General features: G+C 69.6%; 56 protein-coding genes, 1 pseudogene and 1 riboswitch (2 of these 58 cut by a window edge). Of the genes and pseudogenes, 22 read left to right on the top strand and 35 right to left on the bottom strand.

From position 1 onward, the window contains the following. From sfsA to lpxD, 10 genes are all read right to left on the bottom strand, one after another. Positions 1-407: the 5' portion of a DNA/RNA nuclease SfsA gene (sfsA, locus tag ABIE65_RS08060; RefSeq protein WP_354076953.1), read on the bottom strand. Its footprint begins 361 nt before the window's first position; only the first 407 of its 768 coding nucleotides appear in the window; the start codon lies at positions 405-407; its stop codon lies beyond the left edge, outside the window. 4 nt (positions 408-411) lie between these two features. After that, a complete protein-coding gene (locus ABIE65_RS08055) occupies positions 412-1,281 on the bottom strand; it encodes an alpha/beta fold hydrolase (RefSeq protein ID WP_354076951.1) in 870 nt (289 codons plus the stop codon). 102 nt (positions 1,282-1,383) lie between these two features. Further along, positions 1,384-2,802: a dipeptidase gene (locus tag ABIE65_RS08050; RefSeq protein ID WP_354076950.1), complete on the bottom strand. Its 1,419-nt coding sequence runs from the start codon at positions 2,800-2,802 to the stop codon at positions 1,384-1,386. Between the two features lie 84 nt (positions 2,803-2,886). Further along, positions 2,887-5,121 (bottom strand): TRAP transporter permease, encoded by a 2,235-nt coding sequence (locus ABIE65_RS08045; RefSeq protein WP_354076948.1) that lies wholly within the window; start codon positions 5,119-5,121, stop codon positions 2,887-2,889. A 125-nt stretch (positions 5,122-5,246) separates the two neighbouring features. Further along, a complete protein-coding gene (locus ABIE65_RS08040; protein ID WP_354076946.1) occupies positions 5,247-6,254 on the bottom strand; it encodes a TAXI family TRAP transporter solute-binding subunit in 1,008 nt (335 codons plus the stop codon). 82 nt (positions 6,255-6,336) lie between these two features. Beyond that, positions 6,337-7,272, bottom strand: a complete 936-nt coding sequence (locus tag ABIE65_RS08035; protein WP_354076945.1) for a LysR substrate-binding domain-containing protein — start codon at positions 7,270-7,272, stop codon at positions 6,337-6,339. A gap of 46 nt (positions 7,273-7,318) precedes the next feature. After that, on the bottom strand, positions 7,319-8,431 hold the full coding sequence (locus tag ABIE65_RS08030; protein ID WP_354076943.1) for an LLM class flavin-dependent oxidoreductase: 1,113 nt from the start codon (positions 8,429-8,431) through the stop codon (positions 7,319-7,321). Positions 8,432-8,586: 155 nt separating this feature from the next. Further along, positions 8,587-9,672, bottom strand: coding sequence for an SDR family oxidoreductase (locus ABIE65_RS08025; RefSeq protein ID WP_354076941.1), 1,086 nt, complete (start codon positions 9,670-9,672; stop codon positions 8,587-8,589). A gap of 99 nt (positions 9,673-9,771) precedes the next feature. After that, positions 9,772-10,527: a phosphocholine cytidylyltransferase family protein gene (locus tag ABIE65_RS08020; RefSeq protein WP_354076939.1), complete on the bottom strand. Its 756-nt coding sequence runs from the start codon at positions 10,525-10,527 to the stop codon at positions 9,772-9,774. A 149-nt stretch (positions 10,528-10,676) separates the two neighbouring features. Then, entirely contained in the window at positions 10,677-11,765 is a 1,089-nt protein-coding gene (gene lpxD / locus ABIE65_RS08015) for a UDP-3-O-(3-hydroxymyristoyl)glucosamine N-acyltransferase (RefSeq protein ID WP_354076938.1), read from the bottom strand. Between the two features lie 119 nt (positions 11,766-11,884). On the opposite strand from lpxD, the gene ABIE65_RS08010 reads away from it, so the two are divergent. Both ABIE65_RS08010 and ABIE65_RS08005 read left to right on the top strand, forming a co-directional pair. Continuing rightward, positions 11,885-12,205, top strand: a complete 321-nt coding sequence (locus ABIE65_RS08010; protein ID WP_354076936.1) for an RNA-binding S4 domain-containing protein — start codon at positions 11,885-11,887, stop codon at positions 12,203-12,205. Between the two features lie 31 nt (positions 12,206-12,236). Then, the gene (locus tag ABIE65_RS08005; protein WP_354076935.1) at positions 12,237-12,818 is read left to right on the top strand and encodes a histidine phosphatase family protein; all 582 of its coding nucleotides are present in this window, start codon (positions 12,237-12,239) and stop codon (positions 12,816-12,818) included. Between the two features lie 3 nt (positions 12,819-12,821). On the opposite strand, the gene ABIE65_RS08000 is transcribed toward ABIE65_RS08005, so the two are convergent. From ABIE65_RS08000 to ABIE65_RS07990, 3 genes are read right to left on the bottom strand one after another with little or no spacing between them, the layout of a single operon-like run. Beyond that, entirely contained in the window at positions 12,822-13,886 is a 1,065-nt protein-coding gene (locus tag ABIE65_RS08000) for a phosphotransferase (RefSeq protein WP_354076933.1), read from the bottom strand. A 43-nt stretch (positions 13,887-13,929) separates the two neighbouring features. After that, positions 13,930-14,841 carry an SDR family oxidoreductase gene (locus ABIE65_RS07995; protein ID WP_354076931.1) on the bottom strand — a complete coding sequence of 304 codons (912 nt, stop codon included), beginning with the start codon at positions 14,839-14,841 and terminating at the stop codon, positions 13,930-13,932. Then, positions 14,841-15,632 (bottom strand): enoyl-CoA hydratase/isomerase family protein, encoded by a 792-nt coding sequence (locus ABIE65_RS07990; RefSeq protein ID WP_354076929.1) that lies wholly within the window; start codon positions 15,630-15,632, stop codon positions 14,841-14,843. Before ABIE65_RS07990 ends, ABIE65_RS07995 begins: the two co-directional genes overlap by 1 nt. A gap of 203 nt (positions 15,633-15,835) precedes the next feature. Here ABIE65_RS07990 and ABIE65_RS07985 point away from each other — a divergent pair, with 203 nt between their 5' ends. The 3 genes from ABIE65_RS07985 to ABIE65_RS07975 are packed head-to-tail and all read left to right on the top strand — an operon-like array spanning position 15,836 to position 19,411. After that, positions 15,836-16,945 (top strand): peptidase C39 family protein, encoded by a 1,110-nt coding sequence (locus ABIE65_RS07985; protein ID WP_354076927.1) that lies wholly within the window; start codon positions 15,836-15,838, stop codon positions 16,943-16,945. Next, on the top strand, positions 16,942-18,402 hold the full coding sequence (locus ABIE65_RS07980; protein WP_354076925.1) for a RimK family ATP-grasp domain-containing protein: 1,461 nt from the start codon (positions 16,942-16,944) through the stop codon (positions 18,400-18,402). The genes ABIE65_RS07985 and ABIE65_RS07980 overlap by 4 nt, the downstream gene beginning before the upstream one ends. Before the next feature lie 7 nt (positions 18,403-18,409). Next, the gene (locus ABIE65_RS07975; protein ID WP_354076923.1) at positions 18,410-19,411 is read left to right on the top strand and encodes a DMT family transporter; all 1,002 of its coding nucleotides are present in this window, start codon (positions 18,410-18,412) and stop codon (positions 19,409-19,411) included. Here the strand turns inward: ABIE65_RS07975 and mtnA are convergent. Together mtnA and ABIE65_RS07965 are read right to left on the bottom strand one after the other, a co-directional pair. Continuing rightward, positions 19,371-20,477 (bottom strand): S-methyl-5-thioribose-1-phosphate isomerase, encoded by a 1,107-nt coding sequence (mtnA, locus tag ABIE65_RS07970; RefSeq protein ID WP_354076921.1) that lies wholly within the window; start codon positions 20,475-20,477, stop codon positions 19,371-19,373. The genes ABIE65_RS07975 and mtnA overlap by 41 nt on opposite strands. Before the next feature lie 67 nt (positions 20,478-20,544). Then, positions 20,545-21,777, bottom strand: coding sequence for a Zn-dependent hydrolase (locus ABIE65_RS07965; protein ID WP_354076919.1), 1,233 nt, complete (start codon positions 21,775-21,777; stop codon positions 20,545-20,547). A gap of 150 nt (positions 21,778-21,927) precedes the next feature. Here ABIE65_RS07965 and ABIE65_RS07960 point away from each other — a divergent pair, with 150 nt between their 5' ends. Next, complete coding sequence (locus tag ABIE65_RS07960; RefSeq protein WP_354076918.1) at positions 21,928-22,674, top strand: DUF1194 domain-containing protein; 747 nt, start codon at positions 21,928-21,930, stop codon at positions 22,672-22,674. Between the two features lie 4 nt (positions 22,675-22,678). Here ABIE65_RS07960 and ABIE65_RS07955 read toward each other — a convergent pair whose 3' ends face one another. Then, positions 22,679-23,050 carry a citrate/2-methylcitrate synthase gene (locus ABIE65_RS07955; RefSeq protein ID WP_354077416.1) on the bottom strand — a complete coding sequence of 124 codons (372 nt, stop codon included), beginning with the start codon at positions 23,048-23,050 and terminating at the stop codon, positions 22,679-22,681. Then, positions 23,008-23,145: pseudogene (locus tag ABIE65_RS07950) on the bottom strand (citrate/2-methylcitrate synthase); the annotation flags it as partial. The gene ABIE65_RS07955 and the pseudogene ABIE65_RS07950, both read right to left, overlap by 43 nt. A 41-nt stretch (positions 23,146-23,186) precedes the next feature. Here ABIE65_RS07950 and ABIE65_RS07945 point away from each other — a divergent pair. Both ABIE65_RS07945 and ABIE65_RS07940 read left to right on the top strand, forming a co-directional pair. Further along, positions 23,187-23,753, top strand: coding sequence for a cache domain-containing protein (locus ABIE65_RS07945; protein WP_354076916.1), 567 nt, complete (start codon positions 23,187-23,189; stop codon positions 23,751-23,753). Positions 23,754-23,841: 88 nt separating this feature from the next. After that, complete coding sequence (locus ABIE65_RS07940; protein ID WP_354076915.1) at positions 23,842-23,973, top strand: DUF3096 domain-containing protein; 132 nt, start codon at positions 23,842-23,844, stop codon at positions 23,971-23,973. A 7-nt stretch (positions 23,974-23,980) separates the two neighbouring features. On the opposite strand, the gene ABIE65_RS07935 is transcribed toward ABIE65_RS07940, so the two are convergent. After that, positions 23,981-24,880 carry a carbon-nitrogen hydrolase family protein gene (locus ABIE65_RS07935; protein ID WP_354076913.1) on the bottom strand — a complete coding sequence of 300 codons (900 nt, stop codon included), beginning with the start codon at positions 24,878-24,880 and terminating at the stop codon, positions 23,981-23,983. Next, entirely contained in the window at positions 24,877-25,497 is a 621-nt protein-coding gene (locus ABIE65_RS07930) for a GNAT family N-acetyltransferase (RefSeq protein WP_354076912.1), read from the bottom strand. Before ABIE65_RS07930 ends, ABIE65_RS07935 begins: the two co-directional genes overlap by 4 nt. Positions 25,498-25,619: 122 nt before the next feature. On the opposite strand from ABIE65_RS07930, the gene tcuA reads away from it, so the two are divergent. The 9 genes from tcuA to ABIE65_RS07885 all read left to right on the top strand — a co-directional run bounded on the left by tcuA (position 25,620) and on the right by ABIE65_RS07885 (position 34,044). Then, entirely contained in the window at positions 25,620-27,113 is a 1,494-nt protein-coding gene (tcuA, locus tag ABIE65_RS07925) for an FAD-dependent tricarballylate dehydrogenase TcuA (protein ID WP_354076910.1), read from the top strand. A gap of 165 nt (positions 27,114-27,278) precedes the next feature. After that, a complete protein-coding gene (locus ABIE65_RS07920) occupies positions 27,279-27,554 on the top strand; it encodes a hypothetical protein (protein ID WP_354076909.1) in 276 nt (91 codons plus the stop codon). 178 nt (positions 27,555-27,732) lie between these two features. After that, positions 27,733-28,683 (top strand): cyclase family protein, encoded by a 951-nt coding sequence (locus ABIE65_RS07915; protein ID WP_354076908.1) that lies wholly within the window; start codon positions 27,733-27,735, stop codon positions 28,681-28,683. Positions 28,684-28,765: 82 nt separating this feature from the next. Next, positions 28,766-30,169 (top strand): FAD-binding oxidoreductase, encoded by a 1,404-nt coding sequence (locus tag ABIE65_RS07910; RefSeq protein ID WP_354076906.1) that lies wholly within the window; start codon positions 28,766-28,768, stop codon positions 30,167-30,169. Further along, positions 30,166-31,035, top strand: a complete 870-nt coding sequence (locus ABIE65_RS07905; RefSeq protein ID WP_354076905.1) for a DUF2272 domain-containing protein — start codon at positions 30,166-30,168, stop codon at positions 31,033-31,035. Before ABIE65_RS07910 ends, ABIE65_RS07905 begins: the two co-directional genes overlap by 4 nt. Before the next feature lie 82 nt (positions 31,036-31,117). Further along, a riboswitch (TPP riboswitch) is annotated at positions 31,118-31,223 on the top strand. Further along, positions 31,213-32,418 carry a glycine oxidase ThiO gene (thiO, locus tag ABIE65_RS07900; RefSeq protein WP_354076903.1) on the top strand — a complete coding sequence of 402 codons (1,206 nt, stop codon included), beginning with the start codon at positions 31,213-31,215 and terminating at the stop codon, positions 32,416-32,418. It overlaps the preceding riboswitch by 11 nt. 22 nt (positions 32,419-32,440) lie before the next feature. After that, complete coding sequence (thiS, locus tag ABIE65_RS07895) at positions 32,441-32,650, top strand: sulfur carrier protein ThiS (protein ID WP_354076901.1); 210 nt, start codon at positions 32,441-32,443, stop codon at positions 32,648-32,650. Positions 32,651-32,653: 3 nt separating this feature from the next. Next, positions 32,654-33,430, top strand: coding sequence for a thiazole synthase (locus ABIE65_RS07890; RefSeq protein WP_354076899.1), 777 nt, complete (start codon positions 32,654-32,656; stop codon positions 33,428-33,430). Then, entirely contained in the window at positions 33,427-34,044 is a 618-nt protein-coding gene (locus ABIE65_RS07885) for a thiamine phosphate synthase (protein ID WP_354076897.1), read from the top strand. The genes ABIE65_RS07890 and ABIE65_RS07885 overlap by 4 nt, the downstream gene beginning before the upstream one ends. Positions 34,045-34,069: 25 nt before the next feature. Here ABIE65_RS07885 and ABIE65_RS07880 read toward each other — a convergent pair whose 3' ends face one another. The 7 genes from ABIE65_RS07880 to ABIE65_RS07850 all read right to left on the bottom strand — a co-directional run bounded on the left by ABIE65_RS07880 (position 34,070) and on the right by ABIE65_RS07850 (position 39,543). After that, on the bottom strand, positions 34,070-34,243 hold the full coding sequence (locus tag ABIE65_RS07880; protein WP_354076895.1) for a DUF4169 family protein: 174 nt from the start codon (positions 34,241-34,243) through the stop codon (positions 34,070-34,072). Between the two features lie 69 nt (positions 34,244-34,312). After that, a complete protein-coding gene (locus ABIE65_RS07875) occupies positions 34,313-34,567 on the bottom strand; it encodes a ribbon-helix-helix domain-containing protein (RefSeq protein WP_354076893.1) in 255 nt (84 codons plus the stop codon). Further along, entirely contained in the window at positions 34,564-35,967 is a 1,404-nt protein-coding gene (gene fumC / locus ABIE65_RS07870; protein WP_354076891.1) for a class II fumarate hydratase, read from the bottom strand. The genes ABIE65_RS07875 and fumC overlap by 4 nt, the downstream gene beginning before the upstream one ends. 151 nt (positions 35,968-36,118) lie before the next feature. Next, the gene (locus tag ABIE65_RS07865) at positions 36,119-37,126 is read right to left on the bottom strand and encodes a methyltransferase (RefSeq protein ID WP_354076889.1); all 1,008 of its coding nucleotides are present in this window, start codon (positions 37,124-37,126) and stop codon (positions 36,119-36,121) included. Between the two features lie 60 nt (positions 37,127-37,186). After that, positions 37,187-37,990 carry a DUF169 domain-containing protein gene (locus tag ABIE65_RS07860; RefSeq protein WP_354076887.1) on the bottom strand — a complete coding sequence of 268 codons (804 nt, stop codon included), beginning with the start codon at positions 37,988-37,990 and terminating at the stop codon, positions 37,187-37,189. A gap of 90 nt (positions 37,991-38,080) precedes the next feature. Further along, a complete protein-coding gene (locus ABIE65_RS07855; protein ID WP_354076885.1) occupies positions 38,081-38,842 on the bottom strand; it encodes an SDR family NAD(P)-dependent oxidoreductase in 762 nt (253 codons plus the stop codon). Continuing rightward, positions 38,839-39,543, bottom strand: a complete 705-nt coding sequence (locus ABIE65_RS07850) for a DUF6134 family protein (RefSeq protein WP_354076883.1) — start codon at positions 39,541-39,543, stop codon at positions 38,839-38,841. Before ABIE65_RS07850 ends, ABIE65_RS07855 begins: the two co-directional genes overlap by 4 nt. Positions 39,544-39,642: 99 nt before the next feature. Here ABIE65_RS07850 and ABIE65_RS07845 point away from each other — a divergent pair, with 99 nt between their 5' ends. Beyond that, entirely contained in the window at positions 39,643-40,608 is a 966-nt protein-coding gene (locus ABIE65_RS07845) for a hypothetical protein (RefSeq protein WP_354076882.1), read from the top strand. A gap of 6 nt (positions 40,609-40,614) precedes the next feature. On the opposite strand, the gene ABIE65_RS07840 is transcribed toward ABIE65_RS07845, so the two are convergent. Then, positions 40,615-41,565: a nicotinate-nucleotide--dimethylbenzimidazole phosphoribosyltransferase gene (locus ABIE65_RS07840; protein WP_354076880.1), complete on the bottom strand. Its 951-nt coding sequence runs from the start codon at positions 41,563-41,565 to the stop codon at positions 40,615-40,617. 207 nt (positions 41,566-41,772) lie between these two features. Here ABIE65_RS07840 and ABIE65_RS07835 point away from each other — a divergent pair, with 207 nt between their 5' ends. Then, on the top strand, positions 41,773-42,618 hold the full coding sequence (locus ABIE65_RS07835; protein ID WP_354076879.1) for a lipid-binding SYLF domain-containing protein: 846 nt from the start codon (positions 41,773-41,775) through the stop codon (positions 42,616-42,618). Between the two features lie 17 nt (positions 42,619-42,635). On the opposite strand, the gene ABIE65_RS07830 is transcribed toward ABIE65_RS07835, so the two are convergent. After that, positions 42,636-43,583, bottom strand: coding sequence for a hypothetical protein (locus ABIE65_RS07830; RefSeq protein WP_354076877.1), 948 nt, complete (start codon positions 43,581-43,583; stop codon positions 42,636-42,638). 10 nt (positions 43,584-43,593) lie between these two features. Further along, positions 43,594-44,157: an ankyrin repeat domain-containing protein gene (locus ABIE65_RS07825; RefSeq protein ID WP_354076876.1), complete on the bottom strand. Its 564-nt coding sequence runs from the start codon at positions 44,155-44,157 to the stop codon at positions 43,594-43,596. A gap of 78 nt (positions 44,158-44,235) precedes the next feature. Between ABIE65_RS07825 and ABIE65_RS07820 the strand changes: the two genes are divergently transcribed. After that, complete coding sequence (locus ABIE65_RS07820; protein ID WP_354076875.1) at positions 44,236-44,694, top strand: DUF4149 domain-containing protein; 459 nt, start codon at positions 44,236-44,238, stop codon at positions 44,692-44,694. A 107-nt stretch (positions 44,695-44,801) separates the two neighbouring features. Continuing rightward, the gene (locus tag ABIE65_RS07815; RefSeq protein ID WP_354076873.1) at positions 44,802-45,410 is read left to right on the top strand and encodes an SCO family protein; all 609 of its coding nucleotides are present in this window, start codon (positions 44,802-44,804) and stop codon (positions 45,408-45,410) included. A 42-nt stretch (positions 45,411-45,452) separates the two neighbouring features. Here the strand turns inward: ABIE65_RS07815 and ABIE65_RS07810 are convergent, their stop codons facing one another. Then, on the bottom strand, positions 45,453-46,856 hold the full coding sequence (locus ABIE65_RS07810; protein WP_354076872.1) for a M20 family metallopeptidase: 1,404 nt from the start codon (positions 46,854-46,856) through the stop codon (positions 45,453-45,455). Positions 46,857-46,996: 140 nt separating this feature from the next. On the opposite strand from ABIE65_RS07810, the gene ABIE65_RS07805 reads away from it, so the two are divergent. Next, complete coding sequence (locus tag ABIE65_RS07805; RefSeq protein ID WP_354076871.1) at positions 46,997-48,238, top strand: MFS transporter; 1,242 nt, start codon at positions 46,997-46,999, stop codon at positions 48,236-48,238. A gap of 14 nt (positions 48,239-48,252) precedes the next feature. Here ABIE65_RS07805 and ABIE65_RS07800 read toward each other — a convergent pair whose 3' ends face one another. The 5 genes in view from ABIE65_RS07800 to ABIE65_RS07780 are tightly spaced (at most 45 nt apart) and all read right to left on the bottom strand, a layout consistent with a single transcriptional unit that may run on beyond the window. After that, complete coding sequence (locus tag ABIE65_RS07800) at positions 48,253-49,932, bottom strand: hydantoinase B/oxoprolinase family protein (protein ID WP_354076869.1); 1,680 nt, start codon at positions 49,930-49,932, stop codon at positions 48,253-48,255. Continuing rightward, complete coding sequence (locus tag ABIE65_RS07795; protein WP_354076868.1) at positions 49,929-51,983, bottom strand: hydantoinase/oxoprolinase family protein; 2,055 nt, start codon at positions 51,981-51,983, stop codon at positions 49,929-49,931. Before ABIE65_RS07795 ends, ABIE65_RS07800 begins: the two co-directional genes overlap by 4 nt. Before the next feature lie 45 nt (positions 51,984-52,028). Continuing rightward, positions 52,029-52,934 carry a hypothetical protein gene (locus tag ABIE65_RS07790; RefSeq protein WP_354076866.1) on the bottom strand — a complete coding sequence of 302 codons (906 nt, stop codon included), beginning with the start codon at positions 52,932-52,934 and terminating at the stop codon, positions 52,029-52,031. Between the two features lie 20 nt (positions 52,935-52,954). Next, on the bottom strand, positions 52,955-54,265 hold the full coding sequence (locus ABIE65_RS07785; RefSeq protein ID WP_354076865.1) for a TRAP transporter large permease: 1,311 nt from the start codon (positions 54,263-54,265) through the stop codon (positions 52,955-52,957). Continuing rightward, positions 54,262-54,490, bottom strand: the final stretch of a protein-coding gene (locus ABIE65_RS07780; protein ID WP_354076864.1) for a TRAP transporter small permease subunit. The gene runs 281 nt beyond the window's last position; only the last 229 of its 510 coding nucleotides appear in the window; its start codon lies off the right edge, out of view; it ends in the stop codon at positions 54,262-54,264. The genes ABIE65_RS07785 and ABIE65_RS07780 overlap by 4 nt, the downstream gene beginning before the upstream one ends.

Raw genomic sequence — 54,490 nt, 5'->3', positions numbered from 1 at the left:
TTCTTGATCTCGACATAGCAGGGCGGCCGGTCCGGTGCGGTCAGGACCAGGTCGACCCGCGAGCGCAGGCCGTAGCGCACCTCGCGGCGCACCTCCGCATATCCGGACAGAACCGGGAGGCGGTCGGCGGCGAGCGCCTCCTCCACCAGGCGGTTCGGCCGGTTGGCGTTGATCCCGACCAGCGTGCCGTCGGCCTCGACCAGCTCCCAGCCCAGGCGCAGCTTCGCCTTCGGATTGACCGCCGGCAGCAGCCAGACCGGGGCCGCCGACGCCAGCAGCCCCATCATCGCCCCGGGATTCGGGCAGTGCACCGTCTCCACCCCGCCCTCGGCCAGCTCGACGTCGGCGAGGAAGCGCTTGTAGCGCCGGACCAGCCGGCCGCGGATCAGCGGGACGGCGTAGAGCACGCGGTCAGCCGTGCCCGCGCAGGATCCCGAGCAGGGTCGCGTCGAACGCCGCGGGCGTCTCGTACTGCACCCAGTGGCCGGAGTCCGGGACCACCTCGAACGGCGCGTCGGGCTGTATCGAGCGCAGCAGGTCGCAGCGCTCCTGGGTGTAGGGATGGGTCGTGCCGTCCAACTCGCCCCAGATGCCGGCGAGCTTCGCCTTCACGCTCGGCAGCACCTGCGCCAGGGACGCGGTGCGCGAGATGTAACGGCTCTTCACGACGGCGCGCATCGTGTTGGTCATCTGCATGTAGAGCGCAACGTCGTCCACCGTCCCGGGGTGGGCGACCATCAGGATCTCCAGGTTGCGCCGGTGCAGTTCGGCGAGCTTCTCGCCGCTCATGTCGGGACGCCACGTCACGAGGTCCTGCATGTGGCCACGCTTGAGCCCCAGGCCGCCGGCGCCGACCAGGGTGAGGCTGCGCACGCGCTCGCCGAGCAGCGCCGCGGCGTGGCCCGCCATGACGGCGCCGTAGGAGAAACCGACCAGATCGAACGGTCCCGGCGGCAGGACCGTCTCCAATCCCTCGGCGACGACCTTCCCCATGGCGTGCGGATCCCGCGGCTCCGGCGGCGGGGCCGATTCGCCCAGTCCCGGCAGGTCGGCGGCGAACACCGTGTAGTGCTGTGACAGCGGCAGCACGTTGCGGAACCAGTGGAGCCACGAGCCGTAGCCGCCGTGGAACAGCACCAGCGGCGGCTTGCTGCCGTCACCCCAACGGTGCCACAGCATCTCCCCGTTGCCGCATGGCGACCCCAGCCGCACCGACTGCGCCTCGACGCGCGCGATCTGCTCCAAGGCGCGCGCACGCAGCGCCTCCAGTTCCTGGCTCATCCGCTCGGTCCAACCCTATTGCCCTGATGGTTTCTCCCGCTTGGCCCGGACCGGGTCAAGCGCAGCGCACGCGACCGCGTCGCTTAGCCTTATGGTGCCGGGTCAGGCCCCCGGCCGCCGCGCGACGTCCGCCAGCTGCTGCAGGATCGCGGCGTGGGAGAGCATGCCGTTGCGGAAGCAGGCGAGGTCGAACTTCTCGTTCGGCGAATGGACGCGGTCGTCCTCGAGGCCGAAGCCGACGAGCAGGGAGTCGAAGCCGAGCGTGTCCTGGATCATGCCGACCACGGGAATCGAGCCGCCGCAGCCGATCAGCACGGGCTTCTTCGTGTAGACTGCGGCGAGGCCGCGCATCGCCGCCTGCAGCCAGGGCGAATCCGCGGGCACGCGGATGGCGCGCGACATGCTGAAGGTCTTGAACTCCCAGCGGCCGTCGGCCGGCGTGCGGGCGTCGAGGAAGGCCTTCAGGCCGGCGAACACCTTGTGCGGATCCTGGCCGGGCACGAGGCGGCAGCTGAGCTTGGCGGTCGCATGGGCGGCGATCACGGTCTTGGCGCCGGCGCCCGTGTAGCCGCCGTGGATGCCGTTGATGTCGCAGGTGGGGCGCGACCAGAGCCGCTCCAGGGCGGTACGGCCCTTCTCGCCCGTCGGCGTCTTCAGGCCGATCTCGCCGAGGAAGGCGGCCTCGTCGAAGCCGAGCCCCTTCCAGGCCTCCAGCTCCGCCGCCGACGGCTCTTCCACGTCGTCGTAGAAGCCGGGGATCTGGATGCGGCCGTCAGCATCGTGCAGCTGGCCCAGGATGCGCGTGAGCGCGTTGATCGGATTGAGCACCGCGCCGCCATACATGCCGGAATGCAGATCGCGGCTCGGCCCGTGCAGCGTCAGTTCGGCATACATCATGCCGCGAAGCATGTAGGTGGCGCCCGGCGTCTCCAGGTCCCAGCTGCCGGTGTCGGACACCATGCAGATGTCGGCCTGCAGCTCCTCGCGGTTGTCGCGCAGGAACCCCGGCAGGCTGGGGCTGCCGCACTCCTCCTCGCCCTCGAGCAGCACGGTGACGCGGACCGGGAGCGTGCCGTGCACCTTGATCCAGGCGCGGAAGGCCTCCATCCAGGTCATCACCTGGCCCTTGTCGTCGACCGCGCCGCGCGCGATCACCCGCGGGCCGCGTGCCGCCTCGACGATGGTCGGCTCGAAGGGGCCCGTCTCCCAGAGCTCCAGCGGGTCGGGCGGCTGCACGTCGTAATGGCCGTAATACATGATGTGCGGGACATTTCCGTCCGTGGCGTCGCCCGGCCCGGCATGGTGGGCGACGACGATCGGGTGGCCCGGCGTCTGCCGCAGGCCGGCGTCGAAGCCCATGCTCTTCAGGTCGTCGACCATCCACTGCGCGGCGCGCAGCACGTCGGCCTTGTAGGCCGGGTCCGTGCTGACGCTCGGGATGCGGAGAAGGTCGCAGAGGCGCCCGACCGCGCCGCCGAAGTCGCGGCGGAGATGGTCGAGGACGGGCTCGAGATCGCTCATCGGGATGGCTGCCATGGTTCCGGAGGTCGCCCCATGCTCGCCGCAACGCCCGGTCGTGGCAACAATCCCGTTGCGGCGCCGCGCCTACGCTGCGAGGGGGGACGCTGCGGCCCGGCGCCAGCCGAGCCACTGCTGCACCAGGACGGGGGCCGCCAGCGCCAGGCCCCAGAGGTTGGTCTCCATGCTGGGCGCCACGATCAGCACCGCGCCGACCGCCAGCAGGATGCGCAGCGGCTTGCCCATCGGGGCGATGAGATAGCCGGTGAGCGCCGCGCCGAGCAGAACGATGCCGATCAGGCAGGTGATCGTCACCGACGCATATTCCGGCCAGCTGAAATATTCCGGAATGACGATCAGCATCGCCGGCGAGTAGACGAACACGAAGGGTACCAGGACCTTCGCGTTGCCGAGGCGGAAGGCGGTCACGCCCGTCTTGAAGGGATTGGCCCCGGCGATGCCGCCGGCGGCATAGGCCGAGACGCAGACAGGCGGCGTCAGGTCGGCGAGCACGCCGTAGTAGAGCACGAACAGGTGCGCGGCGAGCGGCGGCACGCCGAGCTGCGCCAGGGCCGGCGTCGCGATGGCCGAGAGCATGATGTAGAGCGCCGTCGTCGGCAGGCCGGCGCCCATCAGGACGCAGGAGATCGCGATGAACAGCAGCGACACGAACAGCATCGCCGGCTGCACGCCGAAGAACGCGAGCTTCTCCGTGCCGTCACCGACGATGTCGAAGGGGAGCAGGGCGGTCAGGAGCTGAATGCTGTCGACGACGCTCAGGGCGCCCTGGGTCACCATGTAGCCGAGCCGGAAGGTGACGCCGGTCAGCGTGATGACGCCGACCACGATGCCGACGGCGGCACCGGCGGCGCCGACGGCGAGGGCGTATTTCGAGCCGATGGCGAAGGCGTCGGCGAGCGAGGCGAACTGCTCGCGCGTGCGCCAGCGCATGAAGCCGATGGCGAGCGAGATCAGGAACAGGCTGACGGTCGTGGGGTCGAGGATGAGCGACACGAGGTCGAAGCTGCGCCCCACCAGGGCCAGTACGGCGAGCGCCGTGCCGGCCAGCGGCCAGCCGATGGCGATGCAGCTGGAGATGCCCCAGAAGGCGGCGAGATACGGCGTGTAGCCGGAGAACAGGACGTAGATCAGGATCACCAGCGGCACCGTCGTGTGCCAGCCCTGCCGCAGCACGTCGCCGATCCGCGGAATCTCCGACGGCTCCATGCCCTTGAGGCCAAGCTTCTTGGCCTCGAAATGGACCATCGCCAGGACAGCCACGTAGTGCATGATCGCCGGCGTCATCGCCGCCAGGATGATGGTGGTGTAGGGAATCTCCAGGAACTCGACCATCAGGAAGGCCGCCGCACCCATGATCGGCGGCGTGATCTGGCCGCCCGTGGAACTGGCGGCCTCGACGGCGCCAGCGAAGTGCGCGGGATAGCCGACCCGCTTCATCGCCGGGATGGTGAGTGAGCCGGTCGTCACGGTGTTGGCGATGGACGACCCGGAGATGGTGCCGAACAGCGACGACGACACGACGCTGACCTTTGCCGGGCCGCCGGAGAAACGCCCGGCGAAGACCTGGGCGATGTCGATGAAGAACTTGCCGAGGCCCATGCGCTGGGCGATGACGCCGAACAGCACGAAGTGGAAGACGATCGTCGAGATCACCTTCACGGGCACGCCGTAGATGCCTTCCGTCGTCAGGTAGATGTGGTTGAGAAACTGCGGCCAGGTGGCGCCGGGATGCTGCAGCACCGCGACCGGAATGGATGGTCCGAACAGCGCGAAGAGCATGAAGACCAGCACCACCAGCGGCAGCACCAGCCCCATCGCGCGCCGCGTCGCCTCCAGGATGACGACCACCAGGATCGTGCCGAAGAACAGGTCCGTCGGCGCCGGTGCGCCGATGCGGAAGTTCATCTCTTCCAGGACCAGGGGAATCCCGATGCCCGTGAGGTCGAGCCCGGTGAACGTGGCTGGAATATAGAGCGCCGAGACGAGGGCGAGGATGCCCAGGACCCAGTCGAGGAGCGGCACGCCGCCGAAGCGCGACCGGCGGACGGCCTCGTCCGTGGCGCGGCCGCGGAAGGCCGCGAAGGTGAGGAAGATCAGCAGCAGGACGGCGCCGAGATGGATGCCCTTGTGCCACTGCTCGCGCGGGATGCCGAAGCCGGCCGTGTAGAAGTGGTAGACCCCGAGGACGATCAGCAGGAACGTGATCAACCGCTTTACGCCCGGTTGCACCGGGCGGAAGTTCATCTCGGGATCGTACTGCGCTTCGAGCGCGTCCGCGCGCTTCAGGTCGGCGTCGGCCATCGCCTGCTGTTCCTACGCCCGCGACCGGTCGGTGCGGGACTTGCTGTCGGGCCCGGGCACGCCCGGAAATGAGGACGGCCCGGCACCCTGGTGGGCACCGGGCCGACGGTTCGTTCGGCGGAGCGTTACTGCTTCAGCATGCCGGCTTCGCGGTAGAAGCGCTCGGCGCCCGGATGCAGCGGGATGCCGGCCGCGTCGAGAGCGCTCTTCGTCTGCACTTCCTTGCCCTTGGCGTGGCCGCCGTCGAGCAGCTTGCGGGTGTTGTCGTTCCAGAGGGCCTTGGTGATGTTGTAGACCAGCTCCTCGGGCTGGTCGGCCGAGACGAGCCACTGGGCGGCGACCGCGAGCGCCGGCACGTCGGCGGTCATGCCTTCGTAGGCGCTCTTCGGGATCGGCGAGCGGAAGTAGAACGGCGCCTCCTCGATGACCTTCGCCGCGATGCTGTCCTTGAGCGGCAGCAGCTGCATGCCGGCGGTGCTGGCGAGCTGCGCGATGCCCGAAGACGGTGCGCCGGTCACGGTGAGGAAGGCGTCGAGCTGGCCGTCCTGGAGGCGCTCCGCCGACTGCGAGGTGTTCAGCTCCTCGGCGGTGAAGTCCTTGTTCTTCTGCAGCCCGGCCGCGTTCAGGATCAGGAGCGCGCCCACCTGTGCGCCGGATGCCGGGAGGCCGACGCCGACCCGCTTGCCCTTCAGCTCTTCCAGGGTCTTCACGCCGGAATTCTTCGGCAGGATGATGTGGATATGCTCGGGATAGAGCGTGGCGATGAAGCGCAGCTTGTCGAGTTTCGGCTTGCCCTCGAACACGCCGGTGCCGTTGTAGCCCCAATAGGCGACGTCGGACTGGACGAGCCCGGACTCCGTCGTGCCGGACTGGATCGCGTTGACATTCGCGACCGAGCCGTTGGCGGCCTGCGCCACGGCGATCAGGCCGTCGACGCCGCAGCTGCCGCCCTTGTCGCAGGGGCGCGAGCCGGGCGGATTGCTGATCGCGTTGGCCAGCAGGCCGGCCATCGGGAAGTAGTTGCCGCCGGCGCTGCCGCTGGCGATGCGGAAGAATGTCGGGGCCTGTGCCTGCGCGACGCCCGCGATGGAAAGGACGGCGGCGGCCGCGGCGGCGGCGAGGAACTTCTTCATGACGTGAATCCCAGCGGTCTGTTGCCTTATTTCCGCCGTATGATCGGCCAACGGAGCGTTCGAGGCAACCTCGCAGACCGCTTCACCCCGGCCGGGCGAGCTCGACCAGCCAGTCGCGGAAGAGCACCACCCGTGGGTCGGCGGCGTCCTCGGGGCGGCAGAGGAACCAGTACTGCTCCGGGATCGGCACCCAGAGCGGGAATGGCGCCACGAGTTGGCGGCTGGCGAAATAGGTTTCCATGATGCAGTCGATGCCCAGGCTGATGCCCAGGCCGCTCGCTGCGGCGCGGTTGCGGATCTCGGGGTCCTCGAAGACGAGATCGGCGGCACCCCGCATGCCGGCGCAGCCACTGGCGGCGGTCCAATGGTCCCAGGCCCCGGGGCTGGCCGTCAGATGCAGCCATGTCTGGCGCGCCAGGTCGGAGGGCGTGGCAAGGTGCTCCGCGACCGCGGGGCTGCAGACGGGCGCCCGCCGGCAAGGCAGGAGCGGCGCGGCGCAGAAGCCGGGCCAGTCGCCGAGGCCGAACCGGATCGCGACGTCGACGCGGCCGGGGTCGAACTCGATCTCGTCGACGGAGGCCTTGATGCGGATGTCGAGCGTGAAGTCGGGGTGCCGTGCATGCAGGTCCGGCAGCCGCGGGACGAGCCAGTTCGCGGCGAACGTCTGCACCACGTTCAGCATCAGGCCGCGGCGCCGCCGGCGGGCGCGCACGGCGCCGGAGCCGGCCTGCAGCGCCTCGAAGGCCCGCGCCACCGTCGCATAATATTCGGCGCCGGTCTCGGTGAGGCGCGGCCCCTGGGGCGTGCGCTCGAACAGCACCGCGTCGAGATCCCGCTCCAGGGTGCGGATCGCATGGCTGATCGCCGACGGCGTCAGATGCAGCGCCTCCGCGGCGGCGCGGAAACTGGACAGGCGCGCGGCCATCCAGAAGGCCTGCATGCCGCGCAGCGAGGGAAGGCGATCGGGAGCCAGGGCCGGGACCGTGCGCGCGTTCGAATCGCGCGCAGCATAGGCCATCTCCTTGCCCCCGCGGTATCGGCTCCGATTCTCCCGGTCCGGCGTGTCAGGCGCTCGCGCGCTGCGGCTCGCTCGGCTCGAAGCGGGTCGTACGGCCGGCAAAGCGCGGCATCACCTCTTCGGCGAAGCGCTTGTACTGGCTGCGCCGGAAGGATTGCGGCACGCCGGGGAACGCCGCCGACACCATGAAGTAGTTGAAACCCATCGCGATGATCTGCTCGAGCCGCGCGGCCACCTTGTCGGGCGTGCCGATCAGGTTGGTGGTCATGTAGGGGCCGAGATTGTCGGGATTGGCGAGCTGGCGCATGTTGCCGAGCATCTTCGAGAACCCCTCGTAGCCCGGCACGCCGGCCCAGTGGTCGGCGTCGACCTCGTAGTGGTTGGCCTGCAGGTCGAAGAAGTGCGGCAGGTACTTGCGGCCCAGCTCCTCGGCCTGTTCGTTCGTGTCGGCCAGGATCATCTTGATCGAGATCGGCAGAGTGGCGCCGTCGGGATTGCCGCCGGCCGCGTAGCGGCCGTGCCAGCGGTTCAGGATGCGCGTCAGCAGGTGATCCGGGAACTGCGACAGGCAGAAGGGCGGCAGGCCGAGATCGCCCATGATTTCCGCACTCGCCGGGCTGCCGATGGCGCCGTAGAGGTGGATCTTGTCGGAATAGGGCCTGGGCCGGATCGATATCTCGCGGGGCACGCTGAAATGCTTGCCCTTGAACGAGAACGGCTCGCCGCGCAGGGCGAGGCGGATGATGCGGTAGCTCTCCTCGAAGCGGCTGCGCGCCTCGGTCATGTCGACCCCGTGCGCGTCGTATTCGAGTTTCGCCGTGCCGCGGCCGAGGCCGAGATGCAGTTCGCCGTCGGTGAAGGCGTCCAGCATCAGGATCTCCTCCGCGATGCGCACCGGCTGGTACCAGGGCAGGACCAGCACGGAGGTGCCGAGGCTCAGCTTCGGGCAGGCCCTGGCCACGTGCGCCATGAACAGCAGGGGGCTGGGCGTCGGGAAATAGTCGGTGAAGTGATGCTCCAGGAACCAGGCGCCATGATAGCCGAGCTCGTAGCCGTAGACGCAGTCGTCCACCGCCTCGCGGTAGGAGAGGTGGTCCGGCATGCCCGGGCTGACGGGGGCCGCCTGGAATCCGAACCTAACGCCTACATCCTTCGTCATCCGCCTGGGCTCCCCGATCTGGTCACCGGTATCGGCGGCCGGCACGAGGCGCGGCCGCTTGTCCGGACTTCTCAGTTGAAACTATGGGCAAGGCCGGGCCGGGGCAAACGAGTTTTTGCGCAGCACAGGTGAATTCAATTCACCGGACCGTCCGTTCAGAGCGGCAGAAGCTTCGCGACCTGAAGCCGTTCCAGCCACTCGACGATGCAGTCCTCCGTGTCGATGCAGTCGGCGAAGCCGAACTCGCGGGCCTTGATGCCGCTCAGCATCGTCGGCGCGGGCCGGTCCTCGCCGGTGCGGAAGGAGTAGTCGGCGAACTGCCAGGACGCGCCGACCAACTGCTCCAGCGTCGTCGGGACGAGGCCGTGCTTGCGCACGATCTCCGCCCAGACCGCTTCCTGCCCCGGCATAGTGTCGGCGAGCTTCTCGACCCGTGTCTCGCCCGGCTGCATGCCGAAAAGTTCGGCGACCGCGGGCCAGATGTCGGGCCAGGAGAGCACGTCGCCGTTATTGATGTTGAAGGTCTCGCGCGCGCACTGCGGCTCCGTGCCGACCCAGTCGATCGCGGAGGCGAGGAGTGCGGCGTCGGTCGCCATGGTCAGGAAGCCGTTGCGCCCGCCCGGCCAGTGCAGGGGCTCGCCGCGCTCGCGCAGGATGGCGGCGTAGGCGCCGACGGCGATGATCACGTTCATCGGGCTGCCGACCGCGTGACCCAGCACCGCCTGCGGCCGCAGGATCGACCAACTCCACGGTTTGCCCTGGGCGCGGGCCGACAGCCAGTCCTCCTGGGCCCAATAGAAGTTCTCGTGATTATGCCGCGGCCACCGCTCCTTCGCCGGGATGCGCATCGGCTCGACATGGCTGCCATAGGCCTTGGTGCCCTGCAGCAGCGTCACGTGGCGCAGGTCGGGCGACGCCGCCTCGACCGGCTCGACGATGTTGCGCAGCATGGCGAGGTTGATCGCGATCTGCTCCGGATCGCGCCAGCCGGCGACGAGGCTCGCCTTCTCGTACAGCGCGGCATAGACGATGTGGGTGACCCCGGCGAAGTCGGCGGCATGGCTGCGACAGGCCTCGGCGTCGCGCAGGTCGACGCTGATGAAACGCGCCGTGGTCTCGAAGTCGGGCCGGCGTCGGGCGATGCCGATCACCTCGCAGTCGGCCTGCGCCGTGAAATGCTCCACCGCCGCCCGGCCGACGAGGCCGAGTGCGCCGACGATCAGTATCTTCCTGGAATCCACGCGTTTCCCCTGTCCAAGCGGGTTCTCCCCCGGCTGGACGGGATCATAGCGGCTGGCGGCGGCGGGCTGTAGACCCGGCCGCCGTGCCGAGCCGGCGGATCAGACGCCGGGCAGCGTCGGCTCGGCCGCGGCAGCGGTGCCGAACATCATCTGCGCGCGGGCGAGATCGTCGGGGAAGTCGACTTCGCCCCAGGTCAGCCCCTCGATCGAGCAGGTCTGGACGAGGCCGCGCTCGGCGAGCACGCCGACCGCCTTCAGGTACCACCAGGAGAGGCCGTTCGGGGTGCGCATCTCCTGGTCGAGAACCTCGGTGAACCACTGCGCGCCTTCGGCGTCGAAGCGCGAAAAACCGATCGACTCGCCGTTCACCCGCTCGAGCGGCAGCGTCTTGCCGACCTCGCGCAGGCGGGTGCCGTCGACGACCACCTTCATGTCGTCGGAATCGTAGCCGTCCTTGCGGTCGATGGTCAGCGTGATCGGCGCCGCCGGCGCGGCGACGAGCCGGCGGGCGATCTCGGGCTCGAACAGGGTATCGCCGTTGAGCAGCAGGAAGCCGCCTTCCATCTCGGCGCGCGCCATCCAGCAGCTCGCGAGGTTGTCGGCCACGTTGTAGAAGGGGTTGAAGACGGTGCGCACCTTCACGCCGAGCTTGCGCAGGCGGATCAGGCGGCCCTCGACGGCGGCCGCGCGAAAGCCGGTGACGACGACGACTTCCTTGACGCCCGCGGCGGCGAGCTGCTCGACCTGATGCTCCAGAATGGTCCGGCCGCCGAGCGGCAGCAGGCACTTCGGGCAATCCTCGGTCAATGGCAGCAGGCGGGAACCCTGCCCGGCGCTCAGAATGATGGCTTTCATCGGCTCGCAGATACTTTCGAGAGGCGCAACCGGCCTCAGTTGGCGCCGCGGGATGGCGGGAGCAAGCGCGGGTTCGGCCCGGCGGGGGGCGGCGGAGCGTCGCGGGCGGGACCGTTACCGCGGTGCCACAGCGGCGGCGAAGACTGTGTTCATTTTTCCACGTTCGTCCGGCGGCGAAGGGCCGCCAGTTCGCGGAGCAGTCGGCCCGCGCGCCCCACCGCGAGCAGCCGGGTCCGCCACAGCGAGCGCGAGACGGCGGGCGTCCCCATGACGATCCGGCCGGCCGGCACGTCGCGGCCGACGCCGCTGCTGCCGCCGACGACGGCATCGTCGCCGATCGTGACGTGGTCCGCTATGCCGGCCTGCCCGGCGATCACCACGCGGTTGCCGATCCGCACGCTGCCCGAAATGCCCGCCTGCCCGGAGATCAGGCAGTCCTCGCCGATGCGGGCGTTGTGGCCGACCTGCACCTGATTGTCGATCTTGGTGCCGCGCCCGATGACCGTGGCGCCGATATTGGCGCGGTCCACCGCGCTGTTGGCGCCGATCTCGACGTCGTCGCCGATGACGACCGTCCCGATCGAGCCGATCCGCCGGATGTCCCGCATCGGCGTATCGACCGTATCGCCGCGGGCGATCTCGTAGCCGGCGGGTTCGGCCGAGACGAAGCTGAAGCCGTCGGCGCCGAGGCTGACGTTGTGGTGCAGGATCACCCGATCACCCACCACCACGCGCTCGCCGACCCGCACGCCGGGGTAGAGCAGGCAGTCGGTGCCGATCCGGGCGTCAGCACCGATGCTCACATGGGCCATGATCCGGCTGCCGGCACCGACTTCCGCATTCGGTCCCACGTAGGCGAACGGTCCGATGGAGACGCCGTCACCCAGGCGGGCCGCGGGATCCACCGCGGCGGTCGGATGCACGCCGGGCGGTGCATGCGGCGGGCGGGCGAAGAGTTCGAGCAGCACGGAGAGCGCCAGGCGCGGGCGCGGCACGACGATCCAGCCCGCCAAGGCCCCGGCGGGCGGCACGATGCCGCTTGCGAGAACCGCCGCCCGAATCGGGCTTCCGCCGATCGCGCCCGCCAGCCGCGGATCCAGCACCATCACCAGGTCCGTCGGCTCCGTCGCCTCCGCCGGGTGCACCAGGCGGCGCAGCGGCACGCTTCCGTCCCCGCACACGGGAGCAGCGAGGGCCTCGGCGACGGCCGAGAGCGTGATAGGGTCGGGTGGGCGCATGCGGCGGACCATACAGGCTGGACGCGCGCCGATCACGCGCGGTGACGACGAGCGGGGAATGTATCGCAGGAAATACCCATCGCAGGAAAACAGCGGATGACGCCTGATCGGAAAGGGTCGTGGCCGAAGCGCGGGCACCCGGCGGAGCCGACAGCGTCGTGACCGAGGCGCCGGAAACGCAGCGGCTCGACAAGTGGCTCTGGATCGCGCGCTTCTTCAAGACGCGCAGCCTGTCCGCCACCGTCTGCGGAAAAGGCCGGGTGCGGGTGAACAGGATCGTCGTCGAGAAGGCGCATTACGCGGTCCGCCCCGGCGACGTCCTCACCTTCCCGCAGGCCGACCGCATCCGCGTGGTCCGCGTGCTCGGTATCGGCATCCGCCGGGGCCCGGCCAGCGAGGCACGCTTGCTGTACGAGGATCTCGACGCGCCGGAGGGGTGAACCGGAGCGTCGCCGCGGGCGTAGGTGCGGCATGAGCAGATTCGCTGCAGGATGGCTGTCGGTAGCCCTGCTGGTGTCCGTCGCCGCTGCGGCGCCGGCGTCGGCGGACTCGTCCGCGTTCGATCCGGCCCGCCTCGCCGACGGCGGCCATGTCGTGATGTACCGTCACGCGCTGGCGCCCGGTACCGGCGACCCGTCGGACTTCGCGCTCGGCGATTGCGGCACCCAGCGCAATCTGAACGAGGCCGGCCGGACGCAGGCGCGGGCGATCGGGGACGCATTGCGCAGGGCGGGCGTCCGGCACGCGCGCGTGCTCACCAGCCGCTGGTGCCGGGCGCGGGACACGGCCCGGCTGCTCGGCTTCGGCGAGCCGGAGGAACTGCCGGCGCTGGATTCCTTCTTCCAGCGCTCCGGTCTGCGCGAGGCGTCGACCGAGGCCGTCCGGTCGTTCGTCGCAGGGCTTCCCGGCGACGGGCCGCTGGTGATCCTGGTGACGCACCAGGTGAACATCACCGCCTTGACCGGGGTCTTCCCGGCCTCGGGCGAAGGCGTGGTGCTGGAGGGGCCGGGCGGCAGGCCGGTCGGCGTCGTGGGGCGGCTGCCGGCGCCGTGACGCTCAGGACTTCTCGGCGAGTTCCCAACCGCGCTTTGCCATGGTGAGGGCGAGCCGGCCGACTTCCTCGGCATCGTCGGCCGCAGCATTCCCGGCGAGGCCGCGCGCCCGCACGCCATCGAGGATCGCGGCGAAGCGGAACATCGAGAAGACCAGGTGGACGTCGCGCATCGAGTCGCTGCGCCCGGACGCCTCGACATAGGTGCGCACGAACTCTTCCTGGCTCGGAAAGCCCAGGCCCTCGATGTCGAGCCCGCGCAGGCCCCAATATTCCGCGGGCGTCGCGTGGTAGAGGATGCAGCAGTAGCCGAGGTCGGAGAGCGGGTGGCCCAGTGTCGCCAGCTCCCAGTCGAAGACCGCGACGACGCGCGGCTCGGTCGGGTGGAACATGATGTTGCCGATGCGGAAGTCGCCGTGGACGATGGTCGTCTCGTCGCCCGGCGGCAGATGCGGCGGCAGCCACTCCATCAGCCGGTCCATCTCCGGGATCTCGCGCGTCTTGGTCTGCAGGTAGTTGCGGCTCCAGCGGTTGAACTGCCGCTCGTAATAGCTGCCCGGGCGGCCAAAATCGCCGAGGCCGACGGCGGCGGGGTCGACGGTGTGTAGCTTCGCCAGGGTCTCGGCGACCGCGCGATACATCGGCGCACGCTCGTCCCGTTCGGTGCCCGGCAGGGCGCAGTCGGTGAAGACCCGGCCGACCTTGCGCTCCATCACGTAGAACGGTGTTCCGACGATCGACCGGTCGTCGCTGAAGAAGTGCATCTTCGCGACGGGCACGCCCGTGCCTTCCAGCGCCTTCTGCACCCTGAACTCGCGGTCGACCGCATGGGCGGAGGGCAGCAGTTCGCCCGGCGGCTGCTTGCGCAGGACGTATTCGGCGTTCGGCCAGCGCAGAAGATAGGTCGGATTGGACTGGCCGTAACCGAACTGCTCGACGGTCAGCTTCCCGGTGGCGTCCGGCAGGTGCTCGCGCACGACGCCGCCCAGGCGATCCTCGTCGAACCGGTGCGCGGCGCGGACGGTGCTCGTCTTCGTCCCCTCGGAGACGATCGTCGGGTTGTGCGGCATGAAGATGCTCTCTCGGTCTCGGTACGGGCTTCCAGCGCAGGTGTCAGCGCACGGGGCCGAAATTCTCGTAGCGGCTGTCATAGTCGAGGAAGCTCGACGGGCGCGACCGCTTGGTCGGGTGCATCCAGTAGGCCTCGATCTCGGCCTCGCTGGCCCCTTCCTCGCGCAGCACGTCGTCGTCCAGGAAAAAGCGGCCGGTGCACTCGCGGCTTGGCCGCGTCACGATGGCGACCGCCGCATCGCCCATGATGTCCGGCCGCCGGCAGGCATCGTAGGTGTCGGGGCTGAAGACCTTCACCGCCATCGTCGCCACCGCATGCCGCGGCCAGAGGCCGTTGGATGCGATGCCGGCTTCGGCGAACTCCTCGGCCCAGCCGAGCACGCACATCGCCATGCAGTATTTCGACATGGTCCGGGCCAGCCGCTCGGCGAACCAGCGCGGATCCAGGTTGATCGGCGCCGCGATCGTCAGGATGTGCGGGTTCGGCGACTTCTGCAGATAGGGAAGGCAGGCCTGGGTGGTGAAGAAGGTGCCGCGGGCGTTGACGTCGAACATCACGTCCCATTGCTTGGGCGTGGTGTCCGGCGTCTTGGTGAAGGTCTGGGCGCTGGCGTTGTTTACGACGACGTCGATGCCACCGAACGTCTCCGCCGCCTGTTCCGCCGCCGCGTAGATTTGTTTCTCGTCGCGCAGGTCGAGCTGCACGGCCAGGGCGCGGCCGCCGCGGCGCTCGCACTCCTCGGCGACGGAGTGGATCGTGCCGGGCAGCTTGCCGTGCGGCTCCGAGGTCTTGCCGGTGACGACGACGTTGGCGCCGGCCTCGGCGCAGCGCAGCGCGATGGCGGCGCCGACGCCGCGGGACGATCCGGTGACCAGGACGGTGCGCCCGCGCAGGTCGGGAGCGGGGCGGGGGCCGGCATCGGTGTCCGGCTCGACGAGCTGAGGTTTCGGCATCACTCCCCTCGGAATTCCGGTTTCTTCTTGGACGTGAACGCCACCACGCCGGAAGCGAAGTCGCTGGTCGCGGTGGAGGCAACGAAGGCGGCGCGCTCGGCGTCCAGTTGCGTCACCAAGTCCGTCTCGAACGAGGCCCGCACCAGGGTCTTCGTCGCGGCGTAGGCGCGCGTCGGGCCGGCCGCGAGCCGGGCGGCGAGGCGGTCGGTCTCGCCGGCGAGGTCGGCCTCCGGCACGACGCGGTTCACGAGGCCCAGGTCGAGCGCCTTCGCCGCGTCGAAGCGGTCCGCGAGCAGCGCGATCTCCATCGCCCGGCGCATGCCGACGATCCGCGGCAGGTGGAAGGTCGACCCGCCGTCGGGACTGACGCCGATCGCGGCGTAGGCGAGGGTGAAGACGGTATTGTCGGCGGCGATCGCGAGGTCGGTGTTGAGGGCGAGGCTGAGCCCAGCGCCCGCCACGGCACCGTGCAGCGACGCGATCACCGGCTTCGGCATCCGCGCCACGGCCTTCACCGCCTCGTGGAAGACTTCGATCAGTTCGCCGGCGACCGTCTCGATATGGTCGAGATCGCGGTGGAAGCCGGCGACGTCGCCGCCCGCCATGAAGCCGCGGCCCGCACCGCGAATCACCACGCACCGTATCGCCGTGTCCTGCTCGAGATCGAGCATCGCATTGCGGAACGCCTGCGCCATGCCGAGGTCGAGCGCGTTCAGCACCTGCGGCCGATTGAGCGTCACCGTCGCGATGGGCCCTGCCCGCTCGACGATTACCGGAGCCTCGTCGGCCATGATCTTCCTCCTGTGGGCACGGGGGCACCGTAGCGCCTCGTCGTCCGAGCGACAATCTGCGCCGCCGCGCGACGCGGCCTTTCAAAAATCCGCTCCGACGCCAAGATGTGGACAGCCCGCGTGGGACAGAGTGAAAAATGAAGACGAGCGCCGCATTGCGGCAGCCCGCTGCCCCGGCAGCGCCGATCGCTACGGGAGGCGACGTGACGATCAGGCCGGCCGGGCTGGCCGACTTGGCGGCGCTGCTGCGCGTCGAGGAACGGTCGTTCCGCTGGGATCGCCTGTCCCGGCGCAGCTTCAACTATCTCCTGACCAAGGCGCACGCCTTCACGCTCGTCGCCGAATCCGGCGGTGCCGTGTGCGGCTACGCCCTCGTGCTGGTGGGCGGTGCGACGGCGCTGGCGCGTCTCTACTCGTTCGCCGTCGAACCGGAGGCGCGGGGCCTAGGCATCGGCTCGGCCCTGCTGGCCGCCGCCGAGGCGCGGGCGGTGGCCGAGGGGCGCGCGGTCATGCGACTCGAGGTGCGGGCCGAGGACGATGCCGTCGTCGGCCTCTACCGCCGCGCCGGCTATGTCGCCTTCGAGCGCATCGAGGAGTATTACGAGGACGGCGCGGACGCACTGCGCATGGAGAAGGCGCTGGCCGGCGGCAATCGGCCCGGCCTCTCCGACGTGCCCTACTATGCCCAGACGACCGAATTCACCTGTGGCCCGGCGGCGCTGATGATGGCGATGAAGGCGCTGGGCGGCGATCCGCCGATGGTGCGCAGCGAGGAGATCCGCCTGTGGCGCGAGAGCACGACCGTCTACATGACGTCTGGCCACGGCGGCTGCGATCCCTACGGGCTGGCGCTGGCGGCGCATGAGCGCGGGTTCCATGCCGAGGTCTACGTCGCCGGCGGTGGGTTGCTCTTCCTCGATTCGGTTCGTTCCGAGGAGAAGCGCGAGGTCATGCGGCTGGTCCAGGAGGATTTTCGCGACGCCGCCGCGGAGGCCGGCATCGCCTCGTTCGACCGCGGCCTCGGCAGCCGCGACCTGATCCTGGCGCGCGAGGCCGGGGCGGTGCCGATCGTGCTGGTCAGTTCCTGGCGGCTCTACGGCGCCAAGGAGCCGCACTGGGTGGTCGTCGCCGGCTACGACGACCGGTTCATCTACATTCACGACCCCTATGTGAACTTCGAGGAGCATCGCAGTCCGAGCGACGGCACCAACGTGCCGGTGTCGCACGGCGAGTTCGACCGGATGGCCCGCTATGGAGCCCGGCGCGTCCGCGCCGCCGTCATCGTCGCCCGCGGGACCGCCGCCATTTCATGACCGATCATATCGTCATCGTCGAGAACAAGGCCGACCAGGGATGGGCCGCGTCGGCCGGTACCGCGGTGACCGCGCGGGAGTTCGCGACCAATCCCGAGCGCTTCAAGAACCGCCAGGCGCGGGTCATCAACCTGAGCGCCTCGTTCGACTATCTCGACCTCGGCTACTACTGCTCGCTGCTCGCCGAGGCGCGCGGGCAGAAGGTCGTGCCGACGGTCGAGACGCTGCTGAACCTGTCGCGCAAGACGCTTTACGCCGTCGACCTGCCGGAACTGAACGCGGCGCTGCGCGAGGAGATCGGCAAGCTGGCGGCCCCGCCGCGCGCCGCCTTCACGCTGACCGTCTGCTTCGGCCAGCCGACGGATTCCCGTTTCAGGAACTTCGCGCGCCGCCTGTTCGACCGTTTTCGCTCGCCGCTGCTGCGCGTCCAGGTGGTGCATGACGAGCGCTGGCAGGTCAGGCAGATCGAGCATGTCGCAGCGAGCGCCCTCAGCCCGGACGAGTTCGAGTTCTTCGTCGCGACCCTGGAGCGCTACACGCGTGCCGACTGGCGGCCGGCGAAGGCGAAGACCCAGCCGCGCTACTGGATGGCGCTGCTGCACGATCCGGCGGAGAAGATGCCGCCGTCGAGCCCGGAGACGCTGAAGAAATTCGTGTCGGTCGGGGCGTCGCTCGGCATCGCGGTGGAGATGATCCAGCGCAAGGATTTCCTGAAGCTCGCCGAATACGACGCGCTGTTCATCCGCGAGACGACCAGCATCGAGAACCACACCTTCCGCTTCGCGCGCAAGGCGGTGCACGAGGGGCTGGTCGCGATCGACGACCCCGTGTCGATCCTGCGCTGCACGAACAAGGTCTATCTGGCCGAACTGCTCCAGGCGAACAGGCTGCCGGCACCGCGGACGCTGATCCTCGACCGCGAGAGCATCCTGCAGGCGGAGGAGCAACTGGGCTATCCGCTGGTCCTGAAGATCCCCGACGGGTCCTTCTCGCGCGGCGTCATCAAGGCGAACACACGCGCCGAACTGATGGACGGCGCGCGCAAGCTGCTGCAGCGGACCGAGCTGATCCTGGCGCAGCAGTTCATGTACACCGCGTTCGACTGGCGCGTCGGCATCCTCAACCGCCAGCCGATCTTCGTGTCGCAGTACTTCATGTCGCGCAAGCACTGGCAGATCGTGAACCACCGCGCCGATGGGAAGGTCGCCGAGGGCGGGTTCAAGACCTGGGACGTGGCCGCTGCGCCGAGGGAGGTGGTGGACATCGCCCTGAAAGCCGCCAACCTGATCGGCGACGGCCTCTACGGCGTCGACCTGAAGCAGACGGACGCGGGCGTGTTCGTCATCGAAATCAACGACAACCCGAATATCGATCGGGGAGTGGAGGACGCCATGCTCAAGGACGAGCTCTACAGGACGGTGCTGCGCGACTTCGTCCGCCGGATCGAGGCGCGCTGATCCCGTCATGAGCTCCTCGAGGCGGCTGCAGGATGCTGCCCGCGCCCCGGCGTCCGCGACCCGCGACGCCGTCGGCGGCACACGCACCGGCGCTTCTGCCGAGGCGCGCGGCATCCGCAACGGCATCCTCTGCATCATCGGCGCGGCGCTGCTGTTCACCAGCAGCCACGCGGCGATCAAGCTCGAGGCGTCGAGCTTCCACGTCGTGCAACTCGTGTTCTTCCGCAGCGTCTTCGCCTTCGTGCCGCTGGCGCCCTTCATCTTCCGCAGCGGCATCGGGCTGCTGAAGACGCAGCGGCCGGGGCTGCACGCCGGCCGCTGCCTGGCCGGCATCACCTCGATGTTCGCCTATTTCTACGCCCTCGGCTTCCTGCCGCTGGCCGACCTGACGGCGATCAACTTCACCATGCCGCTGTTCGTCACGGCGCTGTCGGTGCCGCTGCTGGGCGAGAAGGTCGGATGGCGGCGCTGGACGGCCGTCGCGGTCGGCTTCGGCGGCGTGCTGCTGATGACCCGGCCCGGCGCCGGCGTCTTCGACCCGATGATCCTGCTCGCGCTGTTCTCGGCCTTCGGCTACGCGATCGCCGTGATCTGCATGCGCCGGCTCGGCAGCACGGACAGCAGCGCCACGACCACCTTCTACTTCACGGCGGTCAGCGCGGCGATCAGCGGGGTATTGCTTCCCTTTTATTGGCAGACGCCCGTCGGAATCGAGTGGGTGGTGCTGATCCTGATCGGCGTGGTCAGCGGCGGCGCGCAGCTGATGATGACACTGGGCTACCGGTTCGCGCCGGCGGCCATCGTGGCGCCGTTCGACTATGTCGCCCTGGTCTGGGCGGCGCTCCTCGGCTTCGTGATCTGGGACCATCTGCCGACGGCGTGGGTGGTGAGCGGCGCCGCCGTCGTCATCGCCTCGGGTCTCTACATCCTCCGCCGCGAGACGAAGCTGGCCCGCGAACGCGCGGCGGCTACTCCGCCGCCGCGCGCCGCATCTCCGGATAGAGACTGACCAGGCCCTCGCGCGACGCCGGACAGACTCCGCGCTCGGTGACCAAGCCGGTGACGAGGCGGGCCGGCGTGACGTCGAAGCCGTAGTTCGCGGCGGGGCTGCCGGCCGGCGTCACCCGCATCGGCACGACCTCGCCCGCGTCGGTGGCGCCCCAGATCCGCGTCACCTCCGTCGGGTCGCGCTCCTCGATCGGGATCTCGGTGAGGCCGTCGGAGATGGTCCAGTCGATGGTCGGGCCCGGCAGCGCCACATAGAAGGGCACGGCGTTGTCGTGCGCCGCCAGCGCCTTCAGGTAGGTGCCGATCTTGTTGCACACGTCGCCGTCCGCGGTGGTGCGGTCGGTTCCGACGATGCACATGTCGACCATGCCGTGCTGCATCAGATGGCCGCCGGCATTGTCGACGATCACCGTGTGCGGCACGCCGTGCCGGCCCAGTTCCCACGCCGTCAGGCCGGCGCCCTGGTTGCGCGGCCGCGTCTCGTCGACCCAGACGTGCACCGGAATGCCGGCGTCGTGCGCCATGTAGATGGGGGCGAGCGCCGTGCCCCAGTCGACCGTGGCCAGCCAGCCCGCGTTGCAGTGGGTCAGGATGTTGACAGGCCCCGTCGGCTTGACCTGCGCGATGCCCCGGATCAGCGTCAGGCCATGCGTGCCGATGGCATGGTTGATCGCCACGTCCTCGTCGCAGATCGCCGCCGCCTTTGCGTAGGCCGCGGCGGCCCGCTCGGCGGGCGCCAGCGGCTGCAGGGCCTGCCGCATCCCATCCAGCGCCCAGCGCAGGTTGATCGCGGTCGGACGCGTGCGGTGCAGGGTTTCGTAGGCGGCGGCCAGCGACACGTCCGACGGGTCGGCCCGCATCGCCATCGCCATGCCGTAGGCGGCGGTGGCGCCGATCAGCGGCGCGCCGCGGATCAGCATGGCGCGGATCGCGTGCGCCGCGTCCTCCAGCGAGGCCAGGCGGATCGTCTCGAACGTATGCGGCAGTTTCGTCTGCTCGATGACGCCGACCGACCAGCCGTCGTCGTTGAGCCAGATGCTGCGATAGTGCGTGCCGTCGACCTTCATCCGCAAACCCTCCTCGCCTTCGCCCTGAGGTGGGGGGCGAAGGGTCGGCCGGCAACGGGACGGAGCGCTACTTCGCCGCCCGCTTCAGGATCTTCTCCGCGGCATCGGCGAGCACCTGGCAGCCGAGGACGAGGTCGTCGTCGGAGGTGTTCTCGGCATAGTGGTGGCTGATGCCGCCGATGCTGGGAACGAACAGCATCGCTGCCGGCAGCTTCTTGGCGAGGATCTGGGCGTCGTGGCCGGCACCGCTCGGCATGCGCACGTGCATGCCCGGCGCATGTTCCTTCGCGGCCTCTTCCAGCGCGTCCTGAAAAGCACCTTCCATGACCTTCGGCTCGCTGCGCGACACCGTCTCGATCGTGACGCCGCACGGCCCCGCCGCATCGGCCGCCGCGACGAGATCGAACAGGGTCTTCTCCAGCAGCAGAAGCCGCTCCGGGTCGGCGTCGCGGAACTGGAACATCATCTTCGCACCACCCGGCACGATGCTGGGGGCGTTCGGGTCGAGGTCGATCCTGCCCGTCGTCCAGACCGTCCGCTCCGCCGCCACCTTGGGGAACGCCTCGTAGATCGCACTCGCGAGATTAACCAGCGCCACGCCCGCGTCCTTGCGGATCGCCATGCGCGTCGTTCCGGCATGATTCTGCACGCCGGTGAAGTGGATGCGGTACTGCCAGATGCCGACGATGCTGGTGACGACGCCGATGCGCTTGCCGGTCGCCTCCAGCGAGTCGCCCTGCTCGATATGCGCCTCGACATAGCCGACATAGCGCGACGGATCGATCAGCGCGCGCGGCTTATCGGCATAGCCGGCCTTGTCCAGCGCCTCGCGCAGGGGCGTGCCGTCGTCGCGGTTCTTCGCAGCGTCGAGGTCGGCGTCGGTCAGGTCGCCGACGAAGGAGTGGCTGCCCAGCATGCTGGCATAGTGGCTCTCCTCGTCGGCCCAGGATGCCACCTCGATGCCCATGCCGGCGCATGCCGGATCCTCGGCGAAGGCACGGGCGACCTCGAGGGCGTAGATCACGCCCATCGCGCCGTCGAGCCAGCCGGCGTGCGGCTGCGTCTCGCTGTGCGAGCCCATCAGCAGGCGCGGGCCGTTGACCCGGCTGCTGCCGATGACGTTGCCAACGCCGTCGATCGAGGCGTTCAGGCCGGCCTCGGCGAAGCGCTGCTGCAGCCAGGCGCGCGATTCCACGTCCTGGGGCGAGAAGGTCGGGCGATGCACGCCGGTCTTGTAGCGGCCGAAATCCGCCAGCCGGCGCAGATCCGCCAGCAGCCTCTCGGGATTGATCTTGGGCATGTCGCTGACCTCTTCGCGGGCGTCGGAAAGCGGAAAAGGCGAGCAAGAAGCGCGCCAGGACCAGCGTGTTCGCAACGTGGCGGTTGCGCAAGGGCGGACGGATCCGTTGAATAGAGGGCAGAGGGGGAGCACGAGTGTGGAGGCCGATCCATGCGGCTGTTCGCGATCCTCACCGTCTGTTCCGGCGCCCTCTGGTCCGGCATCGCGTGGACCGGCCCTGCGCGGGCGCTCGATCTTCCCGTCGACCTGGAGCTGATCCTCGCGGTCGACGTCTCCGACAGTATCGACGAGCGCGAGGCCCGGCTGCAGCGCGAGGGCTACATCGCGGCCCTCACCGATCCGGAGGTGCAGTTCGCCATCGCCTCGGGGCCGCACCGGCGGATCGCGATGACCTACATCGAGTGGGCGCAGAGTGCCCATCAGCGGGTCATCGTCGACTGGAGGGTGATCGAAGGGCAGGCGGATGCGGAGGCATTCGCCCGCGCTTTGACCAGTGCGCCCTACGAGCGCAATCAGTGGACGTCGATCAGCGGCATGCTCGATTTCGGCGTCAGGCAGTTCGCCGCGAACGGCTTCGAAGGCACCCGCAAGGTGATCGACGTCTCTGGCGATGGCGCCAACAATCACGGTCGCGATCTGGGGGCGGCACGCCAGGAGGCGATCGCGGCGGGCGTGACCATCAACGGCCTGCCGATCGCGACCGAGCGCCTGAGCCGGCACGGCTGGCCGCGCTCGGCCGACGTCGACTGGTTCTATGCCAACCATGTGATCGGCGGGCCGGGCGCCTTCATGATCGTCGTGGAGGCGCTCGATACCTTCGCGAGCTCGATCCGCCGCAAGCTGCTGCGGGAGATCGCCGCGCCGCGCGATGCGCCGCAGCTGGCCGAACTGCCCTAGCCGTTCAGCCCGCGGCCGACCGGCGCGCGGCCGCCGGCTGCGGGCCGACATAGAGCGCCCCGGGACGCACCAGCCTGCCGGTGGCGAGCTGCTCGAAGGCGTGCGCCGTCCAGCCGAGCACGCGTCCCATGGCGAAGATCGAGGTAAACATGTCGCGCGGGATGCCGACGGCGTCGAGCAGCAGGGCCGTGTAGAACTCGACGTTCGTTTCCAGCCGCCGCCCCGGATAGCGTGCGGCGAGGGCTTCCAGCACGCCGCGCTCGACCTTCTCGGCCTTCACGGCCTGCGCAGGCCGGACGGGATGTCGCCGACATAGCGCGACCGTGGGCGAATCAGCGCGTGGGTCGCATACTGCTCCTGGGCATGGGCGATCCAGCCGGCGCAGCGGCCGACCGCGAAGATCCCGAGCGGCGCGTCCGGCGGCAGGTCGAGCGCGCGCCCCATGATCGCCAGCGCGAAATCGATGTTCGGGCGCGCGTCGGCGGCTGTCGCATGCCGATGCCCGGCTGGCGGTGATCCTGCGCGCCTACACGGTCTATCTCGACCTCTGGCTCTGCGACACGCGCGGCCGGGTCATCGCGCACGGCCGGCCGGAGCGGTATCCGGGCGTGCTCGGCCTCGACGTCTCGGCCGAGCCCTGGTTCAGGCAGGCGATGGCGACGGCCAGCGGCGACGACTACTGCGTCGCCGACGTCGACCGCTGCAAGGCACTCGACGGCGCGGCGGTCGCGACCTATTCGGCGGCGGTGCGTGCAGGCGGTGACGCCAGGGGAAAGATCCTCGGCGTGCTGGGCATCCATTTCGACTGGGGTCCGCAGGCCGATACGGTCGTGCGCGGCGTGCGCATGAGCGCGGAGGAGGCGTCGCGCTCGCGCGTCCTGCTGCTCGATGCGCAGAAGCGGGTGCTCGCCGCGTCCGACGGACGCGGCGAGCTGCAGGAGATCGTGGCGCTCGATACCGGCGGCCGGCGCTCGGGCAGCTATCGCGATCGCGAGGGGCGCACCGTCGCCTTCCACCTCACCCCCGGCTACGAGACCTATGCCGGGCTCGGCTGGTACGGGGCAATCGTCCAGCGCTGAGCCGGACGGCGCCACGGCGGGGGAACGAGGGCCGGCCAGGGCAGTTCATGCAGGGTCGCAGTCCGCGGCGCACCCCTGGAGAACCGCAATGGCGTTCGTCGCAATCCAGCCCCTCGTCGCCCTCGTCGCCGGCATCCTGATCCTCGTGATGCCGCGCCTGCTGAATTACATCGTCGCGATCTACCTGATCGTCATCGGCATCATGGGTCTCGTTTACTGACGCAGGGCTACGCCACCGTTACGGATTCGGTGCCGGCGGCGAGGATGTCCGGCTGCCGGTCCCAGTCCCGGCGGACGAACACCTCGCCATAGGCGCGGGCGCGGGCAAGCAGTTCGAGGTCGAGTTCCGCCACGACGAGGCCGGGCCGGTTCATGCCGCCGACGGCGATCACTCCGTCACCCGTGACCTCGCGGTCGGGCGGGCCGAAAATACCGGCCGCACCGTGATTCTCGTCCACCGCGGCCGACCAGGGCGCATCGCCGACGGTCGGCGACTGCACGACGAAGCACTGGTTCTCCAGCGCCCGCGCCTGAGCCGCGACGCGCACGCGCCAGTAGCCGGCGAGCGTGTCGGTGCAGCTCGGTACCAGGACGACGTCCGCACCCGCCTCGGCCATCGCCCGCACGAGCATCGGGAATTCGGCGTCGTAGCAGACGGCGACGGCGATGCGGCCGAGGGCCGTGTCGAACAGGCGGATGCCGCTGCCGGCGGCGATGCCCCACCGCTCGGCCTCGAAGCGGGTCATCTGCAGCTTGTCCTGGCTGCCGTGCCCGCCATCGGGACCGTGCAGATAGGCACGGTTGCGGAAGCTGCCGTCCTCGGCCCGCACGGGGAAGCTGGAGGCGAGGACGTAGAGCCCGTGCCGGCGGGCGATCTCCTGCTGGAGGTCGAGATAGGCGGGCAGCAGGCCCTGCATCGCGTCGATCTGCCGGTGCAGGTCGGCCGAGTCCGCCTCCGCCAGCAGGCCGACAAGCTCCATGCTGCCATACTCTGGGAGCACCAGCAGGGACGCACCGGACCGCACCGCGTCCGCCGCGACGGCGTGCTGCTTCGCGGCATAGGCGGCCCAGTCCGCCGGCCGGGTGATGGCGTACTGCGCGGCGGCGACGCGCCAGCGGCCGCTCACGGCGCCGCCCCGTCGCCCGAAAGATCCTTCGCCCAGAACAGCATCCGCTTCGCGGACTCGTCGTCCTCGCCGATGTCCTTCCAGCGGAACGTCGTCTCGAAGGGCAGAGGCCGGTAGCCGCGGTTGCGCCAGAAGCCGTCGAGGGGGGCATAGCCCGCGGGCTTCGCCGGGTGGTGCTCGCCGCGGTCGACGGCGCAGAAGACCGCCGTGTCGAGGCCGAGGGCGCGGGCATGCGCCTCGCGATGCTCGAAGAAGGCGACGCCGATGCCGCGACCGCGATACGAATCGAGCAGCACGGACTCGCCGAAATAGCAGATGCGATCGATCGCCCAGCCTGCAGCCTCGAACGGCGCGCGCTCCTCGGCGGTCGCCTCCGCCATCGGCAGCGCCGTGGCGGCGCCGACGAAGGCATCGCCGTGCCGGGCGGCGACGACCACTGCGCGCGGTGCCTCCAGGTAGGTCGCGAGGTAGCGCTCCTCGTAGGCGGCGCTGCCGTCGTAGAGATAGGGATAGGCGCGGAAGACGGTCATCCGCAGCCGCGCCAACTCGCCCACATGGGCGGCTGCGGCGTCGGGGGTCAGGTTCTCGATGACGATGTCGCCCCGCGTCGAGCGCATGGCCTTCTCCGGATCGGCGGCTTCAGGTCAAAGCCGGTGCGGCTGCGGCGAGCCGGCTTTGTGATGCTGTCGCACCGTTGTATATCCGCTCGGGAGAAGCGAAGCACGTCAGGAGGGATCGAATGTCGGATCGAAGCGTCGACGTCGTCGTCGTTGGTGCAGGAAACGCGGCCATGTGCGCGGCGCTTTCGGCGCGTGAGCAGGGGGCCAGCGTCCTGGTGCTGGAAGCGGCGCCCAAGGACCTCCGCGGCGGCAACTCGGCGTTCACCGCCGGCAACATCCGTACCGTGTTCAACGGTGTCGAGGACATCAAGGCGCTCGTTCCCGACCTGACCGAGGAGGAACTGGCGACCACCGACTTCGGCACCTACACCGAGGACGAGTTCTTCGACGACATGGGGCGCGTCACGGAATACCGGACGGATCCCGACCTCTGCGAAACGCTGATCAAGCGCTCGCTGCCGACGATGAAGTGGATGCGCGAGAAGGGCGTGCGCTTCCTGCCGATCTACGGCAAGCAGGCCTTCAAGATCGACGGCCGCTTCAAGTTCTGGGGCGGGCTGGTGATCCAGGCCTGGGGCGGCGGGCCCGGCCTCGTCGACGCCCTGCACGAAGCCGCCGAGCGCGAAGGCATCGAGGTGATGTACGAGGCGCGCGCGACCGGCCTGATCACCGACGACGACGGCGTGCACGGCGTGAAGGTGAAGAAGGACGGCAAGACCATGTCGGTCCGCGCCCGTTCGGTCGTCATCGCCAGCGGCGGCTTCGAGGCGAACCCGGAGTGGCGCACGCGCTATCTCGGCCCCGGCTGGGACCTCGCGAAGGTGCGCGGCACCCGGTACAATGTCGGCGACGGCATCAAGATGGCGATGGACGCCGGTGCGCGTTCCTTCGGCAACTGGTCCGGCTGCCACGCGGTCGGCTGGGACTTCAACGCGCCGGAGTTCGGCGACCTCGACGTCGGCGACAATTTCCAGAAGCACTCCTATCCATGGGGCGTGATGATCAACGCCCTCGGGCGCCGCTTCGTCGACGAGGGCGCGGACTTCCGCAACTACACCTATGCCAAGTACGGCCGGGTCATCCTGGGCCAGCCCGGGCAGATGGCCTGGCAGGTGTTCGATTCGAAGATCATTCCGAAGCTGCGCGACGAATATCGCATCCGCCAGGTGACGAAGGTCCGCGCCGACACGCTCGAGGAGCTGGCGGAGAAGATGGAAGGCGTCGACGGCAAGGCCTTCCTCGACGAGATCGCCAAGTACAACGCCGCGGTCCGCACCGACATCCCCTACAACCCGAACGTCAAGGACGGCCGGTGCACCGAGGGGCTGGCGATCAACAAGACCAACTGGGCGCATCGCCTCGACGAGGGACCGTTCGAGGCCTACCAGACGACCTGCGGCATCACCTTCACCTTCGGCGGCCTGCGCATCGACGAGGACGGCGCCGTCCTCGACACCGAGGAGAAGCCGATCAAGGGCCTCTATGCGGCGGGCGAGCTGGTCGGCGGCCTGTTCTACTTCAACTACCCGGGCGGCACCGGCCTGATGTCCGGCGCGGTCTTCGGCAAGATCGCGGGTGCCTCGGCCGGACAGAAGGCGGTCGGCAACAGCTGATACCGATCCGGATGAAGGAATCATTGCCGTAGGCAACGAAAGTGCGCAGGGCGCGCATGCCGAGAATGCGTTTCTCGCCATTGCCGCAGAGGGTTATGTGAGGGGAAGTGGGACGCCGTGCGGACGGGGTTCCGAACCGACACACAACCCCAAGGGGATGGATAGATGCTGATCCGGGCTGCCGTTGCCGCCTTCGCAACCACGCTTGTCTTCGCGACTGCCGCTGGCGCCGTGGACGTCGAGAACGCCTCGGGCAAGGAGCAGAAGGTCCTGCTGACCGAGTCTGGCGGAAAGACGAACCTGGTCCTCAAGGCCGGCGAGACGAAGATGGACGTCTGCGCCATGTGCACGGTCACTGTCGAGGGCATGAAGCCGGTCGACGGCGTCGGCCTGGACAAGGTCGTGATCGAGGCGAACGGCCTGAAGAAGATCGAGAACTGATCGGCGTCTTCGCCGCTCAGCGTACCGGATACTACCGGACAGAAGAGCCGCCCCCGTGGGCGGCTCTTCTGCTTTCCATCACCAATAATGGCGTACTTGACCACCTGGAACGGGCGGCGGACGATCTCCGGCGGCGGCCATCAACGGACCGCCCGAACAGAACAAGCCGGAGGAAACCATGTCGAGAACCCGTATAGCGCTGGCCTGTGCGGCCGGCCTGCTGGCTGCTGCGTCCACCGTCGCGCCCGCCTTCGCGCAGGACAAGTGGCATCCCTCCAAATGGGGCGCCGACGACGAGATCGGCGCGGCCAACCTGCTGACGCCGGCAAAGGTGCTTGAGGCGGCGAAGCTGGTGAAGACCGGCAAGGCCTATCCGCTCGGCATCGTCGTGGGCCGCGACACGCCGGCCTTTCCGCCGCGCTCGCTGGCGGTCACGGTGCTGTCACCGAACCAATATCAGGGCTCGACCCTGGCAGAGAACAAGATGAGCTACAACGACGACATGATCACGGGCTGGCTCGGCGTCGGCACGCAGATCGACGGCCTCGGCCACCTCGGCATCGACAACACCTACTACAACGGCAACCAGGCGAAGGATTTCGTCAAGGTCACGGGCCTGGAGAAGCTCGGCATCGACAAGATCCCGCCGATCGTGACGCGCGGCGTCCTGATCGACATGGCCAAGCACAAGGGCGTCGAGGCGATGAAGGAGGGCGATGCGATCACCGCCGACGACGTGAAGGCGGCGATGCAGGCCCAGAAGGTGACGGTCGGCAAGGGCGACGTGGTGGTCTTCCACACCGGCTGGCTGTCGATGCTGGCGCAGGACCCGAAGCGCTTCGGCGCCGGCGAGCCCGGCATCGACGCCGGTGCCGCCACCTATCTCGCCTCGCTGGAGCCGGTAGCCGTCGGTGCCGACACATGGGGCATCGAGGCGGTGCCCTTCGCGGGCAGCCGCATCTGGGAGGGCCACCAGATCCTGCTCGCCAAGAACGGCATCTACATCCTGGAGACGCTCGACACCCGCGCGCTCATCAAGGACGGCGTCACGGAGTTCCTCTTCGTTCTGGGGCAGCCGCGCTACAAGGGCGCAGTCCAGGCGATCATCAACCCGGTCGCGATCAACTGATCCAACGGTCTCACGCGCGCGGTCGCCATGGGGCGGCCCGCGCTGTATTCTGCGCGCCTTCTCCCGGACACGAAGGCCCGCGATGCACGGCGCATCCTATCCGCGAAACAGCTTCCCCGATATTCTCCTCGACGAACTGCGTGCGCTGATCGGCGATCGCGTGACGACGAACGCGGCCGTGCGGGAGCGGCACGGCAAGGACGAGTCGTTCCACGCCGCGCACGCCCCGGATGCGGTGGCGTTCGCGCGGAGCACCGAAGAGGTGCGCCAGATCGTGGTCGCCTGCCGGGCACACGGCGTGCCGATCGTTCCCTACGGGACGGGGACCTCGCTCGAAGGGCATGTGGCGGCCCTGCATGGCGGCGTCTGCATCGACCTGTCGCAGATGGACGCCATCCTGCGCGTCAGCCCCGAGGACCTCGACGCGACGGTACAGGCGGGCGTCACGCGCAAGCGGCTCAACGAGCATCTGCGCGACACCGGCCTGTTCTTTCCGATCGATCCCGGGGCGGATGCCAGCATCGGCGGCATGGCGGCGACGCGCGCCTCCGGCACGAACGCCGTGCGCTACGGCACGATGCGCGAGAACGTGCTCGGCCTGACCGCCGTCATGGCCGACGGCAGCGTCATCCGCACGGGCGGCCGGGCGCGGAAGTCCTCCGCCGGTTACGACCTCACTCGGCTGCTCGTCGGTTCCGAGGGCACGCTCGGCATCATCACCGAGGTGACGCTGAAGCTCTACGGCATCCCGGAGGCGATCTCGTCCGGCGTCTGTCCGTTTCCCGACATGGCGGCTGCGGTCGACACGGTCATCCAGATCGCCCAGTCCGGCATTCCCGTGGCGCGCATGGAGCTGATCGACGAGCGCCAGATGGCGGCGTGCAACGCCTACTCGAAGCTCGACTACGACGTCGCGCCGACGATTTTCTTCGAATTCCACGGCACGCCGCGCGGCGTGGAGGAACAGGCGGAGATGGTCAAGGCGCTCGCCGCGGACAACGGTGCGCCGGGCTTCCGCTGGTCGGCCTCCCCCGAGGAACGCAATCGTCTTTGGCAGGCCCGGCACGACGCCTTCTACGCCGCGATCGCCTTGCGGCCGGGCGCGCAGGGCTGGCCGACCGACGTCTGCGTGCCGATCTCGCGGCTGGCCGAGTGCATCCTGGAGACGCAGGCAGACACCCGAGACGCACCCTTCCCGGTGCCGCTGGTCGGGCATGTCGGCGACGGCAACTTCCACCTCGTCTACGTCATCGACCCGAACGATCCGGAGGAACTGCGCGTCGCCGGCGAGATCAACGATCGCCTCGTGCGCCGGGCGCTCGCCATGGGCGGGACCTGTACCGGCGAGCACGGCGTTGGTTACGGCAAGATCGGCTATCTGGAAGCCGAGCACGGCAGCGAGGCGATGGAGGTGATGCGGACGATAAAGCGCGCGCTCGACCCTGAGGGACTGCTCAATCCGGGGAAGGTCGTGGGGCCGGTTTGACGGTCGCGTCCGCGTCGCGGCCGGTACGGCTTCTGCTCGCCGCCGGCCTGTTCGTCCTGAGTGCCTGTGCGGGCCGGCCCCCGTCGGGGGCCGCGCAGGCCGAGCCGGAGTGGCCGCCGATCTCCTATCCTGCCTCCATGCGCGAGCGGATCGCGGAGATCGCCGAGCGCGAATGGCGCGACTTCGGCGGCACCGAGATCGACTTCAGCACGGGGACCGCGCAGGAGATATTCACCGGCCTGCTCGAAACCGATCGGCGCATCTTCCCCAACGTCCTCGCCTACTGGAACGCGGTGCGCGGCCGCTGGGCGGGCTATATCCGCGAGGAGAAGTCGCGCTATCAGGCCGGTGAGCCGGCCTGGACCGCGGAAGCCTGGTCGGCCGTCTTCGTCTCATACGTCATGCGCACCGCCGGCATCGACCGTGACGATTTCCCGTGGGACGCCGGGCATCGCAACTATATCGACGCGCTGATCGAGCGGCAGGCGCGCTACGGTGTCGCGGCGGTGTTCCAGCCCTACGACCTGGAGCAGTATGCGCCACGGCGCGGCGACCTGATCTGCGCCGACCGCTCGCGGCCCGTCGAGGCACGGATCACGACGGTTGCCGATCGTGCCGACGAGATGGGCAGTTCGCGCGGCATGCACTGCGACATCGTGACGGTCGTCGAGGCCGGCCGGGTCGGCGCGATCGGCGGCAACGTCGCCGACTCGGTGTCGCGGTCCTGGTTTCCGACGGACGGATACGGCCGGCTGCTGCGGGGATCGCCGACGGCGGAGAACGCGGAACGCACGTTCTTCACGGTCATCCAACTGAACGTGCCCGATCCGGCGGTGGCATCCGCGGCGCGCGCCCCCTCCGGCTGAGCCCCCGGACGACGACATCCCGAAAGGCTCCTGCCCCGAAAGCCCCTTGCAAGGTGCCACGGCGGGTCCGAAATTCTATGACAGTTTGCGACCGGGGTGCTGGCCAAGGGATCCACGGCCGGCTGAGAACATACCCGTCGAACTTGACCTGGGTAATGCCAGCGCAGGGAGAGCGCCATGACGTGTTTGACCCACAAGCCGCCCACGGACTGCCCGCGCGTCGCCATCGTCGGCGCCGGGGTGATCGGCCTGGGCGTCGGCTGGCGGCTGGCGCAGGCCGGCTGCAGCGTCGACATCTACGACAAGGGAGCGGCCGGCCGGGGCGCCACCTGGGCGGCGGCGGGCATGCTCGCTGCCGGTGCCGAGGTCGAGCCGGGCGAGGAGAAGCTGTTCGCGCTGAACCGGCGCAGCCAGCTGATGTGGCCCGACTTCGCCGCCGAGGTCGAGGATGGCGCCGGCATCCCGATCGGCTATCGCGCCGAGGGAACGCTCGTCGTCGCGACCAACCGCGACGAGCTGCGCCAGCTGCAGTTCACCTTTGACGTCCAGCGCCGCTTCGGGGTCGAGAGCCGACAGGTCAGCGCCGTCGAGGCGCGCACCATGGAGCCCTATCTGCGCGGCAGCGTCGCGGGCGGGATCTTCTGTCCGGAGGATCATCAGGTCGACAACCGGCCGCTGGTCGAGGCGCTGGCGAAGCTCGCTGCCGGTGCCGGCGTGCGGGTGCACGAGCACATGCCCGTGCGCAGCATCGTCATCGAGGGCGGCCGGGCCGTCGGGCTCGACCTCGGCGAGGCGTTCCAGCCGGCGGATGTCGTGCTGCTCGCCGCCGGCCCCTGGTCGCGCGAGATCGGCGGCCTGCCGCCGGAGATCCTGCCGCCCGTGCGGCCGATCAAGGGACAGATGCTGGCGCTGCAGATGGATCCGGCGGAGCCGCTGGTCCGGCACGTGCTGTGGGCACCGAAGATCTACCTGGTGCCGCGCAACGACGGCCGGCTGATCGTCGGCGCCACCGTGGAGGAGCGCGGCTTCGACACCAACATGACGGCCGGCGGCCTCCTCGCGCTGCTCGAGGCCGCCTGGCGGGCCGTGCCGGGCATCGAGGAGCTTCCGGTCGTCGAGATGTGGGCGGGCTTCCGGCCGGGCTGCCGCGACGATGCGCCGATCCTCGGCCCCTCCGGGGTCGACGGGCTGGTCTACGCGACCGGCCATCATCGCAATGGCATCCTGCTGGCGCCGCTGACCATCGATCTGGTCAGCCGGATGATCCTGACCGGAGAGACGCCGGAGCCGCTGCTGCCCTTCGGACTGGACCGGTTCCAGGGCGGACGCCGCACGGTTCCGGCCACGGCCCTCAACTCGGCCCCGGAGACCGCGCCCGCGTGAGGCGGTGCGCGAGGAGAGCGACATGACCATCACCCTGCGTATCAACGGCGAGCCGGAAGCGGTGGAGGCGGCGACCGTCGCCGCCCTGCTGGAGGCCCGCGGCATCGACCGCAACGGCCGCGGCACGGCGGTGGCGCTGAACGGCGCAGTCGTGCCGCGGCGCGAGTGGGACGAAACGAAACTTACGGCCGACGACGACATCGAGATCGTCCGGCCGTTCTCGGGCGGGTGAAGCATGGCCGACGAAGACAGCCTCATCATCGCGGGCAAGAGCTTCGGCTCGCGCCTGCTCATCGGCACGGCCGGCTACCCGAACCAGCAGATCATGCTGGATTCGGTCGAGGCGAGCGGTGCCGAACTGGTCACCGTATCGATTCGCCGGATCAGCCTGGACGGCTATGCCGAGAGCCTCGTCGACCTGCTGGGCGACCGGTATGCCCTGCTGCCGAACACCGCCGGCTGCGAGACGAAGCGCGACGCCATCCTGACGGCACAGCTCGCCCGGGAAGCGCTCGACACCAACTGGGTGAAGCTGGAGCTGATCGGCGACCGCGAGACCCTCTACCCCGACGTCGAGCAGCTGGTCGCCGCGGCGGACGAGCTCGTGAAGGACGGCTTCATCGTGCTGCCCTACTGCAACGACGATCCGATCACCTGCCGCAAACTGGCGGACGTGGGCTGCGCCGCGGTGATGCCGCTCGGCTCGCTGATCGGCTCGGGCATGGGAATCTGCAATCCCTACAACATCGAGCTGATCGCCAGCCGCTCGCCCGTGCCGGTCGTGCTCGATGCCGGCATCGGCACCGCGTCGGATGCCGCGCTGGCGATGGAACTCGGCTGCGACGCCGTGCTGCTCAACTCGGCCGTGTCGAAGGCGGCGGATCCGGTGCTGATGGCCAGGGCGATGCGGGCCGGTGTGGATGCCGGCCGCGCCGCGCGCCGCGCCGGGCGGATTCCGAAGCGGACCTATGCCGAGGCCTCCAGCCCGCAGCTCGGCCTGATCGGGTCGTGAACCCGCTGCCGGTACCGCCGCTGCTGGTCATTACCGACCGGCGGCAGGCGCGCCGGCCGCTGGACGAGGTCGCGGCCGCCGCGTTCGCGGGAGGCTGCCGCTGGCTCAGCCTGCGCGAGAAGGATCTGCAGGCGGACGAGCGCCGGGCGATCCTGGACCGGATCCTGGCTGCGGCGGCGCCGTACGGCGCGACGGTCATCGTGCATGACGACCTCGCTGCCGCCCGCCGCTGCGCCGGCGTGCATCTGCCTGCCGGAAGCGATCCCACCGAAGCGAGACGGCTCCTCGGTGCCGGTGCGCTGATCGGACAGTCCGCGCACTCGGTGGAGGCCGCGGTCGCGGCCGAATGCGCCGGGGCCGACTATGTGACGCTCAGCCCCATCTTCATCACCGCCAGCAAGCCCGGCTACGGCCCGGCCCTGGGGCCGGAGATCCTGTCGCGGGCGCGAACGGCGTTGACGATACCCGTCCTGGCGCTGGGCGGCGTCGATGCCGGGACCATCGCCGCCTGCCTGTCGGCGGGAGCTGCCGGCGCCGCCGTGATGGGGCCGGTGATGCGGTCGGAGGATCCGGCCGCCACAGTGAGGGACCTGATCGCGCTCGCGGCCGGATAGCCGGAGATCCGCGACAGGTGCGGCGTCACTCGATCTGCTTGTTGTCGAGATCCTTGTCGCGCCGCTCGGCCTCGGCGTCCTCCTGGGCCTTCTCTTCCTTGGTCCGGCCGTGCTTGGCGCGGTTGGTCGCAGCGGTGCGCGCCTTCTCGTCCCGGTCGCGCTGCTTGCGAAACCGATTGAGATTGACGATTTCGCCCATCACAGACACCTCGGCTTTACTGGCCCACTCTCCAGGATAGTGCACTCGCCGACTTGCGGAAAGACCGGGTTAGGCGGCGGTCTCCTGCGCCGAAGTATTGTCGCGGGACAGCAGGTGCTGGACGACGTAGACGCGCAACGCGCTGGAGAGATTTCCCGACCTCGACTTGTCGATCTCTCCGACCAGCCGGTTGAGGGATATGTTGCGGCGGGCCGCCACGTCCTTCAACACATCCCAGAACGCGTCCTCTATCGACACGCTGGTGCGGTGTCCGGCGATGGTGACGGAACGGCGGCGGATCGTGATCGTGTTGGAAGGGCTCACTGTTTCGGTCCCACCATGTCTTCAGGACGAACCATGCGCGCGAAGTCGGCCGGCTCGACCAAGCCGAGTGCCGCCGCCGCCTCGGCCAGTGTCAGGCCTTCGGCGTGAGCCTTCTTGGCAACCTTTGCTGCGTTGTCGTATCCGATGTGAGGGTTGAGAGCGGTGACGAGCATCAATGATTCGCGCAACAGGCGGTCGATGCGCTCCTCGTTCGGTTCGATGCCCACCACGCAATTGTCGGTGAAGCTGACGGCGGCGTCGCCCAGGAGGCGGATCGACTGAAGGAGACTGTTGATCATCACGGGCTTGAACACGTTCAGCTGCAGATGCCCGTGCGTGTTCGCCACCGATATGGCGGTGTTGTTTCCCATGACCTGGACGCAGACCATCGTCATCGCCTCGGCCTGGGTAGGATTGACCTTTCCAGGCATGATGGAGGAGCCGGGTTCGTTCTCCGGCAGCAGCAGCTCGCCGAGCCCGCAGCGCGGACCCGATCCCAGCAGCCGGATGTCGTTGGCGATCTTCAGGAGCGAGGTCGCCAGCACGTTGAGCGCACCCGAGGTCTCGACGATCGCATCGTGCGATCCCAGCGCCTCGAACTTGTTCGGCGCCGGCACGAACGGCAGGCCGGTGATCGCCGCCACCTCCTTGGCGAAGGCCACGTCGAAGCCGGCCCGGGAGTTCAGGCCCGTGCCGACCGCCGTCCCGCCCTGCGCCAGGGCGTAGAGGTGGGCCAGGGTGGCCTCGACCCGCACGCGGCCGTTGTCGACCTGCGCCGCCCAGGCGCCGAACTCCTGGCCGAGGGTGAGCGGCGTCGCGTCCTGAAGATGGGTCCGGCCGATCTTCACGATTTCCGCGAAGCGCTCCGCCTTGTCGGCCAGTGCGGCGGACAGGCGCGTCAGGGCCGGCAGCAGCAGCCGTTCGATCTCCTGGACCGCGGCGATGTGCATCGCCGTCGGAAAGCTGTCGTTGGATGACTGGCCGCGGTTGACGTGGTCGTTCGGGTGGACCGGTTCCTTGCTGCCGCGCGGGACGCCCAGCAGTTCGTTCGCCCGGTTGGCGATGACCTCGTTGACGTTCATGTTGGTCTGGGTGCCCGACCCGGTCTGCCACACGACCAGCGGGAAATGATCGTCCAGCAGGCCGTCGGCGACCTCCTGGGCGGCCCGCCCGATCGCATCGGCGACACGCGGATCGAGGTCGCCGAGCGCCAAATTCGCCCGGGCGGCCGCGAGCTTCTGAATCGCGAACGCGCGGATGAGCGGCACCGGCATCCGCTCGGTGCCGATCCTGAAATTCTGAAGCGAGCGCTGCGTCTGCGCCCCCCAGTAACGGTCTGCCGGGACCTGGACGGGCCCCATGCTGTCGGTCTCGGTGCGAAAGTCGGCGCTGTCGGTCATGCATCCTCGCCGGTAACTCGGGCGTCGGCCCAGTCCCACGATCAATGCGATGAACGCCGAAGCGGTGCGGCTGGTTGCACCCGCCGTTCAATTTCGTGTGAGAAAGGCGACAACCCCGTTTTCGCGAGCGAAAAAGGCAACGCGCGGAACGTCAGGAAGGGCGGTGCCCGTGGATGCGCTCGAGCACGCCCGGCACGAAGGGCTCGACGCCGACCGCCTCGAAACCGGCCGCGTTAAGGTAGCCGACGCATTCCGTAACCGAGTGCGCGATGCCCGTGGAGGCGTTCAGCGTCTGGGCGAGGCCCCACATGGCGGCATCCGCCGATCCCGTGCGGTCGGCGTTCAGCGCCTCACCCACCAGGTGGAACGACCCGCCCGGCTTCAGCGCCCCGAAGGCCTTGGCGACCACGGCGGCGATCTGCTCCCGGCCGTACATGGGCAGGTTGCTGGCCATCACGGCGACATCTGCGCCGCCGGGGAACGCATCCTTGTTGAAATCGCAGGCGACGGCATCGATGCGGTCGGAGAGGCCGTGCTCGGCGATGAAGCCGCGCGCCACCTCGACGACCGGGGGCAGATCCAGCACGACTGCCCGCAGTTCCGGGTTTGCCCGGCACGCGCCGATGCAGTAGGCGCCGGAGCCGCCGCCGATGTCGATCATCAGGCGCGCCGCCGACAGGTCCACCTGCCGCGCGAACAGCCGTCCTGCGCCCAGGCCGATGCTGTAGGTGGCGCGATGGTAGCGGCGCGCCTCCTCGACCGTCATCTCGGCGACGCTCTTGTTGTCGACGACCGGTGGCCCCGGCCGGCGGAGGTGATCCGCCAGCCGGCCCCATTCGTTCCAATCGGGCTTGGTGAAGAGCATCCAGGGCCCGGCATAGGCGGCATCGCCCTCCACCAGGAACCGTTCGACGTCCGGTGCAAGCCGCAGCCGGTCGCCGTGGCGTTCGATCAGCCCCAGGCCGATGCAGGCGACGACGATGCGCTCGCCGTTCGGCGGCACCAGCCCGAGCGCGGCGATCAGCGCCTCCTCGGTGTCCGCGCCGCGGGCGAGCTTGGTGAACACCCCGAGTTCGACGGCCGCCATCAGGGCCGCCGACTCCCGGTAGGCCCGCACCAGCCGCTGCAGCCGGACCGTGTTCGGTCGCGTTTCCGCCATCTCGCCCTCTCCCTGGATCTCATTGGTTATTCGTTGGCGCCCGCCGCGGCGGGCGCGGCCTCATGCATAGCTCTTCGACATGCCCTCCGACGGGTCCATGTGCGCGCCATAGGGCGGGATCGGGTAGCGCAGGCCGACCTTGCCGATGCCTTCCAGGCCCTGGACGCCGCGGGCGAACTCGTCCGGCGGCAGGGCGATCAGCATCTCGTCGTCGGCGACGCCGCCATAGCGACGCTCCGCGTAGCAGGGGATCGAGATGCTGGTTTCGCGTGTCAGCAGGGCCTTGCCCCAGGAATCGGCGCAGGCGCTTTCGCCCGTGATCGACATGTCGTAGCGCTTGTAGCGCTTCCACTGCAGGCCGTTGACGAACAGGATGATCTGCCCCGGCGTGCCGTAGAACAGCACGATGTCGGGCGGGTCGAGCCGGGCCGACCGAAGCGGTGCGACCACGGTCGCCACATACTTGCCGTAGGTCTGGCGCGGCATCTGCTGCTGGTGGGCGTGTGCCGCCTCGCGATTCTCGAACCACACGCCGTCCATGCGCTCGCCCGACAGGGTCGCCTCGTCGGGCAGGTCGATGCCCATGACGCCGCCGCAGTTGGAGTTTGGCCGCACGTTCTCGTTCGTGATGCCCAAGGTGAAGCCCGCGATGCGCGCCTGGGTGACCAGCTGGCAGGTGGTGTGGAAGCGGCCCGCCTTCGGCCGGCGCAGGCCGGGCACCTTCTCCATCTCCTCGATCGTCTCGTACTGCTTCATGCCGATCGGCATGGTGCGGATCTTGAGAAGGTCCTGCAGCTTGGCCGCGAGGTCCTTAAGCTCCTGCGCGCCGGGCATCCTGGTCTCTTCCCGCTGGGTCTCGCTCATGGCGTTGCCTCCGCTGTCCGGTTTATTTGACCGGACTATAGGCGGTGGCGACCGGGTCGCGGAAGGACCCTGCGGGGGCGGGGGACGCGGTCAGTCGCGCTTGTCGGGGTCCGAGGCGATCTTGCGGGTGATCGCGAACAGTGCCTTGTAGGGGAGGTGGCGCATCAGCGTCATCGCCCAGGCCATGCGGCGCGGAAAGACGATCTCGAACCGATCCGAGCGCAGGCCGTCGAGCAGCGCGCGCGCCGCATCGTCGGGCTGCATCAGGAACGGCATCGGAAACCGGTTCTTCTGCGTCAGCGGCGTGTCGACGAAGCCCGGGCAGACCAGCTGCACCACGATCCCGTGCCGTTCCAGTTCGGGCTTCAGCGATTCCGCGATGTTGATCAGCCCGGCCTTCGTCATGCCGTAGGCCGCCGCGGTCGGCAGCCCGACATAGCCGGCGACCGACGCGACGATGGCGATGCGGCCGCCGCCGCGCCGGATCATCCCCGGCAGCACGGCTTCCAGGCAGTGGACGGTGCCCATCAGGTTGACGTCGGTCAGGGACCGGAACGCGTCCGCGTCGAACGCTGCGGGGTTCACGGGGATGTGCGTGCCCGCGTTCAGCACGGCGACGTCGATCGGCCCCGCCGTCTCGATGGCGGCGACGGCAGCGGCCACGGCCGCGCGATCGGTCGTGTCCACGGGTTCGGCTGCGATGCCCGGCACCTCTGCCGCCAGCCGTTCGAGCTTGTCGGCGCTTCTCGCCGACGCGACGACGGGATGGCCCGCCGCCGCGGCGGCACGCGCGAGCGCCTCGCCGAGACCGGAGCTCGCGCCCGTCACCCAGATGCGCGCCCCGGGCTTCAACCGGCGGTCCCGTCAGCGGCGAGGTGGGCGTAGGTGATGCGGGAGCCGCGCGCTTCGAAATCGAGGCCCACCCAGGCGCCCTGCGCGTCGTAGCAGACCTCCAGTTGAAGATCGCCGCTGACCCGCCAGCATTCGGCCCGCACCGGGCCCGCTGCCGTCATCACGGACCGGGTGCCGACCGGGGTCGAGGTCACCGAGGCGAGACGGCCGAACTGAGTGTCGATGAGGCGGGACTGCCGTACCGTTCCGGCATTCCAGTAGCTCGTCGAGAGGGTCTCGGGGGGTGCCATCGCCGTTCCTTCGTTGCTCTCGATCCTGAGACCGTCACCGTTCGAAACGGCGCGGACGAAGAATCGATCCCCGTCGTCGTCGGTGCGCGCGTCGATGGCGGTCAGCCTGCCGTTCCGCCACGTCTCGCGGTTGGTGTGCCGATAGCGGTAGACGGTCACGAACGCGAACCTGACCTCCAGCGCGATGTCGATGTCGACGATCAGGTCGTCGCCGTCCCGCCGGAAGCGGACGCTGTGGGTGCCGATGGACGCGTCGCCGCGGCGCACATCGAAGCGGATCGGCGCGAGCGGACCCGCCGTACGCGGGAGCGGGGGCAGCACCGCCTGGGCACCGAGGCGCGGGAGGCACGCCGCGGGGAAGGCCGTGAGGGCGCCGAGGATCAGCCTGCGCACTGGATCGGGCTTCATCATGCGGACGATACGCAGCGTCGCGGCTGTCGGATCTCGTTTCGCAGAGGGGATCGCGTGATAGGTTCGCCCGCAGGTCGCGCGGCGACATAAGGGGACGGCATGACGGGCGGAGCAGCGGCACGGCACAGACGCGTCCCGGCGACGCTGGTGGCGGGTGCCTGCCTCATCGCGGCGGCGGGGGTGCTGCTGATCGCCGATGCGGCGATGCGCGGCTGGGCGGTGATGCCGTACGACCCGGTGCCGCCGCCGCGGGGCTGGTTCCAGCACCTGACGCGCGCCGTCGCCGACGACATCACGCCGATCTTCTGGACGGCCTACCTGTTCCTGCTCGATGGGTTGCTGGTGCGGCTGCGCGGCACCTCGCCGGCGCGCGAGACCCCGGGGCGGTTCGCGGTCTGCTGCCTGGCCAGCATCCCGATCTGGGTCGTCTTCGACTGGGTGAACTTCGAGTACATGATGGCCTGGGACTATCACGGCCTGGCCGAGAACTTCTGGCACCGCAACCTGGGCTATGCCGTGGCGTTCGCGGCGATCACCCCGGCGATGCTGCTGTCCGCCGAGGTCCTGCGCGCACTCGGCTTTCCCGAGGTCCGCCTGCGGCCGATCCGGATCGGCCGCACCGGCAGGATGGCGATGGTGGCGCTCGGTGTCGGGGCGCTCGTCTTTCCCATCGCCGTCGCCGACCCGATCGGTTCCCTGACGCTGTGGCTGTCCTTCTGGCTGCTTCTGGACCCGATCAACCACCGCTTCGGGGCGCCCAGCCTGATCGGCGACTGGGCGGAGGGCCGTTGGGGGCGTACCCTGGCATTGATGGCCGGCGGCGGCATCTGCGGCCTGTGGTGGGAGTCGTGGAACTGGTTCGCGACGACCAAGTGGACCTACGACCTGCCGTTCCTGGGGCCGCTGGAACCGTACCAATATTTCGAGATGCCGCTGGTCGGGTTCCTGGGCTTCTTTCCCTTCGGTCCGGAATGCTGGGTGATGTTCAACAGTGCCGTCCTGCTCCTCGGCGCCCTCGGAGTGCGCGGTCTGACGGCGCCGGCGGGCCGTTCCTACTGTGCGTGAGCGGGCCTAGCCTTCGCCATAGAGCAGCGCGGCACCGCGCAGGAACGGGATGGCCGTCGCGAGCGCCAGGCCCGCGGGCGCACCGATGGTGAGGCCCAGTTGCAGGGCAGCGGGCAGTTCCGCACCGTGGCGCCGGTCGGCGACGGCGCAATGGGCGACGCCGTTCGGCGCGGCAGCCTGGAGGACCGCCGCCGCGGCGATCGCCCCCGGTCCTTCGATCAGTGCCGGGACGCGCGCCATGCGTGCGGCGATCAGCGCCCCGACTGCGGCCGCGATGTCGGCGCCGCCCAGTCTGCGCAGGAGTTCGAACGGATCGGCCGCGCCGTCGCTATGGCGTGCGACGCCGGCATCCACCACGTCGCGGGCGGTGGCGGGCAGGTCGCCACGCCACGCCGGGGCGCCTCCGGCGCCGCCAAGCGCCCGGCAGAGCGCTGCCGCGGACACTTCGACGCCGTCGCCCGGTGCGGCGACGGCGATGAGGTCGACCCCCTGCTCGACGGCCATCATGCCGTAGGCGATGGCGCGGGCGCATTCCTCCTCGCCCATCGCGGGACCGGCGGCGAAGTCGGCGGTCGGCTGTTCGATCGCCATCTCGTAGACCCGCAGGTCGGTGTCGGCGAGGCGGCAGAGGCGATTGAGGGGGGACCGGCCTTCGACCATCGCTTCCACGGCGCGGGCGGTCTCGCCCGGCGCGCGGTCGGGGAAGGCCATCGCCGCGGCTCCGTGCCCTCCGGCGAAGATCGCGATGCGCGGATGGCCCAGCCGCGGCGGACAGCGCCCCTGCCAGGTCGCCAGCCAGGCGGCGGCTTCGCCCAGCGTGCCGAGACCGCCGGCGCGGCCCGCATGGCGCCGTTCCGCCGTGAGCGCCGCGGTCCCCGCCTCCAGGTCCGGTGCCGGCAGCTCCGGAAGAATTTCCCGGATCTGATCCAGGCCTGCAGCGTTCTCGTCCATGGTCATGCCACTCCGCCGTCCGTCCGGTTGACGGTCGTCGGGCTCTCCTATAACCAAGCCGGCGTCCCCGCAACCGCCGCGGGTCCGGTCATGCCGGAACCGGGGCGATCGAGCGCTGCCAGGGCCTGTCGTTCCGGCCGCGGCTGCCATGAATTCGACCTAACCGGCGGCTAGGTTCAACGTTCCGAGTTTCTCTGCGGAGGAAGCATATCCATGAGACACACGATCACGTGCCTTTTCGCCGGCCTGATCGCGGCGGCGGTGACGTTTGCCGCGCCGGTCGCGCGCGCCCAGGACGGCATGACTGCCGCCGAGGAGCTGGTGGAGAAGGCGCGGCTGACGGTCATGCGCATTCCCCGCGAGGAGGAGATGCGCCACACGGTGCCGAACCTCATGCGTCAGGCAAAGGCGATCGTGGTGTTTCCGACTCTGCTCAAGGGGGCCTTCTTCATCGGCGGCCAGGGCGGCAGCGGCGTGCTGATGACGCGCGACGCGAACGGCGTCTGGAGCCATCCCGCCTTCTACACGATGGGTTCCGTGAGCTTCGGGCTGCAGATCGGCGGCCAGTCGTCGGAGGCGATCCTCGTGATCATGTCGGAGAAGGGCCTCCAGGCGGTCATGGACAATCAGGTCAAGCTGGGCGCCGACATCAGCGCAGCCGCCGGCCCGGTGGGCATGGGGGCTTCCGCCGCGACGACGACAGCGTTCGGCGCCGACATCTACACCTATTCGATGACCCAGGGCCTGTTCATCGGCGGCTCGCTCGACGGCGCCGTGATCGCCCGGCGGGACGACTGGAACGAGTCCTTCTACGGTCCCGGTGCGACGGTGAACGCCATCGTGAACGAGCGGCGTTTCGGTAACAGGAAGGCCGATCCGCTGCGCGAGGCCGTGGCGGAGGTCACCGGATCCGGGATGGGATCCGGGACCCCGATGCAGCCCGCCCAGGCGCCCCAGGGCGGCCCGGTCCAGTTGCAGGACAACAGCGTGCAGGGCGGCGGCTCGACCTATCGCGGCCAGATCGAGACGCAGCCGCTTCAGGTCGACCGGCCGCGCTGAGACGCGCACGCCGGCCGTCAGCCGGCGGCGGCGAACAAGACCAGGGCCGTCGCGGCGATCGACAGGCTGTTGACGACGGCGCCGGCGATGAAGAGTCCCATCGCCCGGCGCAGATCGTTCGCCTCGAGACGAACCCGGCCGGTGCCGATCCAGCGGCCGGCGTTCCCCAGCGTGACGCCAAGGGCCGCGGCGGTCGCGGGCAGCGGGCCGGCGTCGAGCCGCGCCGGCAATGCCGCTGCGAGCGCCGCCAGCGGCCGACCTCCCGGGACCGGCATGGCCGCAACGGCGATCGCCAGGCCCGCGACGCGGACGGGCAGCCAGGCGACGAGGGCGTGCAGACGTTCGACGCCGCGGCGCACCGCCCCTTGAGCCGCCTCGTCGGTCTCCAGTCCCCGCAGCAGGGCGTCCAGCCATATCCAGGCGAGCAGCAGCGGCAGCCCGCCGAGCGCTGCCGCCAGCACCGGCGCGACGAGCCGGCGCACGAAAGCGCGGGCACACAGGCCGACGGCGGTTCGGTACACCGCATGGCGCTCGGGGGTCGTCGGCGCACCCATCGCCCGCAGGATGTCTGCGGCAGCGATCGCCCCGGAATGCTCGGCTTCGTACAGGATGGCGCGGCCCGGCAGGAACACGGCCCGGTGGTCGGCCGTCCAGGCGACGGCTGCGGCCACGACCAGCCATCCATGCGGCGTCATGGCAGACAGCCATCCCAGGAGCGTTCCGGCACAGCCACCGGCCGTGAAGGCGAAGCCGGCCAGAAGGATGCCCCGCCAGAACCGGACGCTTTCGCTTCGCCGGTGCCGGTCGAGCCTGCGTGCCAGGGCCGCGAGCCGCTTCTGCGAGACGGTGCGCGAGAGCTGGAATGGCCGGCGATAGAGCAGGATGCTCCATACGGCGTCGGTGACCACGCCGGCGACGGCGGCGAGGCAGAGAAACGCGAACGTCTCCAGGGAGAGTGCGGGCATCCGGTCCGGATCAGCCGCCGGTATGCGCCGACAGCGCGCGCTCGGCCCGGCGATTGCCCCGGTCGCGCGCCCAGTCGAGTGCCGTACGGCCGGTATAGTCCTGGGTGCTCGGGTCGGCACCGGCCTGCAGCAGCAGTGGGACGACGCGTCCGCCGCGCGTCGCCGCCGCACGCATCAGGGGCGTCGCTCCGTTCCGGTCGGCGACGTCGGGATCGGCTCCGCCGGTGAGCAGGATCTCCGCCACCTCGTCGAGATCGGCGGCGGCGGCTTCGTGCAGGGCGGTAAAGCCACGGCTGTCCTGGGCGTCCAAGCTGGCGCCATGCTCCACCAGCAGCGATGTCAGGTCCGCGCGACCCGCCGCCGCCGCATACATCAGTGCCGTCCGACCCTCACGGTCGGCGATGTCGGGGGACTGTCCGGTCAGCAACAGGCTGCGAACTTCCGCCACGTCGCCGGACCGCACGGCGGCCAGCAGCGGGTTGCGCGCCAGGAGGTCGATATCGAGCCCCGCGGCGCCCGGCGTCGCCCACAGGACGGTCAGTGCGATGAAGATGCTTGCAATTCGACGCCGCATGGTCCGCATTTCGCGCCGACACGGCCGGCGGGTCAAGCCGGCGCGCCGCATTGGCACTTCGTAATCGGGAGTCGAGTGATGCCTGACGCCTCGGGAGAGCCCGTCGCGATCGTCCTCACGGTGATCGGCGGGTTCTGCAGCGCGCTGCTGTTCGGCGGGATGGTGATGTTCGCCGGGGTCTTCGCCCGCATCGCCTTCGCACACCTGCCGCGGGCGACGGCGGCGTCGTTCATGCGTGCAGCCTTCTCCTCCTACTACATCATCATGGCCGTGCTGGCCGGCGCGGCCGCCCTCGCCCTCGCATGGCCGCTGCCGCTCGATGCCGCCGCGCTCGCCGCCGTCCTGGTGGGCTTCGTGCTGGCGCGGCAGTGGCTGATGCCGGCGGCGCACAGGCTGGAGGAGGAGCGCGAGGCCGGGCTTCCCGGCGCCGCCGAACGGTTCGGCACGATCCACGGCCGCAGCGTGCTCCTGAACTTCGTGCAGATCCTCGCCGTGACGATCGTGCTCGGCCGCCTCCTGATCGAGGGCGCGGCATGAAGTCCCGGCCGGCGCCCCGCGGGCTAGCGTCCCGGATGACGCCGCGCCATATGCCGCCGCGTCCCGATCAGCCTACCCTGTAGGCCCACGCAGATACGGTTGCCGCCATGCCCAGGTCGACCCGCATCCTCTTCGTGACGCTGATATCGATCGCGGTACTCGGCGTCGGCGTGCTGGGCTTCGCCCTGGTGCGCATGCTCACCAGCGATCCCGCGACCGGCGGCAGCTTCGGCGAGCCGCTGATCGGCGGTTCGTTCACGCTCGTCGACGGCACCGGTGCCACCCGCACGGACGACGACTTCCGCGGGCGCCTGATGCTGGTCTATTTCGGCTTCACCTACTGCCCCGACGTCTGTCCGACGGAACTGCAGGCGATGGGGCAGGCCGTGGACCTCCTGGGGGAGAAGGCCGAGTCGGTGCAGCCGATCTTCATCACGATCGATCCCGAGCGGGACACCCCGCAGATGGTCGGCCAGTATGTGGAGAGCTTCCACCCGCGGATGATAGGCCTCACGGGTACGCCGGAGCAGGTGGCGGCCGCCGCGAAAGCCTACCGGGTCTACTACCGCAAGGCGGAGGTCGAGGGGTCCAGCGACTATCTGATGGACCACAGCTCCATCGTCTACCTGATGGGACCGGACGGGAAGTTCCTGACCCATTTCAGCCACGGCACCTCGCCGCAGGACATGGCGAAGGGCATCTCCAAGCATCTCTGACGTGAGCGGCGGCGGGCTCCAGCGCCCGCCGCCGCCCGGCCGTCAGCGCTTCTTCGGCGCCAAGCCCTCGCCGATGTCCCAGTAGATGCCGGCCATGATTCCCAGGCCTTCGCGGAACAGGCCGGCCAGGCCGTGCTCGTTCGGGCCGTGTTGGCCGCAGCCGGCATAGGAGTTGGGAATCCAGATCGTCGGCACGCCGAGTTCCTCGACGAACATGCCGCTGGGGTTGCTGCCGCTGGAGTTGGGGATGACGTTCGGCTTCGCCCCCGTCGTGCGCTCCATCGAGCCGATGACGAACTGCGCCCACGGATGGTCGGGGTCCGAGCGCGAGGCCTGGAACACGTCGCGGTCGCCCATCGGCTCGATCGCGACATAGTCGAAGCCCTGGGCGTCCAGGTGCTTGCGCAGCGCCGGCAGGAAGCGCTCGGCCGGCACGTCGACCGTGTGCCGGATCTGCAGGCGCGCCCGTGCCTCGCCCTGCACCGCGTTGACCGGCCGTTCCGGCGTCCCGGTCCTGAAGGCGAGGACGATGACGCTGGTCCAGGCGAAGATCTTCTCCGCCTTGCTGAGGCCCGGCTCGCCCCAATTCGGATCCGCCTCGGGCAGATTCGGGATGTCTTCGAACTCGATGCCGGCGCAGGCGTCGCGCACCGAGTTCGGGATGACCTCGGGCGTCCAGCCGGGCACCAGGATCTTGCCCTTGGGGGACACGATCGCGGCGAGCGCGTGGCCCAGCAGGAAGCCCGGGTCGCTGAGCACGCCGCCCCAGTGGCCGGAATGGTGCGAACCCTCGCGCAGCTTCACGACGAGGTCGAAGCCGATGCCGCCGCGGCAGCCGAGCTTCACCTCCGGGCGGTGCATGGTCTGGCGCGGGCCGTCCAGGCCGATGAACACGTCGGCGGCGAGCCGTTCCTTCTGCGCCTTCAGGAACGGGTGGAGGCCGATCGAGCCGATTTCCTCGCCCGTCTCGATGAAGAATTTCGCGTTGAAGCCCAGCCGGCCGCCGCGCGCCTGGGCGACCGCGTCGAGAGCCGCCATGGCGATGGCGTGCTGGCCCTTGTTGTCGACGGTGCCGCGGCCGTAGACGCGGTCGCCCTCGACGGTGATGGTCCAGGGCTCCAGGCCCTCGCGCCACTGGTCGGCGAGCCCGCGCACCACGTCACCGTGGCCGTAGAGCAGGACCGTCGGCAGCGCCGGATCCTCGATCTTCTCGGCCAGCAGGAAGGGGCCGCCGGTGCGATCTTCGTTCTCGAAGATCTCGGTGGCGTAGCCCATCCGCTCGAAGGTCGGCACCATCTCGTCGGTCAGGTAGCGCCGCAGATCCGGATGGCGCTCCGGCTCCTGGCTCTCCGTCGGGATCGCCACGTAGCGGCGCAGGTCGGCGAGGAAGGTGCCGTCGTCCCACATGCGCTGGGCGCGGGCGACGGCTTCGGCACGATCGGTCATGAACAACTCCGGTACGGGCTCCCCGGGGGAGCGGGTGGCGCCAGAATAGACCGGTACGGTGGGTCGGGGCCAATGGGCAGCCGCCCGCTTGCGGACGTTCGGCGCGCGGGTGAAGCTGGTACGATAACCAGAGGCCGCCGATGCCGGCTCCGTTCGCCCGTTCCGTCTCCCCCGTCCGCCTCGTCGTCCTCGTCTGCGCCGCCCAGGTGCTGGCGCAGATCGGCGCCTATGCGTGGCCGGCGCTGATTCCGCGCCTGATGGGCGAATGGGACCTCGACAATACGCAGGCGGGCTGGATCACCGGGCTGTTCTACCTCGCCTACGCGGTGTCTGTGCCGATCCTGGTGACGCTCACCGATCGCATCGATCCCAAGCGGATCTATCTGCTGGGCGTGGCGCTGACGGTCGTCGGCCACGTCTGCTTCGCGCTCTTCGCCGAGGATTTCTGGACCGCCGCCTTCGCACGCGTGCTGGCGGGCGTCGGCTGGGCGGGCACGTACATGACGGGCCTGAAGCTGCTCGCCGACCGGGTCGAGGGGGCGCTGATGTCGCGGGCGGTGGCTGGTCACGCGGCCAGCATCGGCGTATCGGGCGCCGCCTCCTTCCTGTTCGCGGGCGTGCTGGACGACCTGTTCGGCTGGCAGGTCGTATTCTGGGCGTCGGCCGGCTGTGCGGCGGCGGCCTGGCTGATCGTCGGCCTGTTCGCCCCCGCACAGGAGCCGAAAGCCGAGCCGCAGGCGGGCCGGCTTTTCGATTTCGGACCGGTCTTCCGCAATCGCTCGGCCATGGCGTACGGCATTGCCTACTGCGTCCATACCTGGGAGATGAACGCCCTGCGCGGCTGGGGCGTGGCGTTCCTCGCATGGGTGGCGCTGACCACGGGCGGCGGCGATTCCTGGCTGCCGGCGACGCTGGTGATCACCCTGGTGGGCCTGATCGGCACCTGGGCGAGCGTCGTCGGCAACGAGGCGTCGATCCGCCTCGGGCGGCAGCGGCTGGTCCGTGTCGCGATGATCGCCTCGGCGGTCTGCGCCGCGGGCATCGGCTTTCTCGGGCCCTTCTCCTACGAACTGGCGGTCGCCCTGATCCTGCTCTACGGCGTCGTCATCTGGCTCGACTCGTCCTCGCTCACCGCGGGTGCCGCCGGCAGCGCCGCCCCCGGCAGGCGCGGCGCAACCCTCGCCGTCCACTCGATGCTCGGCTACGCCGGCGGCTTCGTCGGTCCGCTGGTGATCGGGGTGATCCTCGACCTGTCCGGCGGCATGTCCCGCCTGGGCTGGGGCCTCGCGTTCCTGCACATCGCCGCGGCGATGCTCATCGGCCGCATCGCCTTCGCGCTGCTGCGGCCGCAGGCTCTGGCCGGAGATCGGGCGGCGGCCTGACGCCGGTGCCTGCGTCAGGCAGCCGGCGGAAGGCTGCCATAGTCCCTCGCCGCCTCCTCGGCGGCGAAGTAGCCGCGCTTCAGGTCGCGGGCCAGCGACGCCGGGTCGCGGTCGGCTGGGTCGCCGTAGCCGCCGCCGCCGGGAGTGCGGACCTGGACCCAGTCGCCGGGGCGCATGGGGTAGCCCTCGCCCTTCGAGACGTGCTCGGGCCGCGTGACGGTGCCGCTCTGGCAGACCTCGATCTCGTTGCGGCCGCCCTCGCCGCCGCCGATCATGCCGGGCGGGCCGACGACGCCGTGGTCCATGACGAAGGAGGCCTTGCCTTCGCCGCGCAGCAGGCGGACGCGGTAGTTGACGCCGAAGCCGCCGCGATGCCGTCCCGGACCGGCCGAGCCTTCGCGCAGGGCGTATTCCTCGTAGAGGATGGGATAGTGCTGCTCCAGGATCTCGATCGGCTGGGTCTTCGAGATGCCGACCGACGAGCAGCCGTTGGTCAGGCCGTCCGTCTCCCACCAGCCGCCGTAACCGCCGCCGCTGAACATGTACATGATGTAGTGGCGACCGGCCTCGGGGTCGTAGCCGCCGACGCTGAAATTGCCGCTGGTCCCGGCCGGTGCGGCGAACATCCGCTCCGGGATCGCCCGGCCCATGGCGCCGAACACCGCCTCCATGACGCGCTGGCAGACCTCGGCCGCCGCACCCGCCACGGGCCGCGGATACTCCGCCACCAGGAAGGTGCCGTCCGGGCGCGCCACGTGCAGCGGCGCGAAGCAGCCGGCGTTGATCGGCACGTCCGGGAAGATGTGCTTCATCGCCACGTAGACGGCCGAATGCGCCGCCGCCCAGGGCGCGTTCATCGGCCCGCGGCAGGGCGGGCTGGATTCGGACAGGTCGAAATGGATGTCCGACCCCGTCACCGTCATCTTCAGGCGCACGGCCAGCTTCTCGAACACCACGCCGTCGCTGTCGTGCCAGGCGGTGAAGGCATAGGTGCCGTCCGGGATGCTCTCGATATGGGCGCGCATCTGGCGCTCGGAGCGCAGCTTCAGTTCGACGATCGCCGCCTCGACGGTTTCGGCGCCGTAGCGGTCGAGCAGTTCGGTCAGGCGCCGCGCGCCGACCTTGAGCGCGCCGACCTGGGCCTTGATGTCGCCGATGCGCTCGTCCGGCACGCGCACGTTGTTCAGCACGATGTCGAGGATGTCCTGGTCCATCCGGCCGCGCCGGAACAGCTTGACCGGTGGGATGCGCAGGCCTTCCTGCTGGATCTCGGTCGCCGTGCTGTTGAAGCCGCCGGGCACCATGCCGCCGGTGTCCGGCCAGTGGCCGGTGTTCGACAGGTAGCACCACAGCCGCCCGTCGTAGAAGAAGGGCGTCACCATCTTCACGTCCATCAGATGGGTGCCGCCGAGATAGGGATCGTTGATCAGGATGATGTCGCCCGGCTCCAGGTCCGGCCGACGCGCGATCACCTCCTGGGTCGTGAACTGCATGACGCCGACGAAGCTCGGCAGGCCCATCTCGCCCTGGGCGATGACCTCGCCCGTCTCGCGGTGGTAGATGCCGTTCGAGCGGTCGAAGCCTTCCGAGATGACCGGCGAGAAGGAGGTCTTCTCGTGCACCAGATCCATCTCGGTGGCGACCTGGTTCAGACCGTTCTGGATGACGGCGAGCAGGACGGGATCGAAGCTCATGCGCTGGCTCCCTTGTCGGAGGTTCCGACGTCGATGATCAGGTTGCCGAAATCGTCGATGCGGAAGCGTGCGGCCGGCGGCACCACGGTCGTCGCGTCCATCTGCTCGACGATCGCCGGACCGGGCAGTTCGGTGCCGGGCGACAGCGTCTCGCGCCGCCAGACCGGCGTGTCGAACCAGGCGTCGCCGAAGAACACCGGGCGCACCGTGCGCGGCTCCGCTCTGCCGGCGGCCGGCTTCGGCGCGAACAGCGACATGGAGATTTTCGGCCGCAGGCCCAGCACGGTCGTGCGCAGGTTGGTCAGCATAGCGCGCATCTCGCCCAGTTCGATGTCGAACCGCTCCTTGTAGCGTTCGGCGAAGCGCGCCAGCGTCTGCTGCGGGTCGAACGGCCCGTCGGCCAGCGGCACCTGGAAGACGTGGCTCTGGCCGCCGAACAGCATGTCGGCGCTGTGCATCGCCACGATGTCGGTCACCGGCACGCCCTCGGCGACGATGCGCGCGCGGCCCTCGGCCGTCTGGGCGGCGAGGATCGCGTCCATCTCGGCCGGGTCGACGCCGAGCACCGGGGCGCCCACCGTCTGCACGAAGTCGTGGCGGATGTCGGCCAGGATGCAGCCGAGCGCCGAGGTGGCGCCGGGGAAGCGCGGTACCAGCACGCGCGGCACGCCCAGTTCCGCCGCGAGTTCGGCGCAGTGCAGCGGTCCGGCGCCGCCGAAGGCGAAGAGCGCATAGTCGCGCGGGTCCTGGCCGCGCTCGACCGAGACGAGGCGGATGGCGCTCGCCAGGTGGTTGGTCGCCACGGCGATGATCGCCGAGGCCGCCGCGACCGCGTCCATGCCGAGCGGCGCGCCGATCTGCTCCAGGATGGCGGCGCGCACCGCCTCGACCGACACGTCGGTGTTCACGCCGGCGATCGACACCGGGTCGAGCCGGCCGAGCAGCAGGTTGGCGTCGGTGACGGTCGGCAGGGTGCCGCCGCGGCCGTAGACGATGGGTCCCGGGGTCGATCCGGCGCTCTCGGGCCCGACCTGTAGGATCCCGGCCTTGTTCACCCGCGCGATCGAGCCGCCGCCGGCGCCGATCGTGTGGATGTCGATCATCGGCACGCGCACCGGCACGCCGTAGGCGATGTCCTTCTCGGCGGAGATCGACGGCCTGCCGCCGCGGATCAGCGTCACGTCGAAGCTGGTGCCGCCCATGTCGCAGCCGACGACGTTGGGAAAGCCGGCCTCGGCGCCGATGCGCGCCGCGGCGAGCGCACCCGCCGCCGGTCCCGACATCACCGTCTGTGCCGCATGGTCGCCGGCGAGGCGCGCCGTCATCGTCCCGGCGTTGCCCTGCATGACCAGCAGGTCGTGCGGATAGCCGCTGCGCTCCAGCTCCGCGGTCAGGCGCGACAGGTAGCGCGACATCAGCGGCTGGATGTAGGCGTTGACGGCGGCCGTCGATCCCCGCTCGAACTCGCGCACCTCGCTCAGGATGTCGTGGCCGACGCTGACATAGCCGTTCGGCCAGAGTTCGCGCACGATCTCGGCTGCCCGCAACTCGTGCGCCGGGTTGGCGTAGGCGTGGATGAAGTGGACGACCACGGCTTCGGCGCCGCGTTCCAGGAGGGTGGCGACGGCGTCGCGTACCTCCTGCTCGTCGAGCGGCGTCAGCACCCGGCCCGCGGCGTCGAGGCGCTCGCTCACCTCCAGGCGCATGTCGCGCGGGATGATCGCCTCGAAGCTGCCGGTCATGCCGTAGCCGTTCGGCCGGGTGCGCCGCCCGAGTTCGAGCACGTCGCGGAAGCCGCGCGTCGTGATCAGGCCGCAGGCGACACCCTTGCGCTCCAGCACCGCATTGGTGCCGACGGTCGTGCCGTGCACGAAGGCCGCCACCTCCGGCAGCGGCACGTCGGCGGCGCGCACGCCCTCGATCACGCCGCGTGCCTGATTGTCGGTCGTGCTTGGCACCTTGCTGACCCGGAAGGCGCCGCTCGCCGGGTCGACCAGGACCAGATCCGTGAACGTCCCGCCGACGTCCACACCTACTTGCCACTCGGCCACGCTGTGCTCCCGAAGCTGTTGCGGCGCATCGGCGCCTTGTCGCACTCAGGCGAAGGAGAAGCCGATCGCCCGGCAGTGGTAGAAGAGGCCGCCGTCCTGGACGATCAGGAAGGTCGCGAGACCGCCGCCCTCGTTGTGGTGGGAATGAGCCGCGCCCGCCGGCGTCACCATGGTGGCGAAGGGCTGCCAGTCGACCCGTTCGCCGTCGATGATCGAGAAGCAGCCCTTCGCCAGGATCGGCAGGGTCACCGCGACCGAATTGTGCCGGTGGGCGCGCTGCGCCTTGCCCGGCTCCATCGAGTTCAGCGCCACCGTCATGGTCGGGGTGACGCTCAGCATCCGCTCGAAGGGTTCAGTGGCGAAGACCACGACCTTGCCCGAGGCGTCGCCGCTGTCCGGCATCGTGCGGACGGCCTCGAGCTGGCGGGCGATCTCGGCGGCCGGATAAAGCACCGCCTCGACTGCGCCGGGGACCGGTGGCTCGAGCCGATGGAAGGCGACCTCCGGCTCGTTCGTCACCAGCCAGAGCAGGGCGTCGGTCGCGGAGCGATGTTCGGCGGCGTCGCCGCCCGGCAGCAAGAAGACGTCGCCCTCGGACCAGGCGATCCGCTCGGCGCCGCTGGCCGTCTCGCCCGATCCGCGGATGACGTAGTGGATGCCGGCCGTCGCGCGGACCGCCATGGGCAGGCGATCGCCGGCGCGGATGCGCAGATAGCGCGCGAGCAGCAGCGGCGTGGTCGCCGCGACCGGCGACGCCAGCGTGGTCGCCGCGTCGACCGGGTAGGCGCCCGTCGCGGCGTCGGTGTGGAAGGCGTCGTCCCGCGCTGCCGTCGAGACCGAGGCCGTCACCGGCGGCAGCTTGTCCTTGAAGCTGTTGGTCGGCGTCAGGTAACGCGCCCGCCCGGCCGGATCCGGCCGGGTCGCCGCGGGATGCGGTGTCGCGAGGGTCACGGTCTTTGCCTCCTTTCGCGTCAGAACAGCATGCGGGGCAGGACGAGGATGATCTCCGGAAACACGACGCAGATGCCGAGCCCGAGCAGCATCAGCAGGACGAAGGGGAACACCGACTTGTAGATGTCGCCCATCGTGACCTCGGGCGGTGCCACGCCCCGCAGGTAGAAGAGATTGTAGCCGAACGGCGGCGTCAGGAAGCCGATCTCCATGTTGATGATGAAGAGGATCCCGAACCAGACGGGATCGAAGCCGAGCGCCACGACGATGGGCACGAAGATCGGGGCGGTGATCATGATGATTCCGACCGTGTCGATCACCATGCCGAGCAGCAGCAGGATGAACATCATCATCACGAGGACGACGTAGCGGTCGACCTCCCAGCCCAGCACCATGCCCTGGATCAGGCTGGAGGCGCCCATGGCGGTGTAGAGGGTCGAGAAGGCGCTGGCGCCGATGACGATCCAGAAGATCAGGCAGGAGAGGAGCAGCGTGCGCTCCGCCGCCTCGCGAAACATCGGCCAGACGAAGCCGCGGTTGAGCAGCGCGGCGACGATGCTGCCGGCGGCGCCGACGGCCGCCGCCTCGGAGACGCTGGCGATGCCGGAGAGGATCGAGCCCAGCACGGCGACGACGAGCAGGATCGGGAAGATCAGTCCTTTCAGAGAGGAAAGCCGCTCGCTCCAGGTGAACTTGCGCTCGTTCGGTGGCAGCGGTGCGTGATGCGGTTGCAGATGGCTGCGGATCAGGATGTAGGCGACGAACAGGGCGGCGAGCAGCAGGCCGGGCAGGAGGCCCGCGGCATAGAGCCGGCCGACCGACGTGTTGGACACGAGCCCGTAGACGATCATGGTGACGCTGGGCGGGATCAGGATGCCGAGCGAGCCGCCGGCGGCGATGCTGCCGATGGCGATGCCCTTCGAGTAGCCGCGGCTGAGCATGGCCGGCAGGGCGATAATGCCCATCGAGACGGTGGCCGCGCCGCTGACCCCGGCCATGGCGGCGAAGATCGTGCAGATGCCCACCGTGCCGGCCGCGAGGCCGCCGCGCACCGAGCCGAAGAAGCGGTACATGGTCGTGTAGAGGTCCTCGGCGATGCCCGACCGCTCCAGCACGTTCGCCATGAAGACGAACAGTGGGATCGCCAGATACTCGAAGCTGGAGGTGCTGCCGAAGGCGTTGAGCGCCAGCATGGTCAGCGCCTGCGGTCCCCAGAAGAAGAAGACCAGGATGGAACTCAGCCCGCCGAGGGCGATCGCGATGGGCACGCCGGCCGCGAGACACAGGAACATCGCGCCGAAGAACAGCGCCGTGAATTCGACCGGGCTCATGACGCGTCTCCGGCACCGAAGGCCGTCTGGACCCGACGGACGAGATGGGCGAACCAGGCGAGCGCCAGCAGGGCGACGCCGATAGGCACCAGGAACTTCGCTGGCCAGACGCGGCCGTTCCAGCCGCCCGTGGCCGACGTTTCGGCCATGTCCCAGGACTGGACCGCCAGATCCCAGCCGCGCCAGATCATCACCGTGGCGAAGCAGCAGAACAGGACGGTCGAC

It is taken from the genome of Constrictibacter sp. MBR-5 (assembly GCF_040549485.1).
Taxonomy (GTDB): domain Bacteria; phylum Pseudomonadota; class Alphaproteobacteria; order JAJUGE01; family JAJUGE01; genus Constrictibacter.
This window is presented reverse-complemented; position numbering and strand designations above follow the sequence as displayed.

What these genes read in the sequence shown, in the direction of transcription:
- ABIE65_RS08055 (WP_354076951.1), bottom strand. Translation starts at nt 1,281, where the DNA reads ATGAGCCAGGAACTGGAGGCGCTGCGTGCGCGCGCCTTGGAGCAGATC.
- ABIE65_RS08050 (WP_354076950.1), bottom strand. Translation starts at nt 2,802, where the DNA reads ATGAGCGATCTCGAGCCCGTCCTCGACCATCTCCGCCGCGACTTCGGC.
- ABIE65_RS08045 (WP_354076948.1), bottom strand. Translation starts at nt 5,121, where the DNA reads ATGGCCGACGCCGACCTGAAGCGCGCGGACGCGCTCGAAGCGCAGTAC.
- ABIE65_RS08040 (WP_354076946.1), bottom strand. Translation starts at nt 6,254, where the DNA reads ATGAAGAAGTTCCTCGCCGCCGCCGCGGCCGCCGCCGTCCTTTCCATC.
- ABIE65_RS08035 (WP_354076945.1), bottom strand. Translation starts at nt 7,272, where the DNA reads ATGGCCTATGCTGCGCGCGATTCGAACGCGCGCACGGTCCCGGCCCTG.
- ABIE65_RS08030 (WP_354076943.1), bottom strand. Translation starts at nt 8,431, where the DNA reads ATGACGAAGGATGTAGGCGTTAGGTTCGGATTCCAGGCGGCCCCCGTC.
- ABIE65_RS08020 (WP_354076939.1), bottom strand. Translation starts at nt 10,527, where the DNA reads ATGAAAGCCATCATTCTGAGCGCCGGGCAGGGTTCCCGCCTGCTGCCA.
- lpxD (WP_354076938.1), bottom strand. Translation starts at nt 11,765, where the DNA reads ATGCGCCCACCCGACCCTATCACGCTCTCGGCCGTCGCCGAGGCCCTC.
- ABIE65_RS08005 (WP_354076935.1), top strand. Translation starts at nt 12,237, where the DNA reads ATGAGCAGATTCGCTGCAGGATGGCTGTCGGTAGCCCTGCTGGTGTCC.
- ABIE65_RS08000 (WP_354076933.1), bottom strand. Translation starts at nt 13,886, where the DNA reads ATGCCGCACAACCCGACGATCGTCTCCGAGGGGACGAAGACGAGCACC.
- ABIE65_RS07995 (WP_354076931.1), bottom strand. Translation starts at nt 14,841, where the DNA reads ATGCCGAAACCTCAGCTCGTCGAGCCGGACACCGATGCCGGCCCCCGC.
- ABIE65_RS07990 (WP_354076929.1), bottom strand. Translation starts at nt 15,632, where the DNA reads ATGGCCGACGAGGCTCCGGTAATCGTCGAGCGGGCAGGGCCCATCGCG.
- ABIE65_RS07980 (WP_354076925.1), top strand. Translation starts at nt 16,942, where the DNA reads ATGACCGATCATATCGTCATCGTCGAGAACAAGGCCGACCAGGGATGG.
- ABIE65_RS07975 (WP_354076923.1), top strand. Translation starts at nt 18,410, where the DNA reads ATGAGCTCCTCGAGGCGGCTGCAGGATGCTGCCCGCGCCCCGGCGTCC.
- mtnA (WP_354076921.1), bottom strand. Translation starts at nt 20,477, where the DNA reads ATGAAGGTCGACGGCACGCACTATCGCAGCATCTGGCTCAACGACGAC.
- ABIE65_RS07965 (WP_354076919.1), bottom strand. Translation starts at nt 21,777, where the DNA reads ATGCCCAAGATCAATCCCGAGAGGCTGCTGGCGGATCTGCGCCGGCTG.
- ABIE65_RS07960 (WP_354076918.1), top strand. Translation starts at nt 21,928, where the DNA reads ATGCGGCTGTTCGCGATCCTCACCGTCTGTTCCGGCGCCCTCTGGTCC.
- ABIE65_RS07940 (WP_354076915.1), top strand. Translation starts at nt 23,842, where the DNA reads ATGGCGTTCGTCGCAATCCAGCCCCTCGTCGCCCTCGTCGCCGGCATC.
- ABIE65_RS07930 (WP_354076912.1), bottom strand. Translation starts at nt 25,497, where the DNA reads ATGCGCTCGACGCGGGGCGACATCGTCATCGAGAACCTGACCCCCGAC.
- tcuA (WP_354076910.1), top strand. Translation starts at nt 25,620, where the DNA reads ATGTCGGATCGAAGCGTCGACGTCGTCGTCGTTGGTGCAGGAAACGCG.
- ABIE65_RS07920 (WP_354076909.1), top strand. Translation starts at nt 27,279, where the DNA reads ATGCTGATCCGGGCTGCCGTTGCCGCCTTCGCAACCACGCTTGTCTTC.
- ABIE65_RS07915 (WP_354076908.1), top strand. Translation starts at nt 27,733, where the DNA reads ATGTCGAGAACCCGTATAGCGCTGGCCTGTGCGGCCGGCCTGCTGGCT.
- ABIE65_RS07910 (WP_354076906.1), top strand. Translation starts at nt 28,766, where the DNA reads ATGCACGGCGCATCCTATCCGCGAAACAGCTTCCCCGATATTCTCCTC.
- thiO (WP_354076903.1), top strand. Translation starts at nt 31,213, where the DNA reads ATGACGTGTTTGACCCACAAGCCGCCCACGGACTGCCCGCGCGTCGCC.
- thiS (WP_354076901.1), top strand. Translation starts at nt 32,441, where the DNA reads ATGACCATCACCCTGCGTATCAACGGCGAGCCGGAAGCGGTGGAGGCG.
- ABIE65_RS07890 (WP_354076899.1), top strand. Translation starts at nt 32,654, where the DNA reads ATGGCCGACGAAGACAGCCTCATCATCGCGGGCAAGAGCTTCGGCTCG.
- ABIE65_RS07880 (WP_354076895.1), bottom strand. Translation starts at nt 34,243, where the DNA reads ATGGGCGAAATCGTCAATCTCAATCGGTTTCGCAAGCAGCGCGACCGG.
- fumC (WP_354076891.1), bottom strand. Translation starts at nt 35,967, where the DNA reads ATGACCGACAGCGCCGACTTTCGCACCGAGACCGACAGCATGGGGCCC.
- ABIE65_RS07865 (WP_354076889.1), bottom strand. Translation starts at nt 37,126, where the DNA reads ATGGCGGAAACGCGACCGAACACGGTCCGGCTGCAGCGGCTGGTGCGG.
- ABIE65_RS07860 (WP_354076887.1), bottom strand. Translation starts at nt 37,990, where the DNA reads ATGAGCGAGACCCAGCGGGAAGAGACCAGGATGCCCGGCGCGCAGGAG.
- ABIE65_RS07850 (WP_354076883.1), bottom strand. Translation starts at nt 39,543, where the DNA reads ATGATGAAGCCCGATCCAGTGCGCAGGCTGATCCTCGGCGCCCTCACG.
- ABIE65_RS07845 (WP_354076882.1), top strand. Translation starts at nt 39,643, where the DNA reads ATGACGGGCGGAGCAGCGGCACGGCACAGACGCGTCCCGGCGACGCTG.
- ABIE65_RS07840 (WP_354076880.1), bottom strand. Translation starts at nt 41,565, where the DNA reads ATGACCATGGACGAGAACGCTGCAGGCCTGGATCAGATCCGGGAAATT.
- ABIE65_RS07835 (WP_354076879.1), top strand. Translation starts at nt 41,773, where the DNA reads ATGAGACACACGATCACGTGCCTTTTCGCCGGCCTGATCGCGGCGGCG.
- ABIE65_RS07830 (WP_354076877.1), bottom strand. Translation starts at nt 43,583, where the DNA reads ATGCCCGCACTCTCCCTGGAGACGTTCGCGTTTCTCTGCCTCGCCGCC.
- ABIE65_RS07825 (WP_354076876.1), bottom strand. Translation starts at nt 44,157, where the DNA reads ATGCGGCGTCGAATTGCAAGCATCTTCATCGCACTGACCGTCCTGTGG.
- ABIE65_RS07820 (WP_354076875.1), top strand. Translation starts at nt 44,236, where the DNA reads ATGCCTGACGCCTCGGGAGAGCCCGTCGCGATCGTCCTCACGGTGATC.
- ABIE65_RS07815 (WP_354076873.1), top strand. Translation starts at nt 44,802, where the DNA reads ATGCCCAGGTCGACCCGCATCCTCTTCGTGACGCTGATATCGATCGCG.
- ABIE65_RS07810 (WP_354076872.1), bottom strand. Translation starts at nt 46,856, where the DNA reads ATGACCGATCGTGCCGAAGCCGTCGCCCGCGCCCAGCGCATGTGGGAC.
- ABIE65_RS07805 (WP_354076871.1), top strand. Translation starts at nt 46,997, where the DNA reads ATGCCGGCTCCGTTCGCCCGTTCCGTCTCCCCCGTCCGCCTCGTCGTC.
- ABIE65_RS07800 (WP_354076869.1), bottom strand. Translation starts at nt 49,932, where the DNA reads ATGAGCTTCGATCCCGTCCTGCTCGCCGTCATCCAGAACGGTCTGAAC.
- ABIE65_RS07785 (WP_354076865.1), bottom strand. Translation starts at nt 54,265, where the DNA reads ATGAGCCCGGTCGAATTCACGGCGCTGTTCTTCGGCGCGATGTTCCTG.